Raw genomic sequence first — 57,671 nt, 5'->3', positions numbered from 1 at the left:
AAATGCTTAAGCGCAATTTCTCTGTATCGACGCCACCAAGCGCAAACATGAGTGTTGGAGGTTGAACGCCACCTTGTTCATTTCCCTGCTCACACTCCACACCCGATCTAAAAGCTACATCAGCATCTCCTGTACAATCGATAATGGTTTTGGCTAGAATCACTTCTCGCCCGGATTTGCTTTCAATGATGATGCCTTTAAGGTGATTTTCTTCTTTAATTACTCCTGCGCAGAAGGCGTAGAGCAATACCTCAACACCACTTTCCAAAAGCATTTCCAACCCTACATTTTTCACAGCTTCTGGCTCTACCAAAGTAAGGCTCATGTGCAAAGGGCAAGGCCGATGTTCGCTGGATGCATTTTTTTCTTTTAATCTATCAATAAATTTCTGCGGCAGGCCTTTGATAATCTGGTTTCCTTTTTGACCCAAAAAGCCAAGGATCGGAAGTCCGATGGTCATGTTACCGCCGACAAAACTCCTGCTTTCAATCAGCATTACTTTTAAGCCGTCATCTGCAGCAGCCTGGGCCGCAATAAGACCAGATGGCCCGCCGCCCACTACTAAAACATCAACATTGGCCCGGATCGGTAGTTCCTTTGCGGGTTCTGTAACTGTTAAAATCTTATTTTCCATATCCATAAATAAAAAATCTGTTAAATCAATTTTGGCTTTTCAGGCCGAATCATCGTCCACAATATGATTACCCCAATGGGGTGAAGAATTGCCATTACAATAAATATTTGTTCGGCACCAATTTTCCCCATCCACTGTCCTACAAAATAGTTGAACAACACCGCTCCGCAAGCACCAAAGCCACCTGCAATACCCAATACACTGGCGACGTTTCTGGTAGGAAATGCTTCTGCAACCACCACGCTAATGGTAAATAGCCAGCTTAGGCAGGCAATCGCTACCGTGCTAAAAATTAATAAGGTAGAAAATGCACTGGGTAAATAAGGTGTTAGAATGCAAAATGGCGCAAGGGCTGCCACACAGCTGAGCATAATTTTTCTGGCCTGAAGTGGTTTTTTGCCCTTTCTCACCATATAGTCAGACCAGGCAGAAGTTCCGATAGCTCCTAAATCCGCCACTAAAAATGGAATCCATCCGTATAATCCCATCTCTTTTAAGCTTAGTCCAGATTGTTCCTGAAGATAACCTGGCAGCCAGAAGAGGCAAAAATACCAGACCGGATCGGTAACAAAACGAATAAATAAAATACCCCACAAACTTCGGGTACTCCAGAGCTTTGACCATTTAAAACCTGCATCCTCATGAATAGAAGTGCTGCCAGTAGATTCTGCCAAAATATGAGCTGGTGGTTCACGGTAAATAAAAAACCAAAGTGCAGCGATGATGAGTCCAACGATACCTGCTACGATAAAAACAGTATGCCAGTTATAGGTGATGGCAAGCCATGCCACCAGCGGCGGTGCAATAATCGCTCCGATGGAACTTCCTGCCACGCAGAGACTGTTGGCTGTAGCCCTAAGTTTTCCGGGGAACCAAATGGTAACTACTCTAAGCTGCGCAGGAAAATTGGTCGGCTCTGCCATACCAAGCATGCCACGAAAAAAAGTAAACTGCCCAACACTCCGGGAAATGCCTCCTCCAATACAGGCCACCGACCATCCAATAATACCGAAAAACATGGTGAGTTTCGCTCCAAAACGGTCGACTAGCCATCCGGTTACGGGATACATCAAGGCATAACAAATGGTAAAAATATTCAGGATAAAAGCATAGCCATCATCACCCAATTGAAATTCTTTTTTAATAACAGGTTTCAATATTGATACAATTTGCCTGTCGAAATAATTGAAAACAATGGCCAGGAATATCACTGATATGATAAACCAACGTCTACTTTCGGGTTTTGCGAGTACTGAAGCCATTTATGAGCAGATCTTTTATTTGCCTTTAGGAAGATTCAACTTCCCGAAGAATTTAGCTTTAGGGTTATCTTTAGGAAGCAAGGTTTTTATGGCTGAAGCTACTTCGATGGGTAGGTCAGATTCTAAAATATCGGCACCCTGTTCAAAAGTTTCTCTATAATTTTTTGCTCTTTCTCCCGTGTCAGCAAGTTTATCATAAGTTGGTGCTGCAGAAATCATACACATGACGCCGCGGGCATGGAGCATATCAAAAAGTTCTTTATTCTCTGGCTTGTTTGTTGGGCCAATGTATGCGATCATATTTTTCCATGGAATCCCCGCCGCCTCATATTCCTGTAATGCTTTTTTAGTTTTCACAAAGGCAGAAAACATTCGGTTAGGATTTTGATCATAATAAAATTTGGCATGCCTGGCGTCGTGAACAGTAATCATGATAACCTTATTCGGGTTGTCTTTTAAAATCCGTTCCTGCATCTCCAGCGGAACATCCTTACGGTCGAGGTTTACCACGGTCTTGCCGGCGCTCCAGTCAATCACCTCTTTTAACGTTGGAATTTTGTATTCCGTTACATGTCCTTCAGGGTCCTTCAATCTGAATTTTTGGAGTTCAGCAAAAGTATAATCATACACTTTTCCCGTTCCTGTTGTTGTACGCTCCAGCGTGGCATCATGCATTAAAACCATCACGCTGTCTTTGGTTAACCGGGGATCGATCTCAAAAAAAGCCGGTGTATATTTTAATGTATTTTCGAAAGTTGCAATACAATTTTCAGGAAACCCTTTTACTGTTCCACCTCTATGTCCACTGATAATTGGCGTAGATTTTCCGGTGTAATTAAAAAACTGCTGGAGCTCGGCTATATTTTTAATTTTTAGCGTGTTGATATTCGTTTGCGCAAAGGCGCCAGGCAGGCAAGAAAAAAATCCTAGCGATAAAACAATTCCTTTTAAGTTAAGCTTCATTGGTTTTATATTTTACTGTTTAGCAGTTTTAAAGTCATTACACCATTATCATCAAATTCTATTTCAGTTAATGATGAATTTTGTTGGGCCAGCTGGCGATAATTTTTAAGTGGCATCCCTAGTTTACTGGCCATAAATAACCGGTTAATACCATTATGCCCCACCACCATAATGGTTTGGTTTTGATGTTTGGCAATCATTTCGTCAAAAAAGCTTGCAACCCGGCTTACAATCTCTGCTCCCGATTCTCCAGTTTCCCCTGCCCTGCTTGTTTCAGGATCGCTCATCCAGTTTCCCCAAGGTTCTGCGTTTTCTGCAATAAATTCTTCTTTGGTCTTGCCTTCCCAATTGCCGAAATCAACCTCGATCAACCGCTCATCAATAAAAACATCCCGCTCGCCCGAAGCAATCTCGGCAGTTCTTTTTGCCCGAAAAAGCGGGGAAGAATATACTGCGTCGATTTTGGTATCACGCAGCTGTTCAAAAACAAATTTTGCCTGCCGTAAGCCTTTTGTAGTCAATTCGATATCTGTTCTGCCACAATAACGGTTCCCATCTGCATTATAGGCGGTTTCTCCGTGCCTTAATAAATATACCTTAAGCATAAATTTCCTCTTGTTTGATAAATCCTCTTTTCACTAATTCTCTCAAAAATTCCTGGTAGTAAATATCGTATTGGTTTGCCAAGGTTGTTTCTGGTAAAAATTCCTTCTCCACAATGGTAAGCGCATTAGCAGCCTGAATAATATCGTCAAAATAAACTGCAGACGCTGCCAATATTGCGGCTCCGACAGCGCCGGAAACATGTTTCATTTTGATGATTGGACAACGCATTACATTTGCCCTGATTCGAAGCCAGACATCGCTTTTGCTTCCACCGCCAGCAGTGTAAATGACGTTAATTTTCTCTTTTGATAAATGACTAATCAGTTCAAAAGCATATCTTTCCAGGTAGGCCACGCCTTCCATACTGCTGGTAAATTTTTCTTCGCTTGATAAATTTTCATCCTCAAAGCCGTAAGCATTTGGCGCCATCATTGGAAAACGCTCTCCTTTTTGTATCAAAGGATAAGAAATTATTCCTGTCGGAATGCATTTCGCCGCTGCCTCATTTAGCTTTTTTAAGTCATTGCCAAATTTTGCAGAAACCCAGTCGGCACCGGTATTACTTGCTCCGCCCGGCATCCAGTAACCCGCTGGATGACGATGAGAATAGATCCTTCCCTCTCTATCGATAATTTCTTTTTTAGTAACGCCCTTAATCACCATTGTGGTACCAATTGTGGTATTCCAATCACCGGGTTTAATGGCGCCTGAAGCGATTTGCGAGGCGCAGCCATCTGTAATTCCGGCTGTAACCGCTACCTTTAAAGGCAAACCCAACTGCCCTGCTAAAGCAACATCAATGGTTCCAATTACAGTACCAGAAGGCACAACTTTTGCCAGCCATTCCTTTTTAATACCCAGTTCAGTTGAAATATAATCCGGCCAATTATAGTCGCCAACATCATATCCTGATTTAAAGGCGTTGGTATAATCAGTAATACCAAACTCACCGCTTAATTTTCCAGTGATATAATCAGCTGCATGAACCCATTTATGAATTTTTTTTGCTTTCTCAGGATAACTTTGAATAAACCAAAGCATTTTTGCAAGCCCGCTGGATGAATTGAAACCGGTAAAACCTTTATTATGATACCTAAGCGCAGCAGCGGTACAAATCTCTCCCTGAGCGGCCGATCGCTTATCGCTGTACATAATGGCCTGATGCAGTGGCTGATGATTTTCATCCAATGGAATCACTGTTCCGGAAGTTGACGTAACGGAAAGGGAAAGGATTTTTGTCCGGTCAATTTGTACACTCAAAAGCAATTTTTCTAGCGATGATAAACACGATTGCCACCATGCCTCTGGCGACTGCTCTTCTCTTGATCCCTCACTAATGGGAAATACTTCTTCTTCTTCGCCAATTAATTCTCCCTGTGCAGAAAGTAAAACCACTCTTGCTCCTTGCGTTCCGATATCAATGCCTAAAAAATATGCTTCCATTATTGGGATAGTAAATCTCTAAATGATGATCGCGTTTTTTTCCAGTCTGCCAGGTTCTTCTCATCAGTAGCGGATTTTTCCGGATAAATGGTCTCCATAATGGTGATTTGAGGCTGCGTTTTCCCCAAAGCATCGTTACAAATTAAAACCCCACCTACAACTGAAGACTGGCGGTAACTGTCGCATATGATAATTTTCTTTCCAAGTAAATTCGCAATGAACTGACGGAGCGTTTTGCTTTGCACCCCGCCACCGCAGGCCCAGATGTAATCATGTTCATGTGCACTAACCTCGCAAAGACTATCATAATTGCCTTTGATGCTACAAGCGATATCCCAAAGTGTTGCCCAAACGAAACTTGCTCTGCTCAGTTCGTGTGAAACTGGTGCATCAAATAAAAATCCTCCGCGGGTGAGCGGCGACTTTTCATCGGCCAATAGTGAGCCCAAAGAGGCTACGCAACTAAAGCAGCCCAGGGCTTTTAGTTCCTGCTCAATTACTTCATAGTCTTCATTTGGATAAAAAACTTCTTTCAGGCGCTGATAATTTAAACCGGTTACACCCGCATTGGCCTCCAGCATAAAATTTTCTTCATCGATATGCCTTCCAGTCCAGGTTCGCTCCTGCGCATCAAGCGCATAAGTTCCGGTGATTTTTATTATTGGCGTAGTTGTTCCTGAAACAATTACCACATCGTTTTCAGCAGGCTGCGTACTTCTTACAGCCAACTGCGTATCCGCCCCGCCTACAATCACTACCGCCTGATCATCAACATTGAAATATTCGGCTACATCACTTTTAATTTTTCCCAATATGCTGCCGGAATCAGTCAAAGGTGCTAAAGTGGTAATATTGAAGTCGAAGGTAGCGCAAAGCGATTCACTCCAGCCTTTTTCTGCCACATCATAAAGCAGCGTTTCTGATGCCTGCGAATGTTCGTAATGCAATACTCCGGAGAACATAAATTCCACCCAATCGCTAATGCTCATGAAAGTTTGATAAGCCTCCCAGATATCTTTTCTTTTGTTTCGGATACCTACTATTTTTAGGGCTGAAAATAGTGAAGTGGGGTAACGTCCTGTTAGTTTATAAACGGCAGATTTATCACTAATGATATCTTCCCACTCGCGACCTCTATGATCGATGTTGGGCAGTCCGATTAATGCTTTACCTTCACTGTCAACCAATACAATTCCCTCCCGCTGGCTGGTAGCTGTGATGGCGACCACCTGATAAGATACAGCATGCAGCAAAACTTTTTGAGCCAAACGATGAACTTGTTGCCACAATACTGACGGCTCAAAATATAAAGCTTCAGGATAGGCAAGGTCTTTATGGTAAATTAAATTCTCTCTTTCAATCTCGATTATTTCGCCATTAGGCTTGGCCAGGGCAACGCGAACGTTACCCGTACCAATATCAACAACCAAGTAAACTTCTTCTTTTATTGCCATTACGCTAATTTTTAACCTGATGATCCACCAACTTACTTTCCCTTAACCAAGTTAATAATTTGGCATTCAGAATATCAACATGATGATCTTCCACCTCATGAGTGGCACCAGCAGTATGTGGCGTAGCCAAAACTTTTGGAGAATGGATCAACAGATAATCTTTTTCATCAGGCGGCTCGTGATCAAAAACATCCAAAACCGCTCCCCTGATTTTATTATTCTGTATAGCATCAATCAGGGCATCGCGATCAACCACACTTGCTCGGGCGGTGTTCACAAAAATAGCCTCTTGTTTCATTCTGGATATTAAGTTACTGTTAATCATTCCAACAGTATGGCTATTTACAGGTAAATGTATTGATACAATATCGCTGCTTTCAAAAATATCTTCGAGTGTAGTTTTCCGGTAAAGCGGGTCAAATTCATCCAGAAATGGGTCGTAAAACTGAATATCGCATGGAAAACATTTTAGTATCTCAGCAATTCGTTGTCCTACCGCACCAAAACCCACCATCCCGATTGTTTTACCAGCCAGCTCATTTCCTTTAAACTGAAGATATGATGTATGTGCACCGGCTTCCCAATTTTCGCCAGTGAGCCATTGCCAGCTTGGGATGGTCATGCGCAAAAGATTGATGACATTGGCCACAAACATTTCGGCTACCGCCTGTGCATTTCTGGCGGGAGTATGAAACACCGGAATACCATGTTTTTCTGCGGTATGTAACGCTACATTTGATGGCGTCCCCCTACAAACGCCTATAAACTGAAGATTTGGATAACTATCAATTACTTTTTCTGTCACATGATCGTGTTCAGTAATCAAAGCATCGGCCTTACTTTCGCCGAGAAGCGTAATCAATTCAGACTCATTAAAAGAGCGGCCCTGATCCTTCCAGGTTTTGTAAATCACTTCGCCAAAATTTTTCTCCAATATTTCTCGTCCCTGATCATTATACGGAGCGGTAACTAAAATCCTCATCTATATATCTGTTATTTTTATCAATTAATTTGTTGCTATCGCCTGTAACTCCGGCTCACTCACCTGAGCCGTTTTGGCATTTAAGGGTAGAGTGATGAACCGGGTTAGTATTGCACTCAGAAAATACAGCCCCGCCAAAATCCAGACTACTCCTTCATTACCAATGGAGCCGATGAACATCCAGACAATTAGTGGTCCTACGAAAACAGCCAGGCCTGCACCCAGGTTAAGGATAGACATTGCAGCACCTTTATCTTTTTTAACCAATGATGGAACCAGCGCCGAAAGCGGAACATAACCGGCCAACATCGCTCCCCATAATACGCCACAAAACATGATCATCCAGAAACTACTGCCAAAAAGCACAGGCGAATAGAAAAATAGCAGCGTGGTAATGCCGCATCCAAAACCGCCAAACCACATGATGGTATTTCTCCAGCCCAGTTTATCGCCAACGAAACCAAAAATTAAATTAAAGGCGATGTTAGCAATAAAAATGGTTCCCCAGATTTGTACCCATTCGGTTGTACTAAAACCGTGTGTAGCCATATAGGTGGGTAGAAAAACCGGAAAAGCAAATTGCGCTGTGGTATTGATGATGCGCACAATTCCTCCTATAAGCACCTTTGGTTGTTCGACTACTACCGTTAGGCCTTTCATTAATTCTTCCGATTTGTTTACTGTCGTCGAATCAGATTTGAATTTATCTTTAACTAAGACCAGAGCGAAAAAAGCACCAATTAAAACCCAGAAAATGGAGCTCCAAAGGGTATTTAAATAACCAAGGTTTTGAATTGCCCAGCTGGAATAGTAAGCGCCAAAAACATTTAATCCACCGGTAAAAACAAACCAGAACCAACCCACGGCGGTGCCTAATTTTTTCTGAGGGCTTCTATACGTAATCCAAACTAAAAATGAATAAGCAAAGAACGGATAACCAAATCCACGGATGGCATAGGTGAGTAACATGATCACATAATCCAGCTTAGGCACCCCGTAACCTACGAAACCGGCAGTTCCTAATATGTAAAGGATCAATCCCATTAACATCGTTTTTTTCGGCCCGTAACTTTCTACCAGTACGCCCGAAAACCATGATGAGATGGCAATAGTAACTCCGTAAGCCGTAAATAGCGAAGCTGATTGCTCAATGCTCATACCACGGCCGATTAAATAAGGACTCAACCAACTGCCTTCCAGTCCGTCGCCCATCATAAAAATTAAAATACCAAGATAACCCCAGGCCAGGTTTTTAGGAATTCCTACCCGATTGAGCAGTGAATTCTGTGAATCAATTTGTACACTCATAATTTGGTTAGTAAGGTTGATTTACTGATGTTCGGTTAGCCACATCAGTTAATAAGCAATTGGTTTACGTTTAAAAACCTTTTACCAAATTAACTAAATTAAAGTTTATAAAACAAAATAAAAGTAAAAAAGAAATATTATGAAACCATTAAGTTGTTGTAATTATACTATCGTATCATAATCGCTCAAGAGTAATGAAACTCAATAGGAGTTGTTGACACCAATAGGATATTATTTGCGAAATAGGTGACGGACAATATCCATTTATTAAAAACCAAGCGGTAATCAACGTCTTGGGAATGTATCAATTTCATTTAATACTCTTGGCTATTCAAGAACCTTAGGGGTTGATACGGAAAAGCTTTTTTCGTCAACAGTATAAAAAAGTATTCCAATTTGGTTTAGTTATTGATTTTGTAACAGCTTTATTATAAATTAGATCATCACAACCAAAACTAACCAAATGGAAAAATACAATTTAATTGCCGGATGTTTTATGCTCGTAAGTAGCTTAGGTCTGCTTGTTTTTCTTTGTCGCCCGAATAAAGAAGAGGCAGAATAAATAAATGAGCCAGATAGCATGTATCCGGCTTAGCAATCAGTATCGTAATTTACGAAAATTATAAGCTAATTAATGATCTTGATTTAAACAATCTCGCTGTTCAGGTGTTGATTCATTATGGCATTTAAAGCAGCAATAATTGTAGGAATAACCATTGGATTGGTTTCATTTTTTGGAATTCGAAAAATCATTAGCGATCATCAGCTTCCGGCAGGAGGGTAAAAAGACTTGTTAATTTAGCGAAGCCCAAGTCCTTTTCGAAAAAACTCAACAAACGGTATGGCCAACGAAAAAGATGTCAGGATATCTGCAATCAGGAGGCTTCTTTCCTTACATAAGTCTAGTGGGCACCTGAGCTCATAAAAAGGTAATTTGATATAGTTTTCGCCAATAACTCCGGTTTGATAACCTTTTGGTAAAGCGCCGGCTTGAGCATCGTTCAAGACAAAACCAGCTGAATAAACTTCAGTCAAGGCTTTTTCCAGTAAATCAATGTTTTTGACAATAAAACTTCTGATAACCTGTAGTCCAAATACGTCTGGTTCAAAAAGCACACTCATATAACTTCCTTCAGGATTAATGTGAAGCCGGTAAACAGGCTCGTTTCCTCCATTCAATAACGGACTAATCGATATATTAAATAAGGTATGATAAGGAAGCTTTTTCTTGGGTTTAATAATTATCAGAGTTGATATGAACCGATTTACATCTATTTCGCAATCTAGTGCCAAATCCAATAGCGACAATTGGTCCAGAATCAGATAAGCCAGCTCAGAGACTTCGGTTTTAGCCTGTTCATACGCTCCGATATGATCCATTAACCATCCCTGATTATTATTTTCCTTTAACGCAGTTAAAAATTTAAGCGTTCTTTCCATTGAAATGAGATGGAGGTTTAGATAATAAGAGCTTAAATTGTTTCAAAAGCTGAGTCTCGAATAATTGATATTTTGTAAATCAATACCACTAAACCTGTGGTAATTTGCCGGTTTTCAAATCTTGCGATACCTCTTTTGCCTTGTCGATATATGAGGGAAGCTGCTCCTTGATTTTCTCAAAGTTTGATGTCCCCAATACATCTTTTTTGGTTAAGTATTTTATACCTTCAAATATTGCGATACCGATAATGGCGTTTTTTATAAATCCCATAGCTAATTGTTTATACATTGAACACCTCTTTTCCTGGTTTAGTTTTAGAATAAATCAGCAATCTTAATACAACTAAAATGGTAATTACAGCTAAAGCAAAATTAATGCCTTTTGTATGAAGGACATTGATTGAAAGATGTGGTCTATACCGGTGATTACAATGTCGTTCTAGCGATAATTGACAGTTGAATTAGAGAGATTTGCGAAGATTAAGATAAAATGGCACCTCGATTTTTTCAGTCTTACCATTTAATACGAACGCTGCCGCTTGAGTGCCCAGCTGGTGAAAATCTGTAGAAATGGTGGTGATCCCATTAAGAATAAATCGCTTTAAAGGCGTTTCATTATAAGAAATTAAACCCACGTCTTTTCCAATGTCAAGTTTGAGTACAATCAGCCTTTCGATTAAAGTTACCAAATCATCTTCCATCAGGTTAATAAAAACTTCTCCAGAATTGATTTCTTCTTCCTTGACATTATGAATCACTTTATGACTAAAAGCATACTGCTGGCAAAAGCGGTAAAAACCAGTTAAAATCTCCTGGGGCACATAACTCTGTTTGGGAAATATAATTTTAATGGTGTGATATTTAGAAAGCTGTTCCAGTGCCTGCTCTAAAGCTGCGTAAATATCCTGAGCAAAGTTTTCATAAGCTGCAGCAAAATTTCCCGTAATGCCGGGTAACAACTTATCCAAAATAACAAGTTTTTCCTTCGGGATGGTATTGATTACCTCGTGTGCATTTTCTCCACCTTCCAGGAAATGAGGAATAATCACAAAATGAGTATAATCGTCAATTTTAGAAGTGATCATCTTTTTAAAAAAAACAAAGTCATTGTTGTAAATGTAAAAATCGATCGCAGCGCTTTCCCCTATCGCCTTTATGAATGAATCGTAAATGATTTTTTTGTGCGTACTTAATTTGTTAAAAAGCAGGCATACCTTCAATTTTCTTGAAAAATCGGTGTTAATGATGAAGTAACCTTTGCCCGGAACTGAATCGACTACGCCAAGTTTACGAAGGTTACGATAACCTTTTTCGGCAGTATCGCGAGACATTTCCAGACTAAAACTTAGCTCATTTATCGAAGGGAGCAAACTGCCTTTCTTTAACTTACCCGATTCAATACCACTTAAAATGGCATTAGTAAGCTGTTTATACTTAGGTGTTGATGAATATTCATCAATCTGAATGTGGGATATGACGTCGTCTGCTTTCAAAATGATTCACGTGGAGATTCGAATATAAGAAAAATCTCTGTTTCAGAAGTGAAAAACAAGATCCAGAACTCGAAAAAAAACTTGGTAAACAAACCGCGGATGTCTTGGGGATCATCAGTGATTGACTCAAAGACATCCGCGGCAAAGCTTATTGAATTATATTTTAAGATTCTATTGTTCGCTGGATAGCAGAATAATATTTCAGTTGAATCATATCCGTCGGTGCAGGGTTTTCGTTCCAGGCATCGTTAATGGCAAGGGCAGTACCTATTGAAGTTGCCTGTGAAACCGACGAGGCGTAGACCTCGATATCGGGAATGGAAGTAGCCAGCAAATGCATATAAATTGCATTTTTACCAAATCCACCATCAACAAAAACCCTTTTTACGCCATTATTTAAAACGAGGTTTAAAGAATAAATCTGTTGTTTAACCAAATCAAATATTAACTGATGATAAGCCTCTTCGGCAGTTTGAAATAGATTCAGATCACGCTCGGGAAAGGCAGAAACAGCCGAAAATTCAGTTTGTGGAATTAAGTTTTCAGGTACTTTATTCGCCAGCTTCAAAATCATCGAAGGGTTGAATTTCAGGTGCTTAAACAAATAAGCCGCCCGGTCAAAGTGTTCTGCAATGCGTTTGAGCTGCACTTCGTGCTCATAGCCAGCAAAAATCCGTGAAGCTTTAATCGGTTTACCCTTATAATGCATATAACAAAGGCAATCCTGCTTCAGTTCTTCCTTTGTTAATGGTTCCTGATTAAACGGATTTAAACTAATGCACCAGGTCCCTGTCGAAATGAGAATAAACGGCGTATTAAAATTTGCCAGGTAGGGAATTAATGCCGCGGAACTATCGTGAAGCCCTACACCCACCTGGAAAGTTGCCCCGTTAAACTCGGTTTTAACACTGGAATCTGCGGGAGTAAAAGCACCGAATTTCTGATCAATTTTTTCTGAAGTTACCCAATGATGGTATTCATTTTTGTTAAAATCCCACAACTGGGTATGGCAACCAATACTGGTAATATCTGCAATCGCTTTTCCGGTGATGAGATAGCTTAGATATTGCGGCAAATGTAAAGCCCATTTTACTTTATCGAAAATAGCGGGTTTTTCGTGCTTTAAGCGGTAAAGTTGCATGCCTGAGTTTAAGCTTCCTAAAATTGGTGAGGCTGTTTCTAAAGAGATTTTTTCTTCCCCACCATATTTTGCATAAAATTCCTGCTTCAGCGTTTCGGGATATTCTTTGAGGTAATTATAGAGCGGCGTTAAAGGTTCGCCGCTTTCATCAAGATAAACAAAACTGGCCCCATAAGTTGAGAAATTAACCGCCTTAATATCGAACTCTTTCATTTGCAATACTTGTTGCAATGAATCATAAACTGATGATTTAAGACTTTCCAAATTTTCACATGGTTCACCGTCTTCATCCACCGTTTCTACGAAACGAGCAGATCGCTCGTAAACGATCTGATAATTTTCATCAATTAAAAAAAGCTTTTTGTTCGTTTTCCCAACGTCAAATATTGCAATAACCGGTTTTGGCATTTCTCTCGCTCCTATTTATAAACCTGTAGCTACAGTATTTCCTCTGTGATCAACTAAATTACTTCTAACAGCTAAATCGCGGTATAAGCCAATTGGCGATAAGGCAGCACCCGCTCTTAATCTTGCTTCGGCAACTAATGCTCTTAAATCGGTACGGAAAGTATTTTGCAAAATTTCTTGTGCGCCAGCCACATCATTGTTATCCTGAGCAGCATTAAGTGCTTTACGATCAACCAACAAAGCTTGAGCATAAGCGATCATTATCGCCTCAACCGATTGCAATAAATCTTCCAAAGGATCTTTTACATTGTGCGAGGCATCTATCATCCATCCTAAATCTTTAGCGTGATTCATCCCTTTGGCATCCATTCCTTCAACCAGTTCATTGAAAATCAAAAACAACTGATAAGGCTTAATGCTTCCTGCGGTTAAATCATCATCACCATATTTAGAATCGTTGAAGTGGAATCCACCCAGCTTTCCTTCCATTAAAAGTAAAGCTACAATTTGCTCAATGTTTGCGTTTGGCAAGTGGTGACCTAAATCAACCAATGTATAAGCTTGTTTACCTAATTTGCTGGCATAAAGCAAGGATTGACCCCAGTCTCCAACTGTAGTAGAATAGAAATTCGGCTCGAAAGCTTTATATTCTACAAACATTTTCCAGTCGCTTGGTAAAGCCGCATAAATTTCTTCTAAACTTTCTAAAGTATTTTCAAAAGCTTTGCGGAAATTAAGTTGTCCTGGAAAACATGATCCATCAGCCAACCAAACCGTTAACGCATCAGAACCCAATGCAATACCATGTTTAATTACTTCGATGTTATGCTCAATGGCTTGTTTACGTACCGCTTTGTTTACGTTTTGTAACGAGCCAAATTTATAGCTGTGTGCCAAACCTGCCTGATCCTGAAAGGTATTCGAATTCATGGCATCGAACTTTAAACCGTAACTTGATGCCAGTGTTTTTAAGCTTTCTGCATTTTGTGGGATATCCCATGGAATATGAAGCGAGATGGCACCACTTGCACCGTTTAAGGCATGTAGTAAACCTACATCTTCAATTTTTTCTTCTATGTTACGCGGCTCACCGCCTGTAATGGCAAAACGTCCGAAACGTGTTCCTCCTGTTCCTAAAGCCCAAGATGGAATCGCAATTTGAAAATCAACCAGTTTTTGGATTACGCTTTCCAAATCAACGTGCGACCAATCTTCTTTTAAAAAATTAAGTTTGCGTTGATGGGCGGTTAAAAGGGAGTCGTTGTGTTTTTCAATTTGGTTCTGCTCGATATTCATGAGAATACTTGGTTTGTTAGGTTAATAAATAAAGCGAAGATTCGCCTTGTTCTAATCATCGTAAAACGATGAGGATTATTTAAAGTCATTTCCAGTCTGTGGCAAGCCACAGACCGAGAGAACAACTTACTAAAACTAAATTTTAAAATTTAAGACCTTTCATTGCAAATGGAACGCAATTCGTAATCATTACCAGCCTCAGCTATCTCCATTAACTTTATTCAAAGAGATGACCTCGTACCTCGCAATGACGGTCGTAAACTTATTATCTTGAAAATGCCATGGCAACGCCGCCATCAACATTTAGCATATTTCCAGTTGATTTGCTTAACAAACCGCCAACAAAGGCGAAACATGCATTGGCAATATCATCGGGTAAAATAATTTGGTTCAACAAAGTACGCTTTGCATAATAAGCAGGCAATTCGGCGACAGTGATACCGTAAGCTTTCGCCCGGCCTTCAGCCCATCCACCAGCCCAGATATTGCTATCGCTGATTACTGCATCTGGGTTTACCACATTTACACGAATATTATCAGCGCCCAGTTCCGCAGCATTTAACCTGCTTAAATGAAGTTGTGCTGCTTTCGCGCTACCGTAACCTGCGTTGTTTGGTCCACTTACCAATGAGTTCTTACTCACAATATTAATGATATCGCCACCAATATCTTGCTTTTGCATCGTTTTTGTTGCAGCCTGGGTAATGAAGAACTGACCTTTAACTAAAACATCGTACAATAAATCCCAATCTTTTTCCGTGTGATCGCCAATGGTTTTTGAAATTGATAATCCAGCATTATTTACGATGATATCTACTCCACCGAAAGCCAATGCTGCAGCATCAAAAGCGCCATCAATATCTTCCTGAGAAGTTACATTCAATACTGCAGTAGCGTAAGAATCTTTGCCAAATTGTTTTTCAAAGTCAGCACCCGCTTCAGCTAAACGCTCCGCATTCATGTCGTTTAAAATCACTACGCCTCCTTCTGCAACAAACTTCTTCGCAATGGCTTTACCAATACCACCAGCACTGCCGGTAATCAAAGCGATTTTTCCGGTAAGTGGTTTTGGTTTAGGCATACGTTGTAATTTTGCTTCCTCCAATAACCAGTATTCAATGTTGAAAGCTTCCTGATGCGGCAAAGAGGTATATTCTGAAATCGCTTCAGCGCCTTTCATCACATTAATCGCATTGATATAAAATTCAGCTGCTACTCTGGCGGTTTGTTTATCTTTCGAAAAAGTGAACATGCCAATTCCAGGATATAAAATCACCACTGGATTTGTATCACGAATAGCCGGGCTATTATCGTGTTTGCAAGTTTCGTAATAATCGGTATACATGGCTCTGTATGCCTCAAATGCAGGTAATAGCGTTTCTTTTATCGCTTTTGTATCAGATAAATCAGCATCTGCTTTCAAATCTAAAACCAAAGGACTGATTTTGGTTCTCAAAAAGTGATCAGGACAGCTGGTTCCCATCGGAGCCAAACGAGAAAGATCATTGGAGTTAGTGAATTCTAAAACACGGGCATCATCAGTAAAATGACCAATCATGTGTTGTTTAGATGAACATAAACCTCGTAAAATCGGTGCTAGTGTGGCAGCTTGTTTTTTACGCGTCCCAGCCTCAGCGCTTTCAATTTTTTGTCCGCCAAACACAGGACCTTTCTTGCCGTAATTCTGTGTTAGATATTCAGAACAGATTTCAATTACATCAAGGGTATTTAAATAACTTTCGTAAGCAGTATCACCCCAGGTGAATAAACCATGAGAACCCAACATAATTCCACGGATACCTGGATTTTCATCCAAACATTTTTTCAATGTCAATCCCAGTTCAAAACCTGGTTTTTTCCATTCTACCCATCCAATGGTTCCACCAAATAACTCTTCAGTGATTTTTTTTCCATCTTTTGCGGCCGCGATTGCAATCGCTGCATCAGGGTGTAAGTGATCGATATGTGCGAAAGGCAAAAATCCGTGTAGTGGTGTGTCAATTGACGGTGCTTTTGAACTTAAATCAAAAATGCAGTGGTTGAATAACTCCACCATTTCATCTTCATGTTCTACACCACGGTAAATATTTTTTAAGCTGCGTAAACGATCTACATAAAGCGCTGCAAGACCACTTTTTTTCAAGGTTCCCAAGTCTCCGCCTGATCCTTTAACCCACATCACTTCGGTTTCCGATCCTGTTAAAGGATCTTTTTCCAGTAATTTACATGAAGTGTTTCCACCACCATAATTGGTTAGGCGTAAATCGGCGCCTAGTAAATTAGAGCGGTAAATTAACAATGCAACTTCATCTCCAGCTAGCTTTGCGGCTTCCTCTTCATCCCACAAATAGCTTACATGCTTATAATTTTTCGTTTCGATTGACATTATAGTATTTTGATTTTTTTTATATGATTTAACCTTTAAGTGAATTACCGTAACCTACAATTAATACGGATGCGATGATGGTTAGAATACCAACTAATACGGTAATTAATGTTTTCCTGGAAACGCCTTTCCATTCTTTTAAAACCAGCCCCCAGACGTTGGCAATTAAGATGATGAAGGCCATGTGCAATATCCATGAACTGGCGCCATTACCCATTTTGCTCTCTCCCATTCCATAAAAAAAGAATTGCAGAAACCACGTTGTTCCGGCTAATGCTGAAAAGATATAGTTTTTTAGAAGTGGTGTTTGCTTATTGGTATAGTCTCCGAATGTTTTGTTTCGGGCGTTTAGGATCATACACCAGATAAAGTTGGTCGTTAATCCTCCCCATAATACAATGATATAAGTTACATTATTAGAAAATAGAAAATTTCCGGTTTCAGCGGGATTTGCTGCTTTCCAGATGGAGTTCGCGGCATCGGCCATTGGCTTGCCGGCTTCGATACCAAAGTTAAAACAAGCACTTAATACCCCCGATACGATGCCTACAAATAAACCTAGACCAAATTTAAACTCAGTTTTCACTTCCAGTCCATGTGGATCGGTAACGCCAGTATTAATTTCCTTTTCTTTCATCATCCCGGCTTTTCCGCAAATGATAATTCCTAACACACAAACCAAAAGTCCCAGCATCACCATTCTTCCCCAATCGGTGTTTAAAAACATGGTAAAAGTATCTTTGCCTTCCTGAGGGAAAACATCAAAATAAATAGATGGCAAAATAGAACCCAAAACCATACAAAGGCCTAAAATGATACTGCTCCCTAGTGATACGCCCAGATAGCGAACACCTAAACCATAGGTTAAACCTCCTATGCCCCAAAGGATACCAAAAAAGTAAGTTAAGGTTAGAATCTGACCACTGGTGGTAGAAATGATATCAGTAAAATTAGGAATGGTTAAGTAAGCTGCTAAAGGTGGAACAATTAACCAGGAGAAAATACCGCCCACGATCCAATAACTCTCCCAGGCCCAACCCTTTACTTTTTTATATGGAATGTAGAAACTTCCCGACGCGAAACCGCCGATGAAGTGAAAAATAACGCCTAAAAATGCCTGCATGCTCTGATGATTAAAATATTTGGTTGGTCTAAAATAGAGATAGCCTAATGCTTAACTGTTATGAACTGTTATGTTACTCGATCATGATCTGAACTGGTCCGATCAAGCCTGAAGGCAGCAATGGATCTGTCTTTTTAAATACGATATTGGTGTTGGTTAAACGCTTTTCTTTAGGCAATGCGGCATCTCCAATCAACCTGTTAGGCCATTGGTTAATGATTTCGATTTCCAGTTTGTTCTCGCCTGATTTTACGCTATTGCCAATATCTACCCGCCAAGGACTGGTCCATATTGTACCTAAATTTTTACCATTTAGCTTCACCGATGCGATGTTCTTAACTACGCCCAAATCTAAAAACATACGTTTACCTTTAGCCGGCAAACTGCAGGTAAAGCTTTTACGATAAACCGCTTTACCGGAATAAAACCTGATTCCCTCATCACTGTGCTTGCTCCAATCAATCAGTTCGTCAAAAATAATTTTGTTCGGACCTCCCCACTTAGGATTGAAATTCACTTCCCATGCGCCCGTTAAAATTTGCTTCTGAGTAAATACCGGAAACAGGGTTTTGCTTTGAGCAGGCATTGTTGTTTTCGCCTTCGGAAAAATAACAAAGTAAGATTGAAACCGGGCAAACTGAAGATCGATCGTTATCCGGCTTCCACTTTTTTTAAATGGAACAGCTTTAATGATTTCTCCGGTAACCGCATCCCAAAGTTGTGGCTGCCCGTTTACCCTAAAAGTACAACTGGAGTTTACTGCATGATCCAACCGGTTGGTGATGAAATAAATATCTTCACTGGCAGTTTTCCGGTGAATAAAATCTATAAAATTTTCCTTTCCTAAATACTCAAAATCTGGAAGTATGCCATCATTAAACAACACAGTACGAACATTTTCATTATAAAAAACCCGCCCACTGCCAAGGTGATTCAGCTTGATTGATTTCCCATTGGCCTTACCCCAAAGTAAATTTGCTTTGGATTTGATGTACTGATCACAGGCTGGATAATTACCAAGGCCAGGCGACTTTTGAGGTTTAGGACCAATGATCGTTGCTCCCGCTTTTACCAGTTCTTCGAGTTTTGCGATTACCTTTTCGGGCATACGTTCATCATCGGCAAGTACCAAGACCCGGTAAGCCATACCATCTGGCAGCACAATTAATTTATTCTTAACCGATAAACGGGTTAATAAAACCTCTTCATTGCAAACATCATAATCATAGCCTTTGCCAAGGCTTGGCGGCACGTGTTTAGGCAACACAATATTTGGCGCAGCATCTCCATTGTAAAAAAGAACATCGGCTACAAATTTACCGGCTCTGAGCAAATGCTGACACCTTGATATATAGGTAAGAAAGGCTGAAGATTTTTCCCACCAGGTAACGTTGGGATTGAAATGTGTTCCGGCGCCATATTCAAAGCCTGGCAAACCGTCTTCCGGCCTGGAGGCTGTAGTGGTATGAATGACTACCCGATTGATTCCTTCGCAAAAGGCCCGGTCTAAAGCTTGTTTTAAATGCTCGGGTGCATCTTTCCAATGCCTGAAAGAAGTAAAGGATTCAGCTGAAGCTGTTTTTCGGCCGTAAATATGAGCGGCAGAGGCAACCATTTTGGTCACCTTATTTTGTCCGTACTCTAACCTTGAAACGCCATAAGGCTGGTCATCATCCAAACCGCCTGGCTCATCATGTTTGGCACCCAACCAAAATTCACCCATCGGCTGATCACTTCTGCCCAGATTTTTTAAGGCATCCATACACATGGTTCCCGATCGGCTAGGACCGGCAGATTCATTTTGAACTTTTAAACCATTTTCGTGGCACAACTCGGCAAATCTTTTGTAGTGCCCATTCGCCATACAATCAGCAACTGTTTTGCGGTAATCATGCAAAAAACGATCAGAAATTTCGGCGCTCCCAATAATAAAACCGGCCAGTACAGGAAAATAAGGCTGGGGGTCATAGCCACAAAAGGCTTTGAATTTATCAATGATTTTGGGTGTCCAGTTTGGAAAGCCATCCTCAAAACTATCGTCGCAGAAATATTTTAGCGCTTTAGAATTTGCTTTTGCGTCCTCTTCTAAAAGTACCTTCCCCAGGTTTTCAAATTGAATCTCTACTCCTCTGTGGTCTAGCCAGTCAATAGATAATCCATCAGCTTCTGGCTGGGCAATCATAAGTTTCGAACCAGTCATCCTGTGCCCGGTCCGAACGATGGTCCAATCACCTGCTGGTACTTCCCAATTCAAAGTTCCGTCTAAACCCACTTTGTCCGTGAGGTTAATTACTTGTTTAGTATCAATGGGCTGATCACCAGGCTGATTTTCCCAGGCGAACAGGGTTGGTCCCATTACATCGTTTGCTTTGGCGAAATTGCTGGCATCCTTTCGATTTGTTTTAGCCGAAAAAACGGCCTGCCGGGAACCTGATATTTTGGCTTGATCGCCATTTGGCTTTAAAATGGCTACAACTGAAGTATCCTGATAATCGAGTTGATCCAAAGGCAGATCAATATAATCTTTGTAACCCGGCGGATTAAAAACATGTTTATAGCCATCTCTTCCACCTGGAAGCGGTAGTTTTCCTGAAAAATTTTGAGGTCCTTTTAAATTTAATGTTGACTGCAAAAACCACCTGCCTGCATTTTCAGGTTTAATCCACGGGCCGCCCATGCACCATCCCGAACTTAGGTTTACGCCCACCTCAATGCCCAACCTGTCGGCTTCTTTGAGCGCATGGCGATAAAGCGCTTTCCAGCCTGAGGATAAAAATTTCTCCCCTTGCGGATAGGGAACTCCGCCCAAACCGCCGGCAGAATTCACAAGTAAGACATTTCCAATTCCTTTATCTTTGAATTCTTCCAAATCTCGGGTGATACTTGCCTTATTTACCAATCCGTTAAACCACCACCAATAGCCACCTGCCCGGGTTTCATCCGGAGGAGACAAAAAAGCATTTTCAAGTGATGTTAAACTATCTGCGGCAGAATTAGAATCCAATAATTCAGCGGCATTTACTGAACTTAAAATGGCAATATTGGCAGCCGTTAAACTGCTCAACTGTATAAATTTTCGTCGGTCGATCGGTTTCATCAAAAAGAAATTAGCGGCTCGTTTTATTAAGGGTATATTCGAAATGGTATTTGCCAGATCCAAGCTCAAAAGACTTGTTTTTAGATGGCGATTTAAGCTTTTTAAGATATTTCAATCCATCGGCTTCATTTCCTCCTTCCATTATTGCTGCATTTTCTGATGCTGGTAGCATTACGGTTGCGGTGGTATTTGCAGGAATGCTGACATCCAGGGTGAATTTATCGCCATTGGTTTTCCAGGCGGATGAAATTTCGCCATACAAACTTTCAAATTTTGCTGAAGCATGTTTAAAATCGCCCCCTGGTTGAGGCGCAATTAAAATCTTTTTATATCCCGGGCTTTTCGGATCAATGTTGATTCCGGCTACGGTTTTATACATCCAATCTCCGATAGCGCCATAGGCATAGTGGTTAAAAGAGTTCATGGAAGTGGCCTGAAAGCTGCCATCTGGTTTGATTCCATCCCAACGCTCCCAAATGGTGGTGGCGCCTTTCTTTACAGGGTATAACCAGGATGGATAAGTTTCCTGCAAAAGCAGTTTATAGGCCACATCAGTATAACCAAAACGCGTTAGCACATGGCAGAGGTAAGGTGTACCCAAAAAGCCCGTAGTGAGGTGGTTTTTATAGGATGCTACATTTTCCGCTAGCCTTGCCGCAGCCTGACTTCTTAAATCTTCTGGAAGCATATCAAAATTCAGTGCTAACACATAGGCTGTTTGCGAGCTCGACACGAGCCTGCCTGAAGGCGTTACATATTCCCGCATAAAAGCATTTTTGATGTCTTTTAAGCGTGATTCATAAATGCTAACCTCATCATTTTTACCCAGTGCCCTGGCTGCATCAATCACATTCTGTGTGGAAGCGGCGTAAAAAATCTGGGCGATTAAAAACTTATCGGTTAACGCTGCTTTACCATCGCGGTCATCTGCCATGGTGTAAAACAGCCAATCGCCGTAATGCGGACCACTGTTCCATAAATTCTCTTTGCTGATACTTTTGATATAACCGACCCAAGCCTTCATACTATTGAATTGCCTTGCCAGTAAATCTTTATCGCCGTAAGCCTGATAATAGTTGTAGGGAATAATGGTGGCCACATCTCCCCAGCCAGCAGATCCAGCATTTGCCTTAGCCCTGCAATCGGGAATGACTACCGGAACATTTCCATTATCATGCTGATCAACAGATAAATCCAGCAACCATTTAGAAAAGAATCCAGATACATCCATGTTAAAAGCCGCGGTATTGAAAAAGACCTGAGCATCGCCCGTCCAGCCCAAACGCTCATCCCGCTGCGGGCAATCAGTGGGCACATCTAAAAAGTTTCCTTTTTGCCCCCATTGAATGTTGCTTTGCAGCTGATTAATCAGCGGATTGGAGGAGGTAAATTCGCCCGTAGGCTTCATATCCGAATAAATGGCAATTCCTGTTAAATCATCTTTATCCATCGGGGTTTTATAGCCCGAAATTTTAACGTAACGAAAACCCTGAAAAGTAAAATGTGGTTCAAGAATATCTTCTTTTCCACCTGTTAAAATATATTTATTTTCCTGTTTGGCTGCACGAAGATTATCGGTATAAAAGTTCCCCTGCTGATCGAGCACTTCGGCATGGTTAATGGTAACGGTATCTCCTTTGTTTCCATGTAATTTCAATTTCACCCAGCCCACCATGTTCTGACCGAAATCTGCAACCATTTCCCCTTTTGGAGTTTTAAATATTTTAACAGGCGATATGTTTTCGTGTTTGCTCACCGCCGGCCCAACAGGTGCAACCAGGTTATCCTTACTATAATCTGCTACCTTTACCGTTTTCCAGGAAGAGGATTTTAAGTTCGTAGCAGTTTTTACCAAAAGCGCATTAAAGGTTTCTCCGTTGTAGATATCTGATTTTTTAACCGGCCCGTCAAACGATACTTTCCAGCTGCCATCTGAATTGATTGTAGTTACCGATCCATCTGCATGAATAACTTCAAGCTGATAAAGTAAGCCTACCTCCTTGCCATAAGTATTTCTTTTGCCCTTAAATTCAAGATTTCCCCTGTACCAACCATCGCCTACTGTAACGAAAGTCTCATTATTTCCTGATTTTAAAAGCGAGGTGACATCGTATGTTTGATATTGAAGTCGTTTGTGATAACTGGTCCAGCCGGGTGTAAAATATTGATCGCCTACGCGTTTACCATTGATCGTGGCTTCGTACAAACCATGTGAGGTAATATAAAGTCTGGCTGATTTGATGTTTTTTATCACTTCAAACTGCCTGGCAAATATGGGTGCTGGGCCTACTTTACCATCCGTAGCCATCGCACTTTCTATCCAGTCTGCCGTCCAATTTGTATTGTTAAGCATGCCTGTTTCAAAGAACTGAACTTCGCTCCAGGCAGAACTGTTTTTCTTTTCGTCGGTAATTTTCACCTGCCAGAAATAGCGTTGCCTGTCTTTCAGTTTGGGTCCGTTATAAACCACATGTGTCGACTGATCGCTATTAACCTTTCCCGTATTCCAAATTAGATTCTTATTATTTAACAGATCGTTTTGCGAATGAGCCAGTTTTATTTCATAAGATTTTTGCATCGTTTGCCTTAAATCAGTTTTGATTTTCCATCCGAACCTGATTCCGGCAGTATCGATACCGATAGGGTTCGACTGGTAATTCAACGTCAACCCAGATAAACTCAAGCTCTGAGCAAATGTAAAAATCGCAGCAAATTGAAATAAGAAAAATAGTAGGCTCTTTTTCGTTCTCATAAAGATTAGTTTGTAATAAACTTCAGTTAGATTTCAGAAACAGATGTTTAATTTTTGAAAAAAATCATCGATTTCTGGGGTATTTGGTTAACTAAAGATAGTATTCTAAATATGAAAATCTTATAGGAAGCCTAATGTATCTGAAATTTTATACAACATTATGAAATAAAATTAAACTTAATGTTAAATAAAATTAAAGTTTATCATTCATTAGCAAATGTGGATCACCTCTATGTTTAGCAGTTTCGCAAGCTTTTTGACTTTACTGCTAATATGGCCTAGCCCAACGGCACAGTGATGCGCAGGGCCAGCGTTGTTCCACTCTTCAACAAATTTTCTTGCACCGATGTCAAACCGGTATCTGCTATTTGTATTCCCAATTTCAAGAATCGGACCGGCTACTGATTCACCTTCAGCGACCAGAAAAAATATTTTCCCCTTATTTTCAACAACAGAAAGCAATGTTACTGCGCCATGTTTTACCGACATTTCTACTGAAAGGCCGCTGCCCACCTTGCCATGGTAAACCTGTAATGGTTTTACTTTTATTTTTCCTTCGGCAATACCCAAATGCCCCGGACCATCGTGCCCCATCAACACCACATCATCATCAAAATCTAAAGCATAATATTCCGTAAATGAACCGCCGGCACCAAAACCATCCATAATTTTCATAGCCTGTGCATTTTTAATTTCATATTCTCCTGCAACAGGCACCCCGCCGGCAGTTAAAAGTGAATTTCCTAAAATGATGGAACTCATCGTTTCGCCATTAGCATTTCCAGTACCCTTGTGGTAATAAGCCATTGATCCAAGGCCATATCGCTTAACCAATTGATCAAGCGCAACTGAAGTTCTGGCTGCTTTCTCTAACTCACTTTCTTCACAAGCAGGATCTATTTCAAACACAGTTTTGAATTCATTCAGTTTATCATCGATTTGCTGACTGGAAACACTTTCAGCCAAAGCGGTAAGCTCATCAGGTTCGATAATTTCAACATGGTTTCCAAAAACAGCACATTGTAGGGTGATGTCTGAATAGATATCAAGCATTCCACTGTAATAATTGCCCATCAAACCCAAGCTATTATGACTCATCATATTCGCAACCTTTGCCGCTTCTACCCATTGTTCAATTTCTTGCCAGGTTTGCTGATCATTTAGGGTTCCGGTAACCTGCTCGAAAGGAATATCAGCCCGTTTAAAAACATTTGCAATTTCAGGCACCGGGCAAGCAGCGCAAAATGCCAGCCATTCGCCAGTCATTTTGGTGCGATCGTTCAGTCTATTGAAATTATGATAATCGATAGCAGCTTTTGGAGATAGATTTAATATGATTACCGGAACCTTTGCCCGTCTCACTACGGGCAGCACTGTTGAAGAAAGTGCGTAAGTGGTAACGTATAGAAAAATAATATCCACATCCCCTTTTCTAAAATCATGCCCCGCCGTGAATGCTTTTTCTGCATTGTCAATCAAGCCCAAATTCAGCACTTCTGCACCATAGTTGTTCAGTTTTCCTGCCACCTGATCAAGATAACCGATCAGGCGATTTTCCAACCCTTCAAATTGCGGCCAATAAGTATCAAGGCCGATACCGAACAAGCCGACCTTCAAATTATGTTTTGTCATATACCTAAATTATGTAAAGCATTTAATAACAAGTTCATGGAAATTACTTTTTTGCTTTGCAACCGTGTAAAATCTTTATTGCGGAACATTTAACCTGACTCGTATTTAAATTGTCAGACCGTCCAAACCTTATCTATCTTTTCAAGGTATCATTATTATGGATTTCAAAAACAAGAACATTTTAGTGGTGGGCGGCAGCTCAGGCATTGGTTTGGCTTTAGTAAAAATTTTAGCCGAAAAGGGCGCTAGCATTTATAATGTTTCCAGAAGCAATAGCCAGGAATGGCCAGAAAGTGTACGACACAGTGAAATGAACGTTTTAGACAAAGTTGATTCATTAAATGATTTCTTGCCAGAAGAGTTACATGGATTGGTTTATGCCGTAGGTAGTATTACCTTAAAACCATTCGGCCGCATTTCTGCGGAAGATTTTTTGAATGATTACCAGCTAAATGTTATTGGTGCTGCGAAGGTTATTCAACAGGCACTAAAGCCGCTGAAAAATTCCGGCTCGTCTGCCATTGTGCTCATCAGTTCTGTTGCCGCACAAACAGGCATGGGTTTTCACAGTAGCATTGCTGCAGCAAAAGCTGGCGTAGAGGGTTTAACAAAATCGCTTGCAGCAGAATTTTCAGCTTTGAAAATCAGGGTAAATGCTGTGGCACCCTCGCTTACCGAGACGCAGTTATCTGCTAGCCTGCTTAATACCGATGATAAAAAGACAGCTTCAGCAAAAAGACATCCACTGGGAAAATACGGACAGCCTGAAGACATTGCTTCGGCAATTGCTTTTTTACTTTCAGAAGAAAGCAGCTGGATGACTGGCCAAATTATTAATATAGATGGTGGTATGGGCAACCTGAGAACCAATCTATAATAGTTAGCGGTGATTATTTTATATAAGCGAACCACCGCCAACTTTTAGGAATAGCAAAATTATATTAAATGCGATTTTAAATCAGCAGGTGAATAATTGATGGATTTCAAAGTTTTATCATCTGCCTTTCTAAACACCAGAAACAATCCATCAACTTCTTTGTAATAAGATTCAGTTTGATCTTTGTCGAAATAATGTTTAATCGTTAGCTCGGCTTCCTCAACGGATTTACAAGCTTTGCTCATATTGGAGCGGTGAACCTCATCAAATAAGGTTTTAAATTTACCGCCCAGACCAAATTCGTGAATAGCACCCGCTAAAACGTATTGCAAATCGCAAAGCGCATCCGCAACTTCAATTAAATCATCGTTTTCAATTGCCTCCTGTAATTCCTTCAACTCTTCTGCTAAAAGTGCCACACGAAGATTTGCCCGCTGGCGAGATGGGATAATTGGTGATTCTAAAATTGGATGTTTAAAAGTAGTGTGAAATTCTGCAACCTGGTTTAGTGAGTTTGTTTCCTGCATAATGTTGTTAATCTGTATTTAGGCTGGCAAACTTAAGAAATATTGCGCTATTGTTGAATTGCTATAGCGAGTTAACTGTTCATTTCCAAAAATGGCTGGTTGATTAAGCAGATGCACTTTCCATTGCAAGCATTTATATTCCGCTTGGATTGTTAAGCATTTTGACTTATTTTTTATCCCTGATCACTTTGAAAAACTCCTCCTTGTAAGTATCCCCGACTGGTATAGACTGATCGTTAATATAAACCGTATTGCCATCTATCATTTTAATTTTTTCTAATGATATGATGTAAGATTTATGAATACGATAAAACGGAGGCTTGGGTAAGTCTATTTCTAATTCTCGGAGTGCCTGATAAGTGATAATCCGCTGCGAAGCGGTGTAAACGGAAACATAGTTTTTTAGCCCTTCGATATAAAGGATATCATCGTAATTAACCTTGATGAATTTATTTTTAGTATCGCCTTTAATGAAAATAAAATCATTGCCGCCTGCTGAAGCAGGAATATTTACCACATCGTATTGCGCAGGAGAGATAATTTGCTGTGCCTTTATTGCGGCTTTGTAAAAACGCTCATATGAAATTGGCTTAAGGAGATAATCTACCACATCCAGATCAAAACCTTCCAGGGCATATTCGGGATAAGCAGTGGTTAGGATGACCTTGCATTTGCCTCCGCATATTTTTAGAAACTGGATCCCTGTCAGTTCAGGCATCTGGATATCCAGAAAAACCAAATCCACCTTACCCTCCTGGACCATGTTCAGTGCTTCGAATGCATTTGTTGTGGTACCAACCAACGCTAAAAAAGGCGTTTTATTAATAAATGTTGCAATAATATCTGATGCGTAAGATTCGTCATCAACAGCTAAACAGCGGATCATCATGGTATCGTTTATAATTGTCGGCCTATTTTTGGGATAAAATTTTCAAAGTTCATTCTTTTGTTTGGATAATTTCCCATTCTGAGAATGATGACGTTATTTTTTGGATTAACATAGAGGAACTGGCCTAAAATTCCTTCAGCGGTATAATCATGAGCTTTTAGTTTAAAGTAATAACCATTGTATTTTGTTTTTTTAACCGGTACGCGAGCGCCAATTTTCGCTAGTGCAGCTGTTGCACTTACCGAATCTTTAAAATAACGATAATCATAACATGCCCACCATTGGTTTTTATAACCTAACACATCCAGCGTATCGGCATTGGTGGTGGTTTCAATCCATTTCCTGGAAATAATTTGTTTCCCGTTCCAGTTTCCTTTATTGAGGTAAAGTCGACCTAATTTGGCAAAATCTGCTGCGGTGGCGTTTAAACAGCAAAAAGCTTTTGCTGTTCCTTGATCATCTACACTCCAAATCGCATTCGATTCTGCACCTAACGGCTGCCACAGATATTCAGTAAAAAGATCCTGAATTTTTCTGCCACTTGCTTTCTCTAAGATATTCGCCAGCAGCTGCGTATTTACACTTTGATACTCAAACTTTAAGCCTGGCTCTCCTTTCATTTTTAGCCCAATGATTTGATTTTTTAAAGCGCTTCCATAGTACAGTTTGGTAATGTCAGAAAAAGGCGTTTCCTTATTTTCGTCATAATCAATGGCTGAACGCATATCAAGAACATGTTGCATGGTTAACTTTTTAAAGCGATGATCATTTTTCTCCAGTTCGGGAATATATTTAATTACTAAATCATCTGGGGATGAAATTATACCTTTATCAACGGCAATGCCAATTAAGGTTGCCACAAAAGATTTAGCTACCGAAAAACTGGGATGTAACGTATTTTGATTTACCTGATCTTCATAACGTTCGTAAATGATCGTATCGTTTTTAATGATGATAAATGCATTTGTATTGCTTCTGCTGAGAAAAGTGTCGAGGTAGTTTTTCAGCTGCTGGTGTTTTAGCTGCTTGGTGTTGGAGATAAACCGAAATGGCATCTTAGCAGGCATGATTCTGGCGTTCCTGAATTTACTACTGTCATTCAAATCTGGTTGCCACCACCTTAACGCCCTGATTGGCGCACAGGCTGAAATGAATAATCCAATTAAAATCACAATAGCAGCAATAGCCTTATTTAACATACCCGCTTTCATATACTTAAAATCAACGTGGTTTTGTAGGTATTGCCATTGTTTGAGATCAGCAATTCATGTTTTTCAGGATAAATTAAATCCAGCCGCCGGTGGATATTTACTAATCCTACCCCGCTGGAATGATCTTTCTGCGCATGACTGATTTTGTTGCTCACTTCAAAACTCAACCTTTTCCCGTTGATTCTAAGCTTGATGCGAATGGGATGTTTTTCATCGCTCACTACACCGTGTTTAAATGCATTCTCCACAAAAGGAATCAGCATGAGCGCAGCAACTTTTTGTTCGGCAACACCAACAGTTGAAAAATCAACATAAAATTTCGGTTCAAAGCGCATTTCAAAAAGCGCTATATAACTCTCCAGATATTCAACCTCTTTACTTAAGGTTACCATACCATCCGGACTTTCATTAAGGGTGTAACGCATTAAATCAGATAGCCTCAGTATGGCATTCGCCAGTTTATCTGAAACCGGAATTGCCAGTGCATACACATAGTTTAAAGTGTTGTAAAGAAAATGTGGATTGATCTGCGATTTTAAAAAGGCCAGTTCCGATTTTACTACCTCATCTTTCAGTTTACGGTTGGCAATTTCGGTTTTAAAATTTTGTTGTACACTATAAACAGCAGCAGGAACCACCAGAAATGCCAGACTATAATAAATATTATCTGCGATGTATTTTGATATAGGTGTTTCATCTGAATAATTTTGCATGCCAAACCAGTTCTTATACAACACCTGCTCTATTAAATATCGCGAAGCAATAAATATGGCGATGGTCAAAATAATGGTTCCAACAAGCTGCGGGATTTTTTCGCGTTTTAAAAACCTCGGATAAACCCATAAATAACAGATATAGAATTCTATAACCTGAATGATATTCATGGAGATACTAAAGGCTGACTGACGAAGTGTTACCCCTTCAATTAATGCCTCTCCATAAAAATAGGCTAAAACCGTTATCCAACAGATGAGATGTATTAATATAATTTTAGTTCCTTTCATCCTGTAAACTTAGCCTAACACCTTAAAATTTTCAATTTTGTTATCCCAACTAGTTAGAAAATTATCCCAATCTGTATTTTCCTTCTGATTAAATTAAAGTACCAGCAGCATCCACACATTGCAGGCAAAGTGACCAGAGTTGCCCAATGGTGCCGATAGATATTTAAATCCTGCCTTTTCATACATCGATATAGCGGTGGTTAATTCAGGAAATGACTCAAGGTAAATTTCATTATAGCCAAAATGCTGAGCAGATTCAATGCTTTTTTGCATCAATGTTTTGCCAACACCTTTACCTCTTGCTTCGGCTGATGTGTAAAGTTTTACCAACTCCACACAACCATCAGGCAGGCCATCAGTAGGATAAATGCCGCAGCCTCCTATAATTTTTCCATCCTCTTCGGCAACCCAGTAAATGGATTGCGCTGTTTTGAAAACATCTGATAAGTGATCGGTAGTTGGATCGGTGTAAACGGTGCCAGGCTGATCAATTTTAAATTCCCTGAATATCGTTCTGATAACCTCCGCGAGTTCTTGATTATCTTTTTCTTCTATATTTCTGTAAGTGATGGCCATGGCTTTTTTTCTCAAAGCTAACATTTAAGAAAATCCAAACAAAACGGCGATTGATTCTATTTAATTAAGAAAAAGAAAAATTATGGAAAACGAAAAAGATAAAACACCAGAGGAAAATACAAATGTACAACCTAAGCCTACAGATGATGTACAACTGGATATAGAAACCGTTGTGCCTGAAGCCCATAAACAAGAGGTTGATCCTTCCAAACCGGTAGATGAATCGCAAAAAGAAACTGCTGAAAACCACACTGAAGAGGATGGTCATGATGAAAATCAATCTCCGAAAAATGAACCGGAAGCGAATCAGGAGCAATCGGGAGCGGAGAGCAAATCGCCCGAAACTGAAGGCAAAGAAGTTACTGAAGGAGAGGCTGATTCATCTACAGAACAACAGGGTGATAGTAGCCAAAACGAAACAACAGAAAACAGTGAAGTTTCATCCGAATCAGGTGATGAAGATTCAAGCGATGAAAATTCAAACGATGGGGATTCAAATGATGAGCGCAGCAATATCGAAACCATCACCCCAAGTGCTTAATGCTAATTTTTGTTAAACCCATATACACGCTGAAATAGTTTTACTATTTTGGCGTTATGATAAACATGAAAAACACACTATTGCTATGCCTATTCACACTAACACTATTTAGTTGCGGAATAAACAGGCAAGCGCAGCAAATCAAGGCGCTCGAAGATTGTACTTATAAAATCACAGGCATTCAGCAGGTTTCCATTGCCGGAACAGATGTTAAAAAACTAATGGATGAACAAAGTTTTAGTTTAACCAGTTTGCCGGGAGTTGCACTCGGATTGTTAAGAAAAGACATTCCTCTAAGGGCCAACCTTAACTTAGAGATCACCAATCCATCGGCAAACTTGGCAGCCATTAATCAGTTTGAATATAAAATATTGGTTAACAATACCGATCTGGCTCAGGGCATTGTAAACCAAAATGTAAGCATTGCGCAAGGGCAAACCGTTACTGTACCCGTTCAGTTAATCAGTAATATTTACGGACTGGTTTCAAATGGAAATGTTTTCAATGATGTTTTAAAGGCCGCTCAAAAAGGATCGTCATCAAAAGACGAAAAACTGGGACTTCTAACTATTAAAATTAAGCCAACTTTTATGCTTGGCAATACACCAGTTAAATATCCTGGTTACATCACCATAAACAAAGACATTAGCAGCAAGATACTGCTCTAAACGAAAAACCTCCCTTAAGCTTGATTAAGGGAGGTTTTTTGTTTAAAATTTATGATCAGGCACCATGATCATGCCTTTAATCCCAATCTGATCAAGATTTTCTCTCACCACTTTAATTTCAGTTGACGATAATTTATCTGGCATGTTGGTAGACGTTGCAGAGAGACTAGCTGATTTAGCTGCTGTTGTTACGAAACTTCCTGTTCTGGCGTAAAGCAATGCATATCCTAATAAAGTTTCCGTTTCATCGCCCCATGCCTTGGTCAAATCTTCAAAAGCACTTTTATCTACGCTAAGACCGGAATAATATCCGCCAACACCGAGCTGATTTTTAGTTTCAAACTCGGGAACATACAAATCGAGTTTATCAATTCTGATGGGGAAAAAGCCAACCGGTTTCCCGTAAGTCGTTTCTCCAATCAGCTTCACATCAATCACCGGCTTTAAACTATTAATGGTTAATTCGCTAGCCGACGCCGTAGATCCGGTGACTATAAAATAAATCCTGCTTAGGGCTAAAGAACCTGATTTCGCAAATTTTTCAATATTATCCGCAGCACTTGCTGAGTAATTTAGATCTGCGTAGGTGGCGTATTTGCCGTTAATTCCGGTAGTAAAACTCTGAATTTTGCCACTCGCATCGAGCAAAGGCTGATTTGCAAGTACAGAAGCCTTTCGTTGGGCTGTAGTTAAGCCTTGTAAATAACTATTATAATAGCTCGTGTACATCGTGTTCCCGTTTTGGCTGGCAGGCGCTGCAAGATTAATGATTTCTGTAGCGGTTGAAACGTAACCACCACCATTATAGCGAAGATCTACAACCAACTCCGTTACGCCTTGCGACGAAAAGTTAGCAAAAACCGTTTTCAAAGCAGCGGAAACGTTATTGGTAAAGCTATTAAAAACAAGATAACCTACTTTTTTGCTACCCACTGTGTAAACATTGGTAAATAAAATTGGATTAACCGTATAACTGCTACTATTTACCACTACGCTTTTGCTAACACCATTTAAATCAGTGAATGTTAAACTAACTGATGCACTGCTCCCAAAAATCGCTTCGTTTAAAAAGCTGATGATGCCGCTGGTAGTGCTGTAAGTTAAACTGGTTCTTCCATTAATACTGGTGATTCTGCAACCCCTTGTTAATCCTTGCTGGCTGGCCGGCGAGTTTGGATAAACGTATTTTACCCTTAAATCGTTAGTGGTATTATACATCACCGAGAAACCATAGTCATTAGCTGTTCCGTTAACGTCAGCCTTTAAATCCAATACCGAAACCTTACCATTTGTAGCTGTATAATCTAAGAAAGAATATTTCGGCTCAGTACTGCCACTCACATATTCATAAGGCTTACCTGTTGAAGGGTCAGTTGAATACTGTGTTAACGCATAAAGTTCAGTTTCGTTTGAACTGTAACTGCGTGGCTTAAATGCGGCGTACGTAGGCAGAGAGGAATTCCAATAATATAGTTCTTTGGTATAGAGAAAAATGGAATCCTTCGTTAACTCGGCTCTGGAAGCTGTTGCCGCTGCCGTTGGTCCGGGCGCCTCAGAGGGTGTAGTAGAATCTTTTTTGCAAGCGGCAATAAAGCCAAAAAAGCTCAGCAGTAAAACCGTACGGAAGCAAAAATTTTTGTTTATCATGAGTATTTTGTTTGTGGATTTATTTGTGATATACGTTTATTAACCGACCGTAGTTGTCAGTACATAACTTTTTCTGTATCAACAAACTAAATTTAAATTAAAATATTGTTGTTCTGTATTAATGTATCGGCGAATAACTCAAATCTGCCGATTAAATTACAATGGGGTGAAAAAGAAGAATGCTCTTTCACTAACAATATGGCTTCTGCTATTTTACAATTTTCATTTTGAAGATCAACGGTAGGCTGATTAGGCCATTAGAAATGTCGCTTTTGCAGCTTTGCATTATTTTTTGATTTATGGATATTTGGATAAACATGGCGACGATGAGCAAAAATGAAAAAATAAGTGAATTTATGGCTAACTTAATTCATCCATTAAAAAAAGAAATGGAAGAAGTTATTGAAATAATATTGAATGCCAACCCAAAAGTTGAAGGACATATTAAGTGGGGTGGACCGAGTTTTAGTTTCAATGGCGACATGGCAACAATTAATCCAAAAATAACGAAGTATGTAATCGTTATTTTTCATAAAGCTGCTTTGCTTGAAGATGACTTTAACTTTTTAGAAGCGCAAACGAAAGGTAAAGCCTATGCAAAGTTTTATAGTATGGATGATGTGAATAAATACCGAAAGGGTTTAACACAAGCCGTAAACGCCTGGGTAACATTAATGGAAAATTCTTAACTAAATTCAAATACGATGGAAAAAATCGAATTTAAAACCGAAATTAACGCCAGTGCGGAACAAGTTTGGAAAATACTTCTAGGAACCGATACTTATCCAAAATGGACTGCAGCATTTGCTGAAAATTCTTCAGTAGAAACCGATTGGCAAAAAGGAAGTAAAGCTATATTTGGCGATGGTTCCGGCAATGGCATGGTTGCTATGATTGAAGAAAATATTCCAAATAAATATTTATCCATCAAACATATTGGAGAAATAAAAGATGGCAAAGAAAATTTGGATGTAGATTGGGGGCCAGTTTTTGAGAATTACACATTAGAAGAGCAAGGCGATAAAACAGCACTACTAATTGATTTAAATATCACTGCCGAGTGGAAAGATTATTTTGAAAAAACCTGGCCAAAAGCATTGGCTATAGTAAAGGAGTTAGCTGAAAAACCCTACCTTGATACCTAAAAAACGAAAGCCTCTGAAAAATTAATTTCAGAGGCTTTTTTGATGTGGTGCCACCTGGATTCGAACCAGGGACACAAGGATTTTCAGTCCTTTGCTCTACCGACTGAGCTATGGCACCATCCGTTTGGGATTGCAAATGTAAGATTCTTTTTATCAAATGCAACAACGTCCTTTAATTTTTTTCTCAATCGCTGAGATCCCGCTAATCAAAAAAGCCCATCATTGCTGAAAGGCTTTTGGAAGTGGTGCCACCTGGATTCGAACCAGGGACACAAGGATTTTCAGTCCTTTGCTCTACCGACTGAGCTATGGCACCTCCCGTTTGGGATTGCAAATGTAGTGTTCTTTTTCCAAAAGCAAAACTTTTTTTCCATTATTTCAGTTGCACACTGATTATCAATTAATTAATTTTTATTTAAAAAAATCACACTTCGCTTTCACGCTTAGAATCAATACAAACAAGAAATTTAAATGATTTTTTTATGCATGCATAGCATTTTATTTAGATTAATATCCTAATTTAGCATAAACAATATAATATTGCATGGTGGCTCAGATCCTATTTCTAGTAATAACACTTGCAGCAATTGCGCTGTTTACGGTTAATTTCCGCAAAATTATCCGCAATATCCGCCTGGGAAAATCAGTTGATCGCAATGATCAGCCTCAAAAAAGATTAATCACTATGTTGAGGGTTGCTTTTGGCCAATCGAAGATGGTGGTACGCCCTATCCCCGCTTTCCTTCACTTTTTTGTTTACATCGGTTTTGTAATCATTAACATAGAAGTGTTGGAAATTATGATCGATGGAATTTTTGGAACCCACCGCATATTTCATGGCCTTGGCGGACTCTATAATTTCTTAATCGGATCATTTGAAATACTGGCCTTGACCGTTTGGGTATCCTGTGTTATTTTCCTCATTCGCAGAAATGTATTGAAACTGAAACGCTTTAGCGGTGTAGAAATGACAAACTGGCCAAAATCTGATGCAAACTATATTTTAATTACCGAAATTTTGCTGATGAGTGCATTTCTGTTGATGAATGCTGCTGATGCAAAACTTCAGTTTTTAGGTTCATCGCACTATACCCTTGCAGGTTCGTTTCCGGTAAGTCAGTATTTAATGGATGTATTACCCTCTTCAGAAAACGCATTGATTGCGATTGAAAGAGCATGTTGGTGGTTTCACATCATTGGCATATTAGCGTTTTTAAATTACCTGCCCTATTCTAAACACTTCCATATTTTATTCGCGTTCCCAAATACTTATTTCTCTAATTTGGAGCCCAAAGGTGAATTTACGAATATGGCTTCGGTTACAAACGAAGTGAAAGCTATGCTCGATCCTTCATTTGTTCCTGCTGAAACTGAACCCGGAAAATTTGGTGCAAAAGATGCAACTGATTTAAGTTGGGTAAATCTGATGAATGCTTATACCTGCACAGAATGTGGCCGATGCACCTCAGTTTGCCCGGCAAATATCACTGGCAAACTTTTATCGCCCCGAAAAATTATGATGGATACCCGGGATCGGATTACCGAAATCGGCAAAAACATTGATAAAAACGGTGCAGAACATCAGGATGGAAAAGCTTTGCTTGATGATTATATTACCAGAGAGGAAATTTGGGCCTGCACCAGTTGCAATGCCTGCGTAGAGGCTTGCCCTGTAAATATTGATCCTTTGCAGATTATCACTGAACTGCGTCGTTATGCAGTAATGGAAGAGTCTCAGGCGCCAGGAAGTATCAATGCAATGCTTGGCAATATCGAGAATAATCAGGCACCGTGGAAATATTCTCCGGCTGATCGTTTTAACTGGGCACAAGAAGGATAGCCTTCAGTTGAGCGTCACCATTAATGAGTGAGTTTTTAGCTCCATAAATAAAACAATAAAAAATTCAAGTCTTGATAGCTTGACACTAAATATTTGATACTTAAACATGGAATTTAAAGTACCAACAATGGCCGAATTAATGGCCGCAGGAGAAGAGCCGGAAATTTTATTTTGGGTAGGATGTGCAGGGAGTTATGATGAACGGGCGCAAAAAATTACCCGCGACATTTGTAAAATCCTACATCATGTGGGCATGAAGTACGCGGTTCTAGGCACAGAAGAAAGCTGTACGGGAGATCCGGCAAAAAGAGCCGGGAACGAATTCCTTTTTCAAATGCAGGCCATGACCAATATTGAGGTGCTAAATGCGTATAATATTAAAAAAATCGTTACCGGTTGTCCGCATTGCTTCAACACCATTAAAAATGAATATCCAGGCTTGGGCGGAACTTACGAGGTGATTCACCATACTCAGCTTATTCAAGATTTGATTAATGAAGGTAAGCTAAAGGCGGAAGGTGGCGAAAGTTTCAAAGGTAAAAAAATCACTTACCATGATCCTTGTTATCTGGGGCGTGGAAATGGAATTTACGAAGCACCAAGAAAAGCACTCGAGGTTTTAGATGCACAGCTGGTGGAAATGAAACGTTGTAAAAGCAATGGGTTGTGCTGTGGTGCTGGCGGCGCACAGATGTTTAAAGAACCTGAAAAAGGCAAAAAAGATATTAATGTAGAACGGATTGATGAAGCACTGGAAACCAATCCTCAGTTTATTGCAGCAGGTTGCCCGTTTTGTATGACGATGTTAAGTGACGGCATTAAACTTAAAGACAAAGAGCAGGAAGTAAAGGTGCTGGATATTGCAGAAATTACAGCCAGAGCTAATGGGCTTTAATCTGTAAACAAAATTAAAAAGTAGTAGGTCTTAGTCAAACGCTAAGACTTATTTCATTTTAGGGCAATTTGATAATGCGCTCCAGATTATTACGAATCAGATTAAGATCCTCAGCTTCAATATTTTTTAACGGGATCACCACCTGAGTGGCCATAGAATCTACATCCCCACCCCTATCCTTATAAGTTTGAACAATCACATCATCACCTTTGGTTTTCAGATATAGTTTCCCGGCAGTTGTATTCCCGAGGTAATCCATATCTCTGAATTTTGATAATTTAAAGGCAAAATACTCCGTTTTACCATTGTTAAAATATCGCTTGTAACGACAAAAGCCATTGTTGGTAATGTTTAATTCGTAACGCTTAATTTTCCCATTTTCCTGATTACTGTCATAATGATCGCTTAGTGTTTTTTGAAGAAAACCAACGTATTGCTCAAGAGATTCAGGATCTGAAAAAGCGCATAAAATGATGCATAGAGCTGACAGAAAGGATATTTCCAAGCCGATTGTAAACTTTTTCATTGGGATGTCGTTTTAACCACAGCAATTTAATTAAAATAGTAAATTTGTATATGAGTTTTTCTCCACAATCAAGAGTTTGGGTTTACCAGAGTGATCGCAAATTCACTCCTGCTGAAGAAATGGCAATTTTAGAAAAGTTATCATCCTTTACCAACCAATGGAAAGCACATGGAAATGAATTGCTGGCTAAAGCAGAAATCAGACATGGATTTTTTATCATCCTTACGGTTGACGAATTGCAGGCTAACGTTACGGGTTGTTCTATTGATAGCTCTGTTAGATTAATTAAAGAAATAGAACAAGAATATCATGTCGATTTATTTAATCGCTTCAACATGGCCTATAAGGTTGGCGATGATGTGGTGGTAAACAGTAAAGAAGATTTCGAAACACTGATCAACATTAAGCAAATCAATTCCGAAACGATCGTATTTAATAATATGGTGCAAACCCTGGCCGAATTAGAAAACAAATGGGAGGTGCCTTTTAAAAATAGCTGGCACTCTACTGTTTTTGCCCACCTTATTTCATAGAATTTACGCAAAAATAATATTGATTTAAACTTTATTTGATCATAAAAAGGCAATTTCATTTAATGAACAGAACGTTTTCAATATTAGTTTTACTGTCATTTAGCTTTATAGCGGGCGCACAGGAGTTAAAAAAAATCACTAAACGCAGCGGTACAAATTATTTCGCGATAAAAGAAACTTACACCGTTTTAAAATCTACCCCTGAAATTAAACAAGGCGATTATCAGCAAGTCGCTGGAAGATCGGTATTGAAAGGGCAATATGATCATGGAGCCCGAACGGGCGTTTGGGAAGCTTTTAATCAAACCGACCTCGAACAGAAAATAGATTTTTCTAACCAGGAGGTTCTTTTTGCAAAGCCTTCGAAGATGTTTAAAAAAGCATTCATTCTTACACAAACCGAAAATAAAGAAATCGAAACCACACTTCGTCCGTTGTTTGTGGGCGGTGATGCACTTTTCTCTTCTCTACTTGGCCATAACATCAGGTATCCTGCTGAAGCGATAGAAAAGCATATCCAAGGAACAGCTATATTATCTGCAATCATTACAATTGACGGTAAAATGGTAGAAAGAAAAATTGTGAATGGGCCGGGCTATGGCATTAATGAAGAAGCGCTTCGAGTAATTAATCTTATTCCAAACGATTGGATTCCTTTAAAAGTTGATGAAAAACCGGTAAATACCCGAATTGAATTAGAGGTTAACTTTTCCTTGAGCCGTTAACATCAGGTTTACCTGTTAAATTGCAGCCGCATAAAACAATTGTGCATTAAATAACATTATATTGCTTATATCAAATAATGTTTATGAAACGCTGGCTAAAAATTTCTTTAGGTATATTATCTGGTCTGATTATTTTAATAATACTTACCTGGCTTGCAGGGGCGTTTTACATTAGCAGAAATAAAAAAGAAATATTGACCTCTATTCTGGGTCAGTTGAACAAAAATCTAAATGGCAAAATTACAGCTACAGGTATGGAGCCTACCTTACTTAAAAGCTTCCCTGGCGTTTCCGTTTCATTAAACGGCATTTTACTGCGAGATAGTTTATGGTCGCAACATAAACACGATTTAATCAAGGCAAAAGACATTAATGTTTCGCTAAATGTACTCTCGTTAATCGTTGGTAATGTTAACATTAATCAAATCGCAATAAACGATGCATCAATTTACATTTACACCGATTCAAATGGCTACAGTAATACCAGTATTTTTAAAAGCAAAAAGACCGATACCGCTAAAAAATCAGATTCAAAAACACCAGATTTAGCCGTAAAAAAAATCGATCTCAATCGTGTTACGCTTACGCTCGACAATCAAAAAAGGCACAAACTTTTCAATTTCAACATTGATCAGGTAGCGGGGAGAATGCAGTACCCGGATAGTGGCTGGACAGGAAAAATAAAATTGAAGACCCAGGTGAACAGCTTTGCCTTCAATACCAGAAAAGGAAGCTTTTTAAAAGATAAATCGCTAGAGGGAACACTTTCAGCACACTATTCCAGAGCGATTGATGCCATTATCTTAGATCCTGAAATACTGAAAATCGGGGGTCATCCTTTCAAAATCGGCGCCAAGGTCGAACTTGATAAATCAGCTTTTGCAATTAGCATTGCTGTCGATGATATTTTGTTCAAAGATGTAGCCATGTTACTTTCTCCAAACATTTCATCGAAGCTTTTAAAGTTTGGCATTGAGAAACCCATCAATATCCGGGGAAATATTATTGATGATGGATCAGGGAAATATGGCGATCCGTTAATTAATGTTGGCATCACCGTTCGCAATAATATAATCTCCATTCCGGCGGGCAAGCTTACCGCTGCTAATTTCGATGGGTCCTTTACTAACCGTGATACCGCCGGCGGAATTATTGGTGACGAGAATTCAGCCATAAAATTTCATCGTTTAACAGCCAAATATTTTAATGCGCCGCTTAAAATTGATACTTTCACCGTAACAAACTTAGCCAGACCAATTGCAACAGGCTTGGTAACCTCACAATTTCCGTTATCTAACCTTAATAATTCCCTTGGCACACAAGATTTTGAGTTTAAACAGGGTACAGCAGATTTGAGATTATATTGCAAGGCTGATATTGATAATTTTCGCTTTACCAAACCAGTAGTTTCCGGAAAAATAAAAATAGATAATGCTGATATTCTTTATATCCCTAGAAAACTACGACTGATTAAAAGCGCTTTGAACATTAATTTTGACCAAAATGATCTATCGATTCAGAATGGTCATTTTCAATTAGGCAAAAGTGAACTGAATGTAAGCTGCAGCATCGCAAACTTTGCCAATCTCTACTATACTGATCCGGATAAAATTCTGGTGAATTTGAAAATGCACAGTCCGCAACTGTATTTAAATGAATTCTTACCCTTCTTAGGCCCAAGAACAAGTAAGAAAAAAACAAGTGGAGGCAGTTCAATTAAAACAGCATCAAAAGAACTGAGCAATGTTTTAGAGGTTTCGAAGATGAATATCAACCTCACAGTAGGAAAAGCAATATATGATAACTTCCTGGCGAAAAACCTGGCTGCCGATATTTCTTTACGCGGCGAGGGCATTTACTTCAATAAAATAAGCGTGGCGCATGCAGGCGGAACACTCGCATTAACCGGAAACATTATTCAGGAGCCAAGTTCGAACAGTTTCAGAATTAACTCCAAAATAAACCATGTAAGCGTAAAAGACTTCTTTTATTCGTTTGATAATTTCGGCCAGAAAACGATTACCAATAAAAACCTGAAAGGTTACCTATCTTCAACCGTAAATATTGGAGGACGAATTTCGCACACGGGCAAAATATTGCCTCGCTCTATTAATGGCAAAGTTGTATTCAACCTAAACAACGCCGCATTGGTAAATTTCGAGCCAATGGTAAAAGTTGGCAAGTTTGCTTTTGCTAACCGTAACCTGTCGAATGTCGAAATCAAAAACCTGGACGGAACCCTCAACATCCGTGGCGACAAGATAGATATCAGTCCGATGCAGATTAACTCAAGCGCTATGAATTTTAATGTTAAAGGCGTTTATGCTTTAGGTAACGGAACAAATGTAGCTTTAGATATTCCATTGAGAAATCCCAAAGGGGATGAAAATCTAACCCGTCAGGAAAAGCGTGAGGCCAGAATGAGGGGAATTGTGCTGCATTTGAAAGCGGTTGATGATGAAAAAGGCGGAATCAAAATCAGGTGGAATAAGGATCATGACTAATCGTTAGTCTTCAGTACAAAGTCTTTAGTAGGATGATAAATTATTAGACTTGGGACTACAAACTAAAAATCCAGTGGTCCTAGCCTATTCATATTTCTTAGAATCAAGTATTGGCGATGTCTGATATATCGGGTAGGATTTTTTGGTGTCCACCTGATGGGATTGGGGAAACAAGCCGCAATCAAAGCCGCCTGAGCTTTAGAAAGCTTATGGCATGATTTACCATAATAACTTTGCGCTGCAGCTTCGGCACCATAAATCCCATCCCCCATTTCAATCACATTTAAATAAACTTCCAGTATCCGTTCCTTACTCCATAACATTTCGATGAGTAGAGTAAAATAGGCTTCGAAACCTTTTCTAATCCAAGATCTGCCTGGCCACAAAAAAACATTTTTTGCCGTTTGCTGCGATATGGTACTTCCGCCTTTAACTTTTTTGCTTTTCGCATTTGCGGCAAAGGCTTTCTCGATGGCTTTAACATCGAAACCAATGTGTTTCAAAAAAAGTTGGTCTTCAGCTGAAACTGCTGCCCGTTTCATATTATCAGACATATCATCGAAATCAACCCATTTTTTCTCGGTTTTAAAAGATTTTCCGTCTGATTTACGCTCAATGTTTCTCAATACCATTAACAACGTAATTGGTGGATTGATGAAGCGATAGGCCAATACCCATAAAAACGAAACCATTAGAAAGTATAAAAATACCTTCGTAGCAATATTGGTAATCTTTTTTAATAAAGGTTGCTTGCTTTTTGATTTGTTAGATCGAGATTTAGCCATGGCGCAAAGGTAGCAAAATATAAAAACATTTATTTCGAATGATGGGACCTTACTATCTTTATCCTGAAACAGAAAACCGTATGGAAACATATTTGTTGTTCCTTCTAGAAGATCAAAACAAAAAAAATCATGAGTATAAAAGTCGCCCTGATAACAGGAGGAAGTAAAGGCATTGGCTATGGCATTGCCGAATCACTTTTAAAAAATGGCTATAAAGTTGCCATCACAAGCAGAAGCATCAATAGCGCAAATGAAGCCGCAGCAAAATTAGTAGAGTATGGCGATGTTTTAGCCATCGAAGCCGATGTAAAAAATTTCCAGTCGCAACAAGGTGCCGTAAACCTGGTGATTGAAAAATGGGGACAGCTCGATGCACTGATTGCTAATGCAGGTGTAGGAAATTTTGCACCCATTGACGAGATGGATGTTGAACTTTGGAACGACATCATCGATACCAACCTTACCGGAGTGTTCTACAGCATAAAAGCCAGCGTTGAAGAAATTAAAAAAACAAAAGGAAGCATTTTTACCATATCGAGTTTGGCAGGTACAAACTTTTTTGCCGGTGGTGCCGCTTATAATGCCAGCAAGTTTGGTTTAACGGGATTTACACAATCTGTGATGCTCGATTTAAGAAAATATGGCGTAAAAGTGAGTACCATTATGCCTGGTTCAGTAGCCAGTCATTTCAATGATCATCATCCTGATGCTGAAAATGACGCATGGAAAATTCAGCCAGAAGATATGGGAAAATTGATCGTTGATCTTCTGGCGATGCCAGCCAGAACGCTACCAAGTAAAGTAGAGATCAGACCTACTACACCGAAAGGATAAAAATAATGGAAAAGGTAAAAATGGAAGATGGATAATGAAAAACGGGCAATAAAAAATGCTAGAGAGACCATGAACTCACATCATTCGTATTAGATTTAACATCTCACATCGAATCAAATTTCACACCAATAAAAAAGTCCTTCCAGAAAACTGAAAGGACTTTTTTTTGATTCGTTTAAGAATGCTTATTCAGCAATTACTTCAAAAGGAACCTGAACTTTAACTTCTTTGTGTAAGTTTAAGTTAGCAACATATTCGCCAACAAATTTAGGTTCAGTTTCGAAAGTAATACGACGACGATCTACATCAAAACCTTGCGCTTTTAATGCTTCAGCGATTTGGATGGTGTTAACCGCTCCAAAGATTTTTCCGCTTTCGCCAGCTTTAGCACCGATAGAAAGTTTAACAGCAGTTAAACGCTCAGCGATACCTTCAGCATCTTTCTTAATTTTATCTTGTTTAAAAGCAGCTTGCTTTAAGTTTTCAGCTAAAACTTTTTTAGCAGAAGAAGTAGCCAAAGCGCCAAATCCTTGAGGGATTAAATAGTTACGACCATAACCTGGTTTTACTGTAACTACATCATCTTTCTCACCAAGGCCTTTAATATCTTGTTTTAAAATAATTTCCATATCTCTGAGCCTCCTATTTTAATTGATCTGCAACGAATGGTAACAAACCGATGTGACGAGCACGTTTAACAGCTTGAGCAACTTTACGTTGGAATTTTAACGAAGTACCAGTAAGGCGTCTTGGTAATAATTTACCTTGATCGTTAATAAATTTCAACAAGAAGTTTGCATCCTTGTAATCGATGTATTTAATACCATTTTTCTTAAAACGGCAATATTTTTTACGGTTATCCTCTACTTTAGGGGCAGTAACGTATTGAATTTGTTCTCTTGCCATTACGCTGCAACCTCCTTAGTTTTTTTGTTAAACGCACCACTACGTTTTTTCTCATTGTAAGCAACAGCGTGTTTATCTAAACGGATAGTTAAGAAACGTAACACACGCTCATCGCGTTTTAATTGAAGCTCTAATTTTGCGATCAAATCTCCTGAAGCTTTGTATTCAGTTAAGTTGAAGAATCCGTTTGATTTTTTCTCAATTGGATACGCTAATTTTCTCAAACCCCAATTATCCTCTTGGATAATTTCGGCACCGTTATCAACAAGAACTGCTTTAAATTTAGCTAATGCCTCTTTTGCAGCTTCTTCAGATAACAATGGGGTTAGAACGATAACAGTTTCGTACTGATTCATTGTTATAAATTATGTTTTTAATTTTTTAATCCCGAGGTATATTACGGGGTTGCAAAAGTAACAATATATTTCTTAAAATCAAATGATTGAGCAGAAAAAAGTGCTTAGCTGATGATGTGTAATAAAGCGCTTAAATTTAAAATGCAAAATGCAAACGATTTTGAAAGCAGTTTCAGCACCAATCGGTTAGCGCTGCCCCGCTCCCGCTACAATCTTTTGAAAAGTTATCAACGCTAACTCACGTTGTGCCTGCCAGCTTTACTAACTTCAATCGAAAAGTATTTTTGTTAATCGGGTTTAGTAAAACCGCTGCATCACAATAATACTTAACAAATCATTAATAATCGATATTCGCCATCTTTTTCCTGAGGCGCCCGGTGAATACTGGGCAAAACCTTTCCTTCGGGGTTATCCACGGCCAGGCGCCATAAATTACCCAGCCCCAAATTCAGGGGCGAAGCTGATGGTTTTGCCTGATAATGCAAGTCGAAAAAATGTTCAATCAAAAATGCGTCAAATTCTGCCTCTGGTCCGTCGTGTAGCGCTTCAAGCTTCCGGCGAATTTCCGGGATGAGGATTTTCTGCTCTGCTTCGCTATTGGCTAAAATTTCACTGGCAGCACCAAAGTATGTGCAAAGAAATGTATCAGTACCCACCTGTGAACGATCTACGTGAAAGGAATACACATCTGTTGAAATAAAATCCAGCTCCTCATCACGATGATAGGCCCTGATTAAATTAAGTGAAGGCGATGCCCCAAAATCATTCAGACATTGAAAATCGCTGATGATGATGTCCCGGGCCTTACTCCCCTCCTTGGTTAATTGCAAAGCATTGAGGTCTTCCATTGAAACTTCGGTTAAATCTTGCTTAAGTCGAAGCTTAGAAACGATCTCCGAAAAATCCCCGATTAAATTTCGATGCCAGCAAGCTGCGTTTACTTCTCCCTTCCACTCTAAATTAACTAACTGCGGAAAAGATGAAACCACCTTAACATAGTTATAATCTGAAAAACCATTTTCCATACGCAGGACTAAATCAATAAGCTATTTATTTCCTGGCAAAAGTAGAGATTAGATTGATCATGTAGGAATTTGTTTTTCCAGCCTCTGAAAAACTAATTCAGCAGTAAAACAAAAAAGGAGATGACTTATAAGTATCTCCTTTTTTAGTTTGGTTTATTTTAAAATTAGCGAGTCTGTATTGTATTGGTAAAAGATTCATTGTTGTGTTTCACGACGAATGTTAGCGAATCGCCGTCAGCTTTACCAATGTTAAATTTTTTAATCAACTTTGTTCTATCCTTGAAAACCTGAGAGTAAAGTTCATCGTTACGCTCATTAAATACAGCCACTTCAATTGGCATATTATCTTTTACCTGATAATCCAGGGTGATTAAATCTTTATTTTTTGTGATTTTAGGCTTGATTACTTCAGTAATTTTTGCCGTTGAGATTGCAGCTTTATTGCTTGAAATCTTCACAGCATATTCTGCAACGGTAGCACCAGATTCTACTTTGATCAAATAAGCGCCATCAGGTAAAGAATTTAAATCATATGTTTTGGTAAGACCAGCAGTACCGTTAAATTTTTGCTCAAAAACTAAATCATTATTATCAGAAAACACAGAAAAATTAAATTCTTTGTTATTTCTCATCAAAAAACTAATTGTTTTCTGCTTCTCATCTTTAACTTTTAATGAAAATTCGTTGTCATTTGCCTGAGCAAGAGAAACTGTAAACGATAACGCAGCAATTAAACCGATTTTAAAGAACTTTTTCATAACTAAATCAATTAATGGGTGAACAATTATTTTATACCGCTAAATTACAGCGAGAATTAACGCCTAACTTGCGCTATATTTTCAAATTTATATGTAAAATTACCTCTGTTATCATTAATTTTATATCCAGTCATCAATTAAGCACATTAATTAACCCTGAATTAACATTAAATTGTCATGAAAACGTTAAAACCGAGCTTCGAAATTGTTGAACCTTCCTTCGGAAGTTCGTTTTATTACTCGAAATATGTCGAGAATGAAAATAACAAAGCGCATTTATGGCATTATCATCCAGAAATTGAAATGGTTTTTGTAAACGGCGGTACAGGAAAACGTCAGATTGGTAGCCATGTTTCCTATTATACCGATGGAGATTTAATTTTAATCGGAAGCAACCTCCCACATTGTGGCTTTACTGATACCAACACCGGAAATAAGAACGAAACCGTTATTCAATTCAAAGCAGACTTTTTAGGTGCTGAATTTTTAAATCTGCAAGAAAGCAAATGGATAAAAGCTTTGTTTAATAAAGCTAAAGGTGGGATAGCTTTTGGTGAGGCGACTAAAAAAGCTGTAGGGAATAAAATCGAAGGAATGGCCGACCAGCCTCCGTTCAAAAGATTAATGACACTATTATCTGTTTTAAAATCGCTGGATTCTTCAAAAGACTTTACAATTTTAAATGCCACCGGTTTCTCGATGGAAATGCAGATTCAGGACAATGATCGCATTAATATGATATTCAACTATGTGAAAGATCATTTTCAACAGCAGATTAGTTTGGAAGATGTTGCAGAAATGTCTGCAATGACGGTGCCTTCGTTTTGTCGCTATTTTAAAAAAATCACCAAAAAAACTTTTACGCGTTTTGTTAACGAATACCGTGTGGTACATGCATCGAAACTCCTAGCCGAAAAACGCATTAGTATCACCGCCATCTCCCTGGAAAGCGGCTTTAACAACTTTAGTCACTTTAATAAAATATTCCATGAGTTTACGGGCAAAAGCGCATCAGAATACCGAAACGAATTAAAGTTGATCATTAAATAATTCATCCTGAGCGGAATACCGACCAAAACTACTATCTTGTAACGATAGCCAACCCAAAAATGAACAAAATCTACTTAGTCTTCTTGTTATTGTTGCCTTTTGGAATATATGCTCAAAATCAGGAAGATTATATTAAGAGGTTAAAAGCGATACAAAACAATGGCGTCACCTATTATAACGTGGATGGAATTGATTTTACCAGTCAAACGTTTACCAATTCATTTACAGAAAAAGATTTAAAGTTCGTCTTTAGAAAATATGGCATAAGTAATGAAGATCTTAAAACGAAAGATACAAAACTGTCATACAACAACTTACATGTTTTAAAAAGCAAGAAAATAACTGATAGCTTAAACGAAATGCTATCCTATTATTTTATAGAAGATAAACAAAAGATGGTAACTGCCATTTGCTTTGCTTATTTTGAGAAACCTGAAGTACAGTTTGAACAAAAACTAATCAGTCTTATTATTGAGGATGCTATTCCAATGCATGTTTTCGAAAACAAGAGAATTGATAGCGTTGATTTTGCGGGAAGAAAAATACATCTGAGCAACGGCTGTTACTGGACAAACGTTAATACAGTTCAGTGTCCTGGAAACGGCGAAATGAATTGGTCGGTTCACAAAACCGAAAAAACCGCCAAACAAGCGGTTAGAAATCAACTCACGCTAACCAAGATTAAAAAAGGACTTAAAATTCTTTCTGAACAGCAAGTTGATGTAATTTTTGAAAGCAACCCGGCGAAGGCACTAAAGGTTGTTTACGGTTTTACAGGCCTGACTAATCTTGCTGTTAAAACTTCTGGAGGAAAAACATTGACAGCATTTTATATAGCAATTAAGGTTAGGGAGAATTATGTGAGTTGCGTGATGAGCTTCTGGAATAATGATCAAATCAATGAAAGCGGCTTACCGCCTTTATTGGAAAAAGTGATGCAATTGCACAAATAGTCAACTTTTCAACATTCCAGAAATCGACATTTCAACTCCATAAAATTTTCCTATTTTCGTGCCGATGGAAAATTTTATCGTTTCTGCCCGTAAATATCGTCCGGCCACGTTTGAAACCGTAGTGGGGCAGCAGCATATTACTGGTACGTTAAAAAATGCCATTAAAAACAACCAGCTTGCACAGGCCTTTTTATTCTGTGGTCCGCGTGGAGTGGGTAAAACCACCTGCGCCCGTATCCTGGCCAAGACAATCAATTGTACCAATCCTACTCCAGAAATGGAGGCTTGCGGGCAATGCGATAACTGTCTTTCTTTTCAGAACGGGCATTCATTTAATGTTCATGAACTGGATGCGGCATCAAACAACTCTGTTGATGACATCCGCAGCCTGATTGAACAAGTTCGCATACCGCCACAAGCCGGAAAATATAAAATCTACATCATTGATGAGGTTCACATGTTATCTCAAAGTGCATTTAATGCCTTTCTGAAAACTTTGGAGGAACCACCATCTTATGCGATATTCATTTTAGCAACAACTGAGAAACATAAAATTCTGCCAACTATTTTATCCCGTTGTCAGATTTTCGATTTCAATCGCATTCAGGTTGAAGACATTGCAAATCATCTTACCAAAATCGCCCAGCGTGAAAACATTGCTTTTGAAAGTGATGGCTTACATATTATTGCGCAAAAAGCTGATGGAGGATTGCGTGATGCCCTTTCGATGTTTGATCAGATTGCCAGTTATGCTAACAAGAATATCACTTATAAAGCCGTAATCGATAACCTGAATATTCTTGATTATGATTATTTCTTTAAGCTAACGTCTTTTTTAACCGCGGCAGAAGTAAGTCAAACACTTTTATTATTTGATGAGATCTTGAATAATGGCTTTGATGGAAATAATTTTATCAATGGACTGGCTACACACTTCCGCAATTTGCTGGTTGGGAAAGATGCGGCAACCATTAAACTTTTAGAGGTTAGTGAAAATATTAAACAAAAATATTTAGATCAGTGCAGGCAAACTGAACTTTCCTTTTTGTTAACTGCTTTAAATCTGGCAAATACCTGCGACTTAAATTATAAAAACTCTAAAAACCAAAGGCTGCAGGTAGAACTGGCATTAATTAAAATGTGCCATATCCGATCGGTAGTACATTTAGCACAACAACCTTTAAGCACAAGTAACACAGCAACTGACGGAGATCAGGATAAAAAAAAAACTAATGTCGTAGCCGAGCAGGCCGAAAGCGGAAAGCTTAAAGCAGAAAGTGAAAACCCACCACCAGTAGCTATAATCACTCCGAAAACAGAAGTTCCGGTAAGTATTCCATTAGATAAACCGAAGGAAAATTCAAAGCCTGCAATTTCATCTGCAACTTCGATCAGCATCAATATCCCGAAAAAAACTGTTGGCACACTGATTCCATCTTTAAATGATTTGGAGCGACTTGCAGCTGGTGAGGATGATGGAAGTCCGAAAACCGTAACCGGAGAAGCCCGCGAATCTTTTAGTTATGACCGGTTACTAGAAGTGTGGAATAACTATATCCAGATACTAAAAGCGGCAGATAAGATTAACCTTTTTACCATTTTAAATAACTTTGCCCCAACCCTTGTCAATCCTACTTTAATCGAGATTTCAGTAGAGAGCAAAACTCAGGAACAGTTCGTGGTTCAGGAATCGGTTGAGCTGATGAACTATTTACGGAATACCCTCCAAAATTTCGCAGTAGATATAACCTTTAAACAAGTGGAGCGGAAAATTGAGAACCGGCTTTATGGCAATCGGGAAAAATATGATTACCTGGTAAACAAAAACCCTAAACTTGATGAGTTGCGTAAAAGGTTCAATTTAGACATTAATCCATAGTTTATGAATGATGATAAAAAAGCGACCTTAAAGGCTTTGGTGGTTTCTTCAATTGGTTTTACCATTTTGTTTGGAGTGATCATGGCATTGATGAATGGGATAGGTTATGCACTAATTGCAGCGCCGATTGCCGGTTTTCTATGGGGCCTTTTGATGTACTTTTTTATTAACTCAAAAAAAGTAAAACAGCAAACCCAAATTACTGGTGTTGATGAGCGTGATATCATTCACTCGGGCGGTGCCAATCATTTTAAAAACGCAGAGGCGGTTGGCGGCAAACTTTATTTACTTCAAGATAAATTAGAATTTAAATCGCATGGCTTCAATATTCAGAACCATGCTTTCATCATAAACACTGAGGAGATTAAAGAAATTACATACTTCAATACATTAGGATTAGTGCCTAATGGAATAAAACTGATTTTAAAAGATGGTGATGAAGAGAAATTTGTAGTGAACAATAGAAATTTTTGGAAAACTGCAATCATCAGCCAGATGCAAAATCAATCATAATAAAAAAAAGCAGGCCAATGTTTACATCAGCCTGCCTTTATTTAATCAATACGCCATCATCTGGCGATCATTGAAAGAATTATTTATTTCTACTTTTCCGGTGCATCATTAATTGGGTAGCCTTCCTCATCTAAATCATCACGATTATCTTCATCTGTACGTGCCAGGATCTCGTCTTCCGGACTAAGCTTTACGCTTTCTCCATTGTCCACATGCATCCCTAACTCATCCAGGTTATCTTCAGCAATCTCTTCATTTCTCGCATACTCATCGCCCACATAAGGGTTTGCTTCATCATATGTCGAATCATCATCACGGGCACCTGCTGCAACAGTTTCATATCCCATCGGATGATCATAATCTTTATCGGTACCTTTTACGTCTAACTCGTAACTTTGCTTATTTTTATCGTAAGCCAAATTTTCCTTATTAATTTCCGGGTTTTCCGTAGTACTGTGTATTTTATCTTGTGATCCTTTGTTCTCGTTAATTGCCATGGTATTGGTCTCCTTATTTTAGTTAAGGTTATAACAATTCCCTTCTCGTATGGTTTTTTCTACGAAGAAAATTTTGTACCAAACAGGAGATAAACTAAATCGCTACGGAGTTGAAACTTTCCAAAAAGGCTACAAAATCTTCGAGAAAGAGCAACATGGAAAGTTTACCGGTTTTAATTTTATTGGGCAAAAAACCAAAATATTTCTTAAACGCATTTGTAAAATGGGTGGCATGTTTGTAGCCCATTTTTTTAGAGGTTTCGGCAACAGTGATATCCTCTTCCATTAACATGGTTTTTGCCTGTTCCATTTTATGCTGATTCAGATAAGCATAAACTGTTTTGCCAAAAACTGCTTTAAAATCGCGTTTCAAATTGAATTCATTTGTGCCAACAAGGTGTGCCAGTGCCCTTAAAGAAAGTTGATTACCCGTTTGGGCAATCAGAATTTCACGGGCCTGATGCATTCGCTCCACCTCTAATGCTTTAAGTTTTGGCTCCGCTTTATTCATTTGCATCTGTTCGAATTGTGAAATTTGCAGCGCAAAAAGCTCAATTGCTTTCGATTCGAGCAATAACTGGTCAGAAAACGCACTGTGTTTTGCATTACCCAGACGCTGCAGAATAGCACTGATTTCGGGGCTAATCTGCATATTAACTTCTGACAGTGGGAATGGATTTTTTGATTGATCCTCGAGCCACAAACGCTGGTAGGCAATATGATCACCTGGCAAAAACCGATCTACAAAAGCAGGGCTGATATTGATACAAATAACATCATCCGCAGCATCTACCAACATCTGACTTGACTTAAAAGAGGTGCGGTAAATATTGTGCTGGTGTTGATCGACTTGCTTACAATAATCTCCACCACCCGACTGGTTCAGCCTGACAGTTCCTTGTAATACAAAAATCATTTGGAAAGTAACCAATTGCGAAGCATCAGGATGGCTAAGCCTGATCTCAAGTTTCTTAGGGTCGCTTATGTAACTTCGATAACTTACCTCCATATCTCTATTGTATAGAAACACACTTTCCAAAGCTTTTTGAGAAACTCCCTCCTGCGTTACTATTTCTTCCGATTGCGTCATATCCAGAATTTATCTTTGCGCAAAGTTATTCTTATTAAGACCTATTCTAAAGAACAACTTGAAAAAGTTACAAACTAATCAATGAAAATATTTTTACTCAGTGTTCTTACTTTCTGCCTTTCTGTTGTTGCATTTGCGCAAACATCTAGCCTATCAGGTAAAATAACAAATCACAACGGGCAGCCGATGGATGGGGCAACAGTAACGATCAAAGAGCTAAGCCGCAGCACCATGACTGATGAAAAGGGAAAATATGAGTTCAAAGGCTTAAAATATGGTAATTACACTTTGTTAATCAGCTCAGTAATGTCTGAGCAGAAGATTCAAGTGGTTAATATTAATGCTGCAAACGTAACTTTTAACACCAAAGTAAAGGAGCATGTAGATCGTGATTTGCAAGAGGTAAGTGTGGCAGGCAAAACGGAAAAACGAAAAATGGAAACCAGCGGCTTTGCCATGTCGATTATCGAAACCAAGGAAGCATCCCTAAGAAATCTTACCACAAATGAACTTTTAGACCGGGCGGTTGGTGTGCGTGTTCGACAGAACGGTGGCGAAGGCTCGCCGATAGAATACAACTTAAACGGAATGTCGGGCAGTACGATCGGTCTTTTTCTGGATGGGATTGAAATCTCCACTTATGGTTCTTCTTTTAATTTGAATAATATTCCCCCATCTATGATCGAACGGATCGAAGTATACAAAGGTGTGCTCCCATCTCATTTAAGTGGAAATTATGTTGGTGGCGCCATAAACGTTATTATGAAAAAAGATGCCTCTGCCAATAACATTACTGCAGCGGTGTCTTATGGATCATTTAATACTTACCGGGCTGATGTGAGCGCTTTGTATCGCAATCAAAAAAATGGTTTCACGGCCAGGGCTTCCGGTTTTTACAGTCACTCCGATAATAATTATGAGATGTGGGGTAAATTTTCAAAATATACTTTACCTGGCGGAAGAATTGTTCGAAACTATAGAACCAGACGACCGAATGATGAATTTGAAACTGTTGGCGGACGATTTGAGGCTGGGTTTACCAATGTGAAATGGGCCGATCAGTTTTTCGTTGGCTATAATGTATCTGATTCTTACAAACAAATTCCTCATGGAATAACCATGACGAAGCCTTATTTTGGCCGATTTAACAAATACCAGGCACATGTTTTTAGTTTAAATTACAATAAGAATAACTTTTTAGTTGATGGACTTGCGCTTACCGTAAATGCGGTGCACAGCAGAAGAACAACCTATCTGGAAGATACCGTTAGCCTGAAATATAATTGGGATGGCACTTTACTGGTAAAAAATTCTGAGGGTCCACCAGAAACTTATGGTTACAGCCCGGGGCAGGGACAACAAGGAATAGCCGTGATGAGTAATATCGAGCGTCAGATTTCCAATATCAGATCGAACCTGGCCTACACGATTGTTTCAGGTCACAGGGTATCCTTCAACCATAAGTTCGAACAATCTGACCGCAATGATCAGGATCTACTGATCCCGGAAAGAAGCAGGTGGATTACTCAGAACGGGTTAACCACCAACATCTTTGCGATGAACTATGAGGCCGAGCTTTTTAAAGGCAAGCTAAAAACCAACATTTTCGGTAAATATGCCGTCTATCAAACAGATCAGAACAGACCAAAAAATGAAGTTAACGGCCAATTGATCTATCAAAACAGCACCACCACCAGAGATAATAAAGGATTTGGCGGTACACTTTCTTACGAAGCCATACGCAATGGCTTTTTGATCCTTTCTGCTGAAAAATCGTTTATCATGCCGACCGACAGACACATTTACGGAGAGCCTGAAAATAATTTACTGCCTAATCCTGCGATTTTACCAGAACTCGCTATTAATTATAACCTTGGCGGGAGATACCAGTTTGCTACAGCTGATCAGCATAAGTTCTCTCTTTATGGAAACGCGTTTTGGAGGAATGGTTATGATAAAATTATTCAGCAAACGCGAATCGACCCGGTAATTGAGGGTCGGGAGAATCAGGTGGAAGATATTCAGGTAACGCAATTTGTAAACCTTTCCAAAACTCAATCGGTAGGTTTTGAGGCAGAAGTTAACTATATCTACAACAACCGACTCAATGCCATGCTTAACTTTTCAAAATTTAATTCGCTTTATAAAGTAGAACTTGATGAGCGTGGAAATCCAAATAGCTTATACAACAAACAAGTTCCAAACGAACCCTTTTTTACCGTTAATGGTAACCTTCAATATCGTTTCAACAACGTTTTTCAAAAGAAATCGGTGATGAACGTATATTATAATGCGGGCTACGTAGCCTCATTCAGCACCATCTGGATCGAATCAGAATGGTTCACAACGCCAAATCAATTTACACATGACCTGGGCGCAAGTTACCGTTTCCCAAGCGGAAAACTCGTAGCCAGCATAGATTGTAAAAATATGCTGAACGCGGAGGTGTATGACAACTTTGGCGTTCAAAAACCCGGCAGGGCATTCTATTTCAAATTAAACTACACTATAAATAATTTTAAATAAATAACGTATGAAAACTAATTTATTAAAAACCGCAATCCTCGGCTCCGTTCTAGCAATCAGTGCGCTCACTGCTTGTAAAAAAGATGGCGGAGATACCTCAGAAACAGGAGTTTCAGGAGCTGACATCTGGGATAGAAAATACATCACATTAACTGCTGCCTTTCCAGATGCTGAAGGAACCGCAGGAAATGGCGGTACAAGGGCTTTTGCCATTACAACAGCTCAGGCAATTAACCCAAACTTCGAGGTAAATGTATTTACCAATGGCTACGGGTTAAGATCACAGCGTACTGCCCGTGTTCAGGGTTCTGCTAATGGAAATTTCCTGTACAACATTCAGTATACAGGTACAGATGGTGGTATTTTTAATAAATATAAAGTAGAGGGTGATAAAAACTTCATCGATACGCGTGAGGAGGTAAATACCGAACCCATTTTGGGTACTGCTCCTCGCTGGGTAGTCGCTGCTGACGGCATTGGTATTGGCGTTTTTGCCTCTTCAGTTACAACGGGTGCTCCAGCTACAGGTGCGGGTGCTGACTTTGTTGATGTGAAAAGCACAGCGAAAATAGCGGTACTGAATTTAAATGATCCTCAAATTACCCGTCAAACAGAATTTACCATTCCGTTTACGGCAGAACAAACTAAAGCCGGTTATCAAATTGGCCGTATTGATGTACCGGTATTAAATGCAGCTAAAACAAAAATCTTTATTGGCTGTAACGTGACCAGAACAGATGTAACTAAAAAATCTGGTGTTAACACTGCAGGTACTGCTCAGACCTGGTCTACAGGTACAAGAGAATTGGGTACAGCAACTTTGGTTGTAGATTATCCTTCTTTAGCTAATCCTAAATTAATTTTTGTTGATCCGAACATCAGTAAGATAAACAACCACTCATATCGTACCATGACGCAATATGTAGGTACTGATGGAAACGTTTATCAGGCCACAGCAACTTCCGGCAGTCAGATTTTACGTATCAACGCGTCAACAAGTGAATATGACAACACTTATAATTTCAACCTGAAAACAGCGCTAGGCACATCGAATAATGTGGCAATCAGCGCCTGGAGATACATTAAGGATGGAATCGGAATTGTTTTATTTACAGAAACAGGTGTTCAGGGTGGATATTTGGCTTTAATAGATCTAAATGCTAAAACTGCTACCAGGTTGACTACAGAAAATCAAAACAATAGTGGTTACTCTGGATTAACAGCAGCGCAAAACGGCGGAACTGCTTTAACTGGTACTTTTGGTCAATTTCAGAATATTGGTCTTGCAGGTGATAACGTATATGTTCCTTTAACACCAAATGGACTTGATGGAAACTTATATGTAATTAATTATAAAACAAAAACCATCACAAAAGGTGCAAAATTAAAAAACCAATCTGGCAGCTTTTATTTAGGTGCTTACTAAATTAACCAATCTTTTTTTAGATGGGCGATCGTTATGATCGCCCATTTTTTTGCATTTTAAATCTATATCGTATCCCTCAATGTTATTTGGAATGTGTTTTTATTGCAATAGATTGGAATTTGATTTCGGCTGGCAAACCCGCTTCTACGATAATATCATTCGTGGCCAGCAGGTGTTCGAAATATTTAAAATTATATCTTGAATAATGCCACTAAACGGGAATAGATAAATTCCACGCCAATAAATAAAATAACAAAAAATCCCCAGCTGAAATTAATCAACCGGGGATTTAAACTAATAATCAAATACTATAACGCAGCTAACGCAGCATTTAAAGTCTCGCTAGGACGCATTGCTTTTCCAGCCAATTCATCGTTTGGATGATAATAACCACCGATTTCCTGCTTTTTACCTTGAGCTCCAATTAATTCTTCTTTAATTTTCGATTCATTTTCAGTTAACGCTTTCGCCAACGGTGAAAATCTGTCTTTTAATTCTGCATCTTTACTTTGTGCAGCTAATGCTTCAGCCCAATATAAAGCAAGATAGAAATGAGAACCACGATTATCAATTGTTCCTAATTTTCTACCTGGAGATTTATCTTCCGCTAAAAATTTAGCATTTGCTTCATCTAATGCATCTGCTAAAACTTGTGCTTTTGCATTGTTTTGTGTTTGCGATAGATGTTCTAAAGAAGCTTGAAGCGCTAAAAATTCGCCCAAAGAATCCCAGCGTAAATAACCTTCATGGATAAACTGCTCGATGTGTTTCGGAGCAGAACCTCCGGCACCAGTTTCAAATAAACCGCCACCATTCATCAAAGGAACGATAGATAACATTTTAGCAGAAGTTCCAAGTTCTAAAATTGGAAACAAATCTGTCAAATAATCACGTAATACGTTACCGGTAACTGAAATGGTATCTTCCCCTTTACGAATACGCTCTAAAGTAAATTTAGTGGCTTCAATTGGAGCAAGAATACGAATATCTAAACCAGTAGTATCGTGATCTTTTAAATATTGATTTACTTTTTTAATGATTTCTCTATCATGAGCTCTGTTTTCATCTAACCAGAAAACCGCTGGCGTTTCAGATAGACGAGCCCGGTTTACAGCCAGTTTAACCCAATCCTGAATAGGCGCATCTTTGGTTTGGCACATGCGGAAAATGTCTCCCGTGGAAACCTTTTGATCAAAGAAAACTTTTCCGTCAGCGTCAGTAACACGGATTAAGCCATTTGCAGTTGCCTGGAAAGTTTTATCATGAGAACCATATTCTTCAGCTTTTTGCGCCATTAAACCAACGTTTGGAACCGAACCAATTGAAGTCACGTCAAAAGCACCGTTCGCTTTACAATCGTCAATAGTAGCCGTATAAACCCCAGCGTATGAACGATCAGGAATTAAAGCGATGGTATCTTCAGGTTGTCCTTCTTTATTCCACATTTGTCCTGAAGTACGAATCATAGCAGGCATAGATGCATCAACAATTACATCACTTGGCACATGCAGATTGGTAATTCCTTTATCAGAATTCACCATCGCT

At 39.2% G+C, this 57,671-nt stretch carries 51 protein-coding genes and 2 tRNA genes (2 of these 53 cut by a window edge); 17 read left to right on the top strand and 36 right to left on the bottom strand.

Annotated elements, in window-relative coordinates; genetic code table 11:
* From EA772_RS11810 to EA772_RS11725, 18 genes are all read right to left on the bottom strand, one after another.
* Window positions 1-634, bottom strand: partial view of an FAD-dependent oxidoreductase gene (locus EA772_RS11810; protein ID WP_124913436.1) — the beginning only. Its footprint begins 776 nt before the window's first position; 634 of the gene's 1,410 nt are visible here — the first part of the coding sequence; its start codon is at window positions 632-634; its stop codon lies off the left edge, out of view.
* A 20-nt stretch (window positions 635-654) separates the two neighbouring features.
* Window positions 655-1,896 (bottom strand): MFS transporter, encoded by a 1,242-nt coding sequence (locus EA772_RS11805; RefSeq protein ID WP_124913434.1) that lies wholly within the window; start codon window positions 1,894-1,896, stop codon window positions 655-657.
* Window positions 1,897-1,911: 15 nt separating this feature from the next.
* On the bottom strand, window positions 1,912-2,859 hold the full coding sequence (locus EA772_RS11800) for a glycerophosphodiester phosphodiesterase family protein (RefSeq protein WP_124913432.1): 948 nt from the start codon (window positions 2,857-2,859) through the stop codon (window positions 1,912-1,914).
* A 5-nt stretch (window positions 2,860-2,864) separates the two neighbouring features.
* On the bottom strand, window positions 2,865-3,464 hold the full coding sequence (locus EA772_RS11795; RefSeq protein WP_124913430.1) for a histidine phosphatase family protein: 600 nt from the start codon (window positions 3,462-3,464) through the stop codon (window positions 2,865-2,867).
* Window positions 3,457-4,908 carry an FGGY-family carbohydrate kinase gene (locus EA772_RS11790; RefSeq protein ID WP_124913428.1) on the bottom strand — a complete coding sequence of 484 codons (1,452 nt, stop codon included), beginning with the start codon at window positions 4,906-4,908 and terminating at the stop codon, window positions 3,457-3,459. Before EA772_RS11790 ends, EA772_RS11795 begins: the two co-directional genes overlap by 8 nt.
* On the bottom strand, window positions 4,908-6,362 hold the full coding sequence (locus EA772_RS11785; protein ID WP_124913426.1) for an FGGY-family carbohydrate kinase: 1,455 nt from the start codon (window positions 6,360-6,362) through the stop codon (window positions 4,908-4,910). The genes EA772_RS11790 and EA772_RS11785 overlap by 1 nt, the downstream gene beginning before the upstream one ends.
* A gap of 4 nt (window positions 6,363-6,366) precedes the next feature.
* Window positions 6,367-7,344: a 2-hydroxyacid dehydrogenase gene (locus EA772_RS11780; RefSeq protein WP_124913424.1), complete on the bottom strand. Its 978-nt coding sequence runs from the start codon at window positions 7,342-7,344 to the stop codon at window positions 6,367-6,369.
* Between the two features lie 24 nt (window positions 7,345-7,368).
* Complete coding sequence (locus tag EA772_RS11775; protein WP_124913422.1) at window positions 7,369-8,652, bottom strand: MFS transporter; 1,284 nt, start codon at window positions 8,650-8,652, stop codon at window positions 7,369-7,371.
* A 798-nt stretch (window positions 8,653-9,450) separates the two neighbouring features.
* Window positions 9,451-10,092, bottom strand: coding sequence for a DUF2461 family protein (locus tag EA772_RS11770; RefSeq protein ID WP_124913420.1), 642 nt, complete (start codon window positions 10,090-10,092; stop codon window positions 9,451-9,453).
* Between the two features lie 88 nt (window positions 10,093-10,180).
* Window positions 10,181-10,363, bottom strand: coding sequence for a YtxH domain-containing protein (locus EA772_RS11765; RefSeq protein WP_246833918.1), 183 nt, complete (start codon window positions 10,361-10,363; stop codon window positions 10,181-10,183).
* A 190-nt stretch (window positions 10,364-10,553) separates the two neighbouring features.
* On the bottom strand, window positions 10,554-11,585 hold the full coding sequence (locus tag EA772_RS11760; protein WP_124913416.1) for a GntR family transcriptional regulator: 1,032 nt from the start codon (window positions 11,583-11,585) through the stop codon (window positions 10,554-10,556).
* 163 nt (window positions 11,586-11,748) lie between these two features.
* Complete coding sequence (locus tag EA772_RS11755) at window positions 11,749-13,134, bottom strand: FGGY-family carbohydrate kinase (RefSeq protein ID WP_124913414.1); 1,386 nt, start codon at window positions 13,132-13,134, stop codon at window positions 11,749-11,751.
* Between the two features lie 15 nt (window positions 13,135-13,149).
* Entirely contained in the window at window positions 13,150-14,430 is a 1,281-nt protein-coding gene (locus EA772_RS11750) for a sugar isomerase (RefSeq protein ID WP_124913412.1), read from the bottom strand.
* A gap of 265 nt (window positions 14,431-14,695) precedes the next feature.
* Window positions 14,696-16,816, bottom strand: coding sequence for a bifunctional aldolase/short-chain dehydrogenase (locus EA772_RS11745; RefSeq protein WP_124913410.1), 2,121 nt, complete (start codon window positions 16,814-16,816; stop codon window positions 14,696-14,698).
* A 28-nt stretch (window positions 16,817-16,844) separates the two neighbouring features.
* The gene (gene rhaT / locus EA772_RS11740; RefSeq protein ID WP_124913408.1) at window positions 16,845-17,939 is read right to left on the bottom strand and encodes an L-rhamnose/proton symporter RhaT; all 1,095 of its coding nucleotides are present in this window, start codon (window positions 17,937-17,939) and stop codon (window positions 16,845-16,847) included.
* A 73-nt stretch (window positions 17,940-18,012) separates the two neighbouring features.
* Window positions 18,013-21,036, bottom strand: coding sequence for a glycosyl hydrolase (locus tag EA772_RS11735; protein ID WP_124913406.1), 3,024 nt, complete (start codon window positions 21,034-21,036; stop codon window positions 18,013-18,015).
* Between the two features lie 10 nt (window positions 21,037-21,046).
* Window positions 21,047-23,788 carry a glycoside hydrolase family 78 protein gene (locus EA772_RS11730; RefSeq protein ID WP_124913404.1) on the bottom strand — a complete coding sequence of 914 codons (2,742 nt, stop codon included), beginning with the start codon at window positions 23,786-23,788 and terminating at the stop codon, window positions 21,047-21,049.
* 210 nt (window positions 23,789-23,998) lie between these two features.
* A complete protein-coding gene (locus EA772_RS11725; RefSeq protein WP_124913402.1) occupies window positions 23,999-25,420 on the bottom strand; it encodes an arabinose isomerase in 1,422 nt (473 codons plus the stop codon).
* 157 nt (window positions 25,421-25,577) lie between these two features.
* Between EA772_RS11725 and EA772_RS11720 the strand changes: the two genes are divergently transcribed.
* Window positions 25,578-26,297: an SDR family NAD(P)-dependent oxidoreductase gene (locus EA772_RS11720; protein WP_116169815.1), complete on the top strand. Its 720-nt coding sequence runs from the start codon at window positions 25,578-25,580 to the stop codon at window positions 26,295-26,297.
* 59 nt (window positions 26,298-26,356) lie between these two features.
* On the opposite strand, the gene EA772_RS11715 is transcribed toward EA772_RS11720, so the two are convergent.
* From EA772_RS11715 to EA772_RS11695, 5 genes are all read right to left on the bottom strand, one after another.
* Window positions 26,357-26,824 carry a nucleoside triphosphate pyrophosphohydrolase family protein gene (locus EA772_RS11715; protein ID WP_124913400.1) on the bottom strand — a complete coding sequence of 156 codons (468 nt, stop codon included), beginning with the start codon at window positions 26,822-26,824 and terminating at the stop codon, window positions 26,357-26,359.
* Window positions 26,825-26,990: 166 nt separating this feature from the next.
* Complete coding sequence (locus EA772_RS11710) at window positions 26,991-27,713, bottom strand: LytR/AlgR family response regulator transcription factor (protein WP_371683153.1); 723 nt, start codon at window positions 27,711-27,713, stop codon at window positions 26,991-26,993.
* A gap of 8 nt (window positions 27,714-27,721) precedes the next feature.
* Window positions 27,722-28,924 (bottom strand): serine hydrolase, encoded by a 1,203-nt coding sequence (locus EA772_RS11705; protein ID WP_124913398.1) that lies wholly within the window; start codon window positions 28,922-28,924, stop codon window positions 27,722-27,724.
* Entirely contained in the window at window positions 28,921-29,928 is a 1,008-nt protein-coding gene (locus EA772_RS11700; RefSeq protein WP_124913396.1) for a sensor histidine kinase, read from the bottom strand. Before EA772_RS11700 ends, EA772_RS11705 begins: the two co-directional genes overlap by 4 nt.
* A gap of 93 nt (window positions 29,929-30,021) precedes the next feature.
* Window positions 30,022-30,519 carry a GNAT family N-acetyltransferase gene (locus EA772_RS11695; RefSeq protein WP_246833917.1) on the bottom strand — a complete coding sequence of 166 codons (498 nt, stop codon included), beginning with the start codon at window positions 30,517-30,519 and terminating at the stop codon, window positions 30,022-30,024.
* A gap of 67 nt (window positions 30,520-30,586) precedes the next feature.
* Between EA772_RS11695 and EA772_RS11690 the strand changes: the two genes are divergently transcribed.
* Both EA772_RS11690 and EA772_RS11685 read left to right on the top strand, forming a co-directional pair.
* Window positions 30,587-31,045: a hypothetical protein gene (locus EA772_RS11690; protein ID WP_124913394.1), complete on the top strand. Its 459-nt coding sequence runs from the start codon at window positions 30,587-30,589 to the stop codon at window positions 31,043-31,045.
* 65 nt (window positions 31,046-31,110) lie between these two features.
* Window positions 31,111-31,713: a hypothetical protein gene (locus EA772_RS11685; RefSeq protein WP_010599595.1), complete on the top strand. Its 603-nt coding sequence runs from the start codon at window positions 31,111-31,113 to the stop codon at window positions 31,711-31,713.
* A gap of 42 nt (window positions 31,714-31,755) precedes the next feature.
* Here the strand turns inward: EA772_RS11685 and EA772_RS11680 are convergent, their stop codons facing one another.
* Entirely contained in the window at window positions 31,756-33,360 is a 1,605-nt protein-coding gene (locus EA772_RS11680; RefSeq protein ID WP_124913392.1) for a S41 family peptidase, read from the bottom strand.
* Window positions 33,361-33,686: 326 nt separating this feature from the next.
* Here EA772_RS11680 and EA772_RS11675 point away from each other — a divergent pair, with 326 nt between their 5' ends.
* Window positions 33,687-34,049, top strand: a complete 363-nt coding sequence (locus tag EA772_RS11675) for a DUF1801 domain-containing protein (RefSeq protein ID WP_010599593.1) — start codon at window positions 33,687-33,689, stop codon at window positions 34,047-34,049.
* A gap of 15 nt (window positions 34,050-34,064) precedes the next feature.
* A complete protein-coding gene (locus EA772_RS11670; RefSeq protein ID WP_124913390.1) occupies window positions 34,065-34,505 on the top strand; it encodes an SRPBCC domain-containing protein in 441 nt (146 codons plus the stop codon).
* A 45-nt stretch (window positions 34,506-34,550) separates the two neighbouring features.
* Here EA772_RS11670 and EA772_RS11665 read toward each other — a convergent pair.
* Together EA772_RS11665 and EA772_RS11660 are read right to left on the bottom strand one after the other, a co-directional pair.
* Window positions 34,551-34,623 (bottom strand) — tRNA-Phe (locus tag EA772_RS11665).
* A 125-nt stretch (window positions 34,624-34,748) separates the two neighbouring features.
* Window positions 34,749-34,821: transfer RNA gene (locus EA772_RS11660), tRNA-Phe, on the bottom strand.
* 228 nt (window positions 34,822-35,049) lie between these two features.
* Here EA772_RS11660 and EA772_RS11655 point away from each other — a divergent pair.
* Both EA772_RS11655 and EA772_RS11650 read left to right on the top strand, forming a co-directional pair.
* Window positions 35,050-36,345 carry a (Fe-S)-binding protein gene (locus EA772_RS11655; RefSeq protein WP_124913388.1) on the top strand — a complete coding sequence of 432 codons (1,296 nt, stop codon included), beginning with the start codon at window positions 35,050-35,052 and terminating at the stop codon, window positions 36,343-36,345.
* Between the two features lie 106 nt (window positions 36,346-36,451).
* Window positions 36,452-37,240 carry a (Fe-S)-binding protein gene (locus EA772_RS11650; protein ID WP_010599590.1) on the top strand — a complete coding sequence of 263 codons (789 nt, stop codon included), beginning with the start codon at window positions 36,452-36,454 and terminating at the stop codon, window positions 37,238-37,240.
* Window positions 37,241-37,298: 58 nt separating this feature from the next.
* Here EA772_RS11650 and EA772_RS11645 read toward each other — a convergent pair whose 3' ends face one another.
* Window positions 37,299-37,766, bottom strand: coding sequence for a hypothetical protein (locus EA772_RS11645; protein WP_124913386.1), 468 nt, complete (start codon window positions 37,764-37,766; stop codon window positions 37,299-37,301).
* 50 nt (window positions 37,767-37,816) lie between these two features.
* On the opposite strand from EA772_RS11645, the gene EA772_RS11640 reads away from it, so the two are divergent.
* From EA772_RS11640 to EA772_RS11630, 3 genes are all read left to right on the top strand, one after another.
* Complete coding sequence (locus EA772_RS11640) at window positions 37,817-38,299, top strand: ABC transporter ATPase (RefSeq protein ID WP_124913384.1); 483 nt, start codon at window positions 37,817-37,819, stop codon at window positions 38,297-38,299.
* 62 nt (window positions 38,300-38,361) lie between these two features.
* Window positions 38,362-39,024, top strand: a complete 663-nt coding sequence (locus tag EA772_RS11635) for an energy transducer TonB (RefSeq protein WP_124913382.1) — start codon at window positions 38,362-38,364, stop codon at window positions 39,022-39,024.
* A gap of 83 nt (window positions 39,025-39,107) precedes the next feature.
* Entirely contained in the window at window positions 39,108-41,528 is a 2,421-nt protein-coding gene (locus tag EA772_RS11630) for an AsmA-like C-terminal region-containing protein (protein ID WP_168187528.1), read from the top strand.
* A gap of 62 nt (window positions 41,529-41,590) precedes the next feature.
* Here EA772_RS11630 and mtgA read toward each other — a convergent pair whose 3' ends face one another.
* On the bottom strand, window positions 41,591-42,313 hold the full coding sequence (gene mtgA, locus EA772_RS11625) for a monofunctional biosynthetic peptidoglycan transglycosylase (RefSeq protein ID WP_116169801.1): 723 nt from the start codon (window positions 42,311-42,313) through the stop codon (window positions 41,591-41,593).
* Window positions 42,314-42,442: 129 nt separating this feature from the next.
* On the opposite strand from mtgA, the gene EA772_RS11620 reads away from it, so the two are divergent.
* A complete protein-coding gene (locus EA772_RS11620; RefSeq protein ID WP_124913378.1) occupies window positions 42,443-43,147 on the top strand; it encodes an SDR family oxidoreductase in 705 nt (234 codons plus the stop codon).
* A 185-nt stretch (window positions 43,148-43,332) separates the two neighbouring features.
* On the opposite strand, the gene rplI is transcribed toward EA772_RS11620, so the two are convergent.
* From rplI to EA772_RS11595, 5 genes are all read right to left on the bottom strand, one after another.
* On the bottom strand, window positions 43,333-43,776 hold the full coding sequence (rplI, locus tag EA772_RS11615) for a 50S ribosomal protein L9 (protein ID WP_010599583.1): 444 nt from the start codon (window positions 43,774-43,776) through the stop codon (window positions 43,333-43,335).
* A gap of 13 nt (window positions 43,777-43,789) precedes the next feature.
* On the bottom strand, window positions 43,790-44,053 hold the full coding sequence (gene rpsR / locus EA772_RS11610) for a 30S ribosomal protein S18 (RefSeq protein ID WP_010599582.1): 264 nt from the start codon (window positions 44,051-44,053) through the stop codon (window positions 43,790-43,792).
* On the bottom strand, window positions 44,053-44,409 hold the full coding sequence (gene rpsF / locus EA772_RS11605) for a 30S ribosomal protein S6 (protein ID WP_010599581.1): 357 nt from the start codon (window positions 44,407-44,409) through the stop codon (window positions 44,053-44,055). The genes rpsR and rpsF overlap by 1 nt, the downstream gene beginning before the upstream one ends.
* A gap of 326 nt (window positions 44,410-44,735) precedes the next feature.
* Window positions 44,736-45,434, bottom strand: a complete 699-nt coding sequence (locus EA772_RS11600) for a DUF1826 domain-containing protein (RefSeq protein ID WP_124913376.1) — start codon at window positions 45,432-45,434, stop codon at window positions 44,736-44,738.
* A gap of 164 nt (window positions 45,435-45,598) precedes the next feature.
* Window positions 45,599-46,192, bottom strand: coding sequence for a hypothetical protein (locus tag EA772_RS11595; protein WP_010599579.1), 594 nt, complete (start codon window positions 46,190-46,192; stop codon window positions 45,599-45,601).
* 177 nt (window positions 46,193-46,369) lie between these two features.
* On the opposite strand from EA772_RS11595, the gene EA772_RS11590 reads away from it, so the two are divergent.
* From EA772_RS11590 to EA772_RS11575, 4 genes are all read left to right on the top strand, one after another.
* Window positions 46,370-47,242: an AraC family transcriptional regulator gene (locus EA772_RS11590; RefSeq protein WP_010599578.1), complete on the top strand. Its 873-nt coding sequence runs from the start codon at window positions 46,370-46,372 to the stop codon at window positions 47,240-47,242.
* 59 nt (window positions 47,243-47,301) lie between these two features.
* Window positions 47,302-48,195 carry a hypothetical protein gene (locus EA772_RS11585; protein WP_124913374.1) on the top strand — a complete coding sequence of 298 codons (894 nt, stop codon included), beginning with the start codon at window positions 47,302-47,304 and terminating at the stop codon, window positions 48,193-48,195.
* 64 nt (window positions 48,196-48,259) lie between these two features.
* The gene (locus EA772_RS11580) at window positions 48,260-50,074 is read left to right on the top strand and encodes a DNA polymerase III subunit gamma/tau (RefSeq protein WP_124913372.1); all 1,815 of its coding nucleotides are present in this window, start codon (window positions 48,260-48,262) and stop codon (window positions 50,072-50,074) included.
* Between the two features lie 3 nt (window positions 50,075-50,077).
* Window positions 50,078-50,587: a hypothetical protein gene (locus EA772_RS11575; protein WP_124913370.1), complete on the top strand. Its 510-nt coding sequence runs from the start codon at window positions 50,078-50,080 to the stop codon at window positions 50,585-50,587.
* A gap of 89 nt (window positions 50,588-50,676) precedes the next feature.
* Here EA772_RS11575 and EA772_RS11570 read toward each other — a convergent pair whose 3' ends face one another.
* A complete protein-coding gene (locus tag EA772_RS11570) occupies window positions 50,677-51,084 on the bottom strand; it encodes a hypothetical protein (RefSeq protein WP_010599573.1) in 408 nt (135 codons plus the stop codon).
* Window positions 51,085-51,178: 94 nt separating this feature from the next.
* The gene (locus EA772_RS11565; RefSeq protein ID WP_124913368.1) at window positions 51,179-52,174 is read right to left on the bottom strand and encodes an AraC family transcriptional regulator; all 996 of its coding nucleotides are present in this window, start codon (window positions 52,172-52,174) and stop codon (window positions 51,179-51,181) included.
* A gap of 81 nt (window positions 52,175-52,255) precedes the next feature.
* On the opposite strand from EA772_RS11565, the gene EA772_RS11560 reads away from it, so the two are divergent.
* A complete protein-coding gene (locus tag EA772_RS11560; RefSeq protein WP_124913366.1) occupies window positions 52,256-54,700 on the top strand; it encodes a TonB-dependent receptor in 2,445 nt (814 codons plus the stop codon).
* A gap of 7 nt (window positions 54,701-54,707) precedes the next feature.
* Complete coding sequence (locus tag EA772_RS11555; RefSeq protein WP_124913364.1) at window positions 54,708-56,126, top strand: hypothetical protein; 1,419 nt, start codon at window positions 54,708-54,710, stop codon at window positions 56,124-56,126.
* A gap of 308 nt (window positions 56,127-56,434) precedes the next feature.
* Here EA772_RS11555 and EA772_RS11550 read toward each other — a convergent pair whose 3' ends face one another.
* On the bottom strand, window positions 56,435-57,671 hold the 3' portion of the coding sequence (locus tag EA772_RS11550; RefSeq protein ID WP_124913362.1) for an NADP-dependent isocitrate dehydrogenase. It continues 983 nt past the right edge of the window; only the last 1,237 of its 2,220 coding nucleotides appear in the window; its start codon lies off the right edge, out of view; it ends in the stop codon at window positions 56,435-56,437.

The sequence above is a fragment of the Pedobacter sp. G11 genome (assembly GCF_003860265.1).
In the GTDB taxonomy this organism is placed as follows: domain Bacteria; phylum Bacteroidota; class Bacteroidia; order Sphingobacteriales; family Sphingobacteriaceae; genus Pedobacter; species Pedobacter agri.
This window is presented reverse-complemented; position numbering and strand designations above follow the sequence as displayed.

What these genes read in the sequence shown, in the direction of transcription:
- EA772_RS11805 (WP_124913434.1), bottom strand. Translation starts at nt 1,896, where the DNA reads ATGGCTTCAGTACTCGCAAAACCCGAAAGTAGACGTTGGTTTATCATA.
- EA772_RS11800 (WP_124913432.1), bottom strand. Translation starts at nt 2,859, where the DNA reads ATGAAGCTTAACTTAAAAGGAATTGTTTTATCGCTAGGATTTTTTTCT.
- EA772_RS11795 (WP_124913430.1), bottom strand. Translation starts at nt 3,464, where the DNA reads ATGCTTAAGGTATATTTATTAAGGCACGGAGAAACCGCCTATAATGCA.
- EA772_RS11790 (WP_124913428.1), bottom strand. Translation starts at nt 4,908, where the DNA reads ATGGAAGCATATTTTTTAGGCATTGATATCGGAACGCAAGGAGCAAGA.
- EA772_RS11785 (WP_124913426.1), bottom strand. Translation starts at nt 6,362, where the DNA reads ATGGCAATAAAAGAAGAAGTTTACTTGGTTGTTGATATTGGTACGGGT.
- EA772_RS11780 (WP_124913424.1), bottom strand. Translation starts at nt 7,344, where the DNA reads ATGAGGATTTTAGTTACCGCTCCGTATAATGATCAGGGACGAGAAATA.
- EA772_RS11775 (WP_124913422.1), bottom strand. Translation starts at nt 8,652, where the DNA reads ATGAGTGTACAAATTGATTCACAGAATTCACTGCTCAATCGGGTAGGA.
- EA772_RS11770 (WP_124913420.1), bottom strand. Translation starts at nt 10,092, where the DNA reads ATGGAAAGAACGCTTAAATTTTTAACTGCGTTAAAGGAAAATAATAAT.
- EA772_RS11765 (WP_246833918.1), bottom strand. Translation starts at nt 10,363, where the DNA reads ATGGGATTTATAAAAAACGCCATTATCGGTATCGCAATATTTGAAGGT.
- EA772_RS11755 (WP_124913414.1), bottom strand. Translation starts at nt 13,134, where the DNA reads ATGCCAAAACCGGTTATTGCAATATTTGACGTTGGGAAAACGAACAAA.
- EA772_RS11750 (WP_124913412.1), bottom strand. Translation starts at nt 14,430, where the DNA reads ATGAATATCGAGCAGAACCAAATTGAAAAACACAACGACTCCCTTTTA.
- EA772_RS11745 (WP_124913410.1), bottom strand. Translation starts at nt 16,816, where the DNA reads ATGTCAATCGAAACGAAAAATTATAAGCATGTAAGCTATTTGTGGGAT.
- rhaT (WP_124913408.1), bottom strand. Translation starts at nt 17,939, where the DNA reads ATGCAGGCATTTTTAGGCGTTATTTTTCACTTCATCGGCGGTTTCGCG.
- EA772_RS11735 (WP_124913406.1), bottom strand. Translation starts at nt 21,036, where the DNA reads ATGAAACCGATCGACCGACGAAAATTTATACAGTTGAGCAGTTTAACG.
- EA772_RS11730 (WP_124913404.1), bottom strand. Translation starts at nt 23,788, where the DNA reads ATGAGAACGAAAAAGAGCCTACTATTTTTCTTATTTCAATTTGCTGCG.
- EA772_RS11725 (WP_124913402.1), bottom strand. Translation starts at nt 25,420, where the DNA reads ATGACAAAACATAATTTGAAGGTCGGCTTGTTCGGTATCGGCCTTGAT.
- EA772_RS11720 (WP_116169815.1), top strand. Translation starts at nt 25,578, where the DNA reads ATGGATTTCAAAAACAAGAACATTTTAGTGGTGGGCGGCAGCTCAGGC.
- EA772_RS11715 (WP_124913400.1), bottom strand. Translation starts at nt 26,824, where the DNA reads ATGCAGGAAACAAACTCACTAAACCAGGTTGCAGAATTTCACACTACT.
- EA772_RS11710 (WP_371683153.1), bottom strand. Translation starts at nt 27,713, where the DNA reads ATGATGATCCGCTGTTTAGCTGTTGATGACGAATCTTACGCATCAGAT.
- EA772_RS11705 (WP_124913398.1), bottom strand. Translation starts at nt 28,924, where the DNA reads ATGAAAGCGGGTATGTTAAATAAGGCTATTGCTGCTATTGTGATTTTA.
- EA772_RS11700 (WP_124913396.1), bottom strand. Translation starts at nt 29,928, where the DNA reads ATGAAAGGAACTAAAATTATATTAATACATCTCATCTGTTGGATAACG.
- EA772_RS11690 (WP_124913394.1), top strand. Translation starts at nt 30,587, where the DNA reads ATGGAAAACGAAAAAGATAAAACACCAGAGGAAAATACAAATGTACAA.
- EA772_RS11685 (WP_010599595.1), top strand. Translation starts at nt 31,111, where the DNA reads ATGAAAAACACACTATTGCTATGCCTATTCACACTAACACTATTTAGT.
- EA772_RS11680 (WP_124913392.1), bottom strand. Translation starts at nt 33,360, where the DNA reads ATGATAAACAAAAATTTTTGCTTCCGTACGGTTTTACTGCTGAGCTTT.
- EA772_RS11675 (WP_010599593.1), top strand. Translation starts at nt 33,687, where the DNA reads ATGAGCAAAAATGAAAAAATAAGTGAATTTATGGCTAACTTAATTCAT.
- EA772_RS11670 (WP_124913390.1), top strand. Translation starts at nt 34,065, where the DNA reads ATGGAAAAAATCGAATTTAAAACCGAAATTAACGCCAGTGCGGAACAA.
- EA772_RS11655 (WP_124913388.1), top strand. Translation starts at nt 35,050, where the DNA reads ATGGTGGCTCAGATCCTATTTCTAGTAATAACACTTGCAGCAATTGCG.
- EA772_RS11650 (WP_010599590.1), top strand. Translation starts at nt 36,452, where the DNA reads ATGGAATTTAAAGTACCAACAATGGCCGAATTAATGGCCGCAGGAGAA.
- EA772_RS11645 (WP_124913386.1), bottom strand. Translation starts at nt 37,766, where the DNA reads ATGAAAAAGTTTACAATCGGCTTGGAAATATCCTTTCTGTCAGCTCTA.
- EA772_RS11640 (WP_124913384.1), top strand. Translation starts at nt 37,817, where the DNA reads ATGAGTTTTTCTCCACAATCAAGAGTTTGGGTTTACCAGAGTGATCGC.
- EA772_RS11635 (WP_124913382.1), top strand. Translation starts at nt 38,362, where the DNA reads ATGAACAGAACGTTTTCAATATTAGTTTTACTGTCATTTAGCTTTATA.
- EA772_RS11630 (WP_168187528.1), top strand. Translation starts at nt 39,108, where the DNA reads ATGAAACGCTGGCTAAAAATTTCTTTAGGTATATTATCTGGTCTGATT.
- mtgA (WP_116169801.1), bottom strand. Translation starts at nt 42,313, where the DNA reads ATGGCTAAATCTCGATCTAACAAATCAAAAAGCAAGCAACCTTTATTA.
- EA772_RS11620 (WP_124913378.1), top strand. Translation starts at nt 42,443, where the DNA reads ATGAGTATAAAAGTCGCCCTGATAACAGGAGGAAGTAAAGGCATTGGC.
- rplI (WP_010599583.1), bottom strand. Translation starts at nt 43,776, where the DNA reads ATGGAAATTATTTTAAAACAAGATATTAAAGGCCTTGGTGAGAAAGAT.
- rpsR (WP_010599582.1), bottom strand. Translation starts at nt 44,053, where the DNA reads ATGGCAAGAGAACAAATTCAATACGTTACTGCCCCTAAAGTAGAGGAT.
- rpsF (WP_010599581.1), bottom strand. Translation starts at nt 44,409, where the DNA reads ATGAATCAGTACGAAACTGTTATCGTTCTAACCCCATTGTTATCTGAA.
- EA772_RS11600 (WP_124913376.1), bottom strand. Translation starts at nt 45,434, where the DNA reads ATGGAAAATGGTTTTTCAGATTATAACTATGTTAAGGTGGTTTCATCT.
- EA772_RS11595 (WP_010599579.1), bottom strand. Translation starts at nt 46,192, where the DNA reads ATGAAAAAGTTCTTTAAAATCGGTTTAATTGCTGCGTTATCGTTTACA.
- EA772_RS11590 (WP_010599578.1), top strand. Translation starts at nt 46,370, where the DNA reads ATGAAAACGTTAAAACCGAGCTTCGAAATTGTTGAACCTTCCTTCGGA.
- EA772_RS11585 (WP_124913374.1), top strand. Translation starts at nt 47,302, where the DNA reads ATGAACAAAATCTACTTAGTCTTCTTGTTATTGTTGCCTTTTGGAATA.
- EA772_RS11580 (WP_124913372.1), top strand. Translation starts at nt 48,260, where the DNA reads ATGGAAAATTTTATCGTTTCTGCCCGTAAATATCGTCCGGCCACGTTT.
- EA772_RS11575 (WP_124913370.1), top strand. Translation starts at nt 50,078, where the DNA reads ATGAATGATGATAAAAAAGCGACCTTAAAGGCTTTGGTGGTTTCTTCA.
- EA772_RS11570 (WP_010599573.1), bottom strand. Translation starts at nt 51,084, where the DNA reads ATGGCAATTAACGAGAACAAAGGATCACAAGATAAAATACACAGTACT.
- EA772_RS11565 (WP_124913368.1), bottom strand. Translation starts at nt 52,174, where the DNA reads ATGACGCAATCGGAAGAAATAGTAACGCAGGAGGGAGTTTCTCAAAAA.
- EA772_RS11560 (WP_124913366.1), top strand. Translation starts at nt 52,256, where the DNA reads ATGAAAATATTTTTACTCAGTGTTCTTACTTTCTGCCTTTCTGTTGTT.
- EA772_RS11555 (WP_124913364.1), top strand. Translation starts at nt 54,708, where the DNA reads ATGAAAACTAATTTATTAAAAACCGCAATCCTCGGCTCCGTTCTAGCA.